The organism is Arenibacter flavimaris (assembly GCF_030291335.1).
Taxonomy (GTDB): domain Bacteria; phylum Bacteroidota; class Bacteroidia; order Flavobacteriales; family Flavobacteriaceae; genus Arenibacter.
In genome coordinates, this window is record NZ_JASWIM010000012.1 from 1 (window position 1) to 57,671 (window position 57,671).

General features: G+C 38.7%; 51 protein-coding genes and 1 pseudogene (1 of these 52 running past the window's edge). 32 read left to right on the top strand and 20 right to left on the bottom strand.

Annotation, left to right across the window (positions count from 1 at the left end; translation table 11 throughout):
* From QSE00_RS25360 to QSE00_RS25190, 4 genes and pseudogenes are all read left to right on the top strand, one after another.
* Window positions 1–96 (top strand): annotated as a pseudogene (locus tag QSE00_RS25360) (IS982 family transposase); the annotation flags it as partial.
* Between the two features lie 352 nt (window positions 97–448).
* A complete protein-coding gene (locus QSE00_RS10825) occupies window positions 449–1,462 on the top strand; it encodes a hypothetical protein (RefSeq protein ID WP_286105966.1) in 1,014 nt (337 codons plus the stop codon).
* 277 nt (window positions 1,463–1,739) lie between these two features.
* Complete coding sequence (locus tag QSE00_RS25185) at window positions 1,740–1,907, top strand: DUF4256 domain-containing protein (protein ID WP_353477460.1); 168 nt, start codon at window positions 1,740–1,742, stop codon at window positions 1,905–1,907.
* A complete protein-coding gene (locus QSE00_RS25190) occupies window positions 1,849–2,133 on the top strand; it encodes a DUF4256 domain-containing protein (RefSeq protein WP_353477461.1) in 285 nt (94 codons plus the stop codon). Before QSE00_RS25185 ends, QSE00_RS25190 begins: the two co-directional genes overlap by 59 nt.
* 191 nt (window positions 2,134–2,324) lie before the next feature.
* On the opposite strand, the gene QSE00_RS10835 is transcribed toward QSE00_RS25190, so the two are convergent.
* Window positions 2,325–2,648, bottom strand: a complete 324-nt coding sequence (locus QSE00_RS10835) for a hypothetical protein (protein WP_286105967.1) — start codon at window positions 2,646–2,648, stop codon at window positions 2,325–2,327.
* A gap of 200 nt (window positions 2,649–2,848) precedes the next feature.
* Here QSE00_RS10835 and QSE00_RS10840 point away from each other — a divergent pair, with 200 nt between their 5' ends.
* The 10 genes from QSE00_RS10840 to QSE00_RS10885 all read left to right on the top strand — a co-directional run bounded on the left by QSE00_RS10840 (window position 2,849) and on the right by QSE00_RS10885 (window position 11,899).
* Window positions 2,849–4,024: a Gfo/Idh/MocA family protein gene (locus QSE00_RS10840; protein WP_110356854.1), complete on the top strand. Its 1,176-nt coding sequence runs from the start codon at window positions 2,849–2,851 to the stop codon at window positions 4,022–4,024.
* A 137-nt stretch (window positions 4,025–4,161) separates the two neighbouring features.
* A complete protein-coding gene (locus QSE00_RS10845) occupies window positions 4,162–4,560 on the top strand; it encodes an ACT domain-containing protein (RefSeq protein ID WP_286105968.1) in 399 nt (132 codons plus the stop codon).
* 198 nt (window positions 4,561–4,758) lie between these two features.
* Window positions 4,759–5,871 carry a glycoside hydrolase family 88/105 protein gene (locus QSE00_RS10850; RefSeq protein ID WP_286105969.1) on the top strand — a complete coding sequence of 371 codons (1,113 nt, stop codon included), beginning with the start codon at window positions 4,759–4,761 and terminating at the stop codon, window positions 5,869–5,871.
* 124 nt (window positions 5,872–5,995) lie between these two features.
* Window positions 5,996–7,111: a DUF2914 domain-containing protein gene (locus QSE00_RS10855; protein ID WP_286105970.1), complete on the top strand. Its 1,116-nt coding sequence runs from the start codon at window positions 5,996–5,998 to the stop codon at window positions 7,109–7,111.
* Between the two features lie 370 nt (window positions 7,112–7,481).
* A complete protein-coding gene (locus QSE00_RS10860; protein ID WP_181422898.1) occupies window positions 7,482–8,012 on the top strand; it encodes a sigma-70 family RNA polymerase sigma factor in 531 nt (176 codons plus the stop codon).
* 210 nt (window positions 8,013–8,222) lie between these two features.
* Window positions 8,223–8,918 (top strand): VOC family protein, encoded by a 696-nt coding sequence (locus QSE00_RS10865; RefSeq protein WP_286105971.1) that lies wholly within the window; start codon window positions 8,223–8,225, stop codon window positions 8,916–8,918.
* A gap of 7 nt (window positions 8,919–8,925) precedes the next feature.
* Window positions 8,926–9,135, top strand: coding sequence for a hypothetical protein (locus tag QSE00_RS10870; RefSeq protein WP_286105972.1), 210 nt, complete (start codon window positions 8,926–8,928; stop codon window positions 9,133–9,135).
* Between the two features lie 105 nt (window positions 9,136–9,240).
* Window positions 9,241–10,050 (top strand): amidohydrolase family protein, encoded by an 810-nt coding sequence (locus tag QSE00_RS10875; RefSeq protein WP_286105973.1) that lies wholly within the window; start codon window positions 9,241–9,243, stop codon window positions 10,048–10,050.
* 456 nt (window positions 10,051–10,506) lie between these two features.
* Entirely contained in the window at window positions 10,507–10,929 is a 423-nt protein-coding gene (locus QSE00_RS10880) for a DoxX family protein (protein WP_110356847.1), read from the top strand.
* A gap of 61 nt (window positions 10,930–10,990) precedes the next feature.
* A complete protein-coding gene (locus QSE00_RS10885; RefSeq protein ID WP_286105974.1) occupies window positions 10,991–11,899 on the top strand; it encodes a metallophosphoesterase in 909 nt (302 codons plus the stop codon).
* A 145-nt stretch (window positions 11,900–12,044) separates the two neighbouring features.
* On the opposite strand, the gene QSE00_RS10890 is transcribed toward QSE00_RS10885, so the two are convergent.
* Complete coding sequence (locus tag QSE00_RS10890; RefSeq protein WP_286105975.1) at window positions 12,045–12,524, bottom strand: Dps family protein; 480 nt, start codon at window positions 12,522–12,524, stop codon at window positions 12,045–12,047.
* A 303-nt stretch (window positions 12,525–12,827) separates the two neighbouring features.
* On the opposite strand from QSE00_RS10890, the gene QSE00_RS10895 reads away from it, so the two are divergent.
* The 4 genes from QSE00_RS10895 (at window position 12,828) to QSE00_RS10910 (ending at window position 18,046) form a co-directional block, all read left to right on the top strand.
* On the top strand, window positions 12,828–14,072 hold the full coding sequence (locus QSE00_RS10895; protein WP_110356844.1) for an efflux RND transporter periplasmic adaptor subunit: 1,245 nt from the start codon (window positions 12,828–12,830) through the stop codon (window positions 14,070–14,072).
* Between the two features lie 4 nt (window positions 14,073–14,076).
* Window positions 14,077–15,447 carry an ABC transporter permease gene (locus tag QSE00_RS10900; RefSeq protein ID WP_286105976.1) on the top strand — a complete coding sequence of 457 codons (1,371 nt, stop codon included), beginning with the start codon at window positions 14,077–14,079 and terminating at the stop codon, window positions 15,445–15,447.
* 64 nt (window positions 15,448–15,511) lie between these two features.
* Window positions 15,512–16,972 (top strand): TolC family protein, encoded by a 1,461-nt coding sequence (locus QSE00_RS10905; RefSeq protein WP_110356842.1) that lies wholly within the window; start codon window positions 15,512–15,514, stop codon window positions 16,970–16,972.
* 135 nt (window positions 16,973–17,107) lie between these two features.
* A complete protein-coding gene (locus QSE00_RS10910; RefSeq protein WP_110356841.1) occupies window positions 17,108–18,046 on the top strand; it encodes a LysR substrate-binding domain-containing protein in 939 nt (312 codons plus the stop codon).
* Here QSE00_RS10910 and QSE00_RS10915 read toward each other — a convergent pair whose 3' ends face one another.
* Complete coding sequence (locus QSE00_RS10915) at window positions 18,047–18,442, bottom strand: lipocalin family protein (RefSeq protein WP_286105977.1); 396 nt, start codon at window positions 18,440–18,442, stop codon at window positions 18,047–18,049.
* A 786-nt stretch (window positions 18,443–19,228) separates the two neighbouring features.
* The gene (locus tag QSE00_RS10920; RefSeq protein ID WP_031443636.1) at window positions 19,229–19,426 is read right to left on the bottom strand and encodes a hypothetical protein; all 198 of its coding nucleotides are present in this window, start codon (window positions 19,424–19,426) and stop codon (window positions 19,229–19,231) included.
* 101 nt (window positions 19,427–19,527) lie between these two features.
* On the opposite strand from QSE00_RS10920, the gene QSE00_RS10925 reads away from it, so the two are divergent.
* Entirely contained in the window at window positions 19,528–20,841 is a 1,314-nt protein-coding gene (locus QSE00_RS10925) for a D-alanyl-D-alanine carboxypeptidase/D-alanyl-D-alanine-endopeptidase (protein ID WP_286105978.1), read from the top strand.
* On the opposite strand, the gene QSE00_RS10930 is transcribed toward QSE00_RS10925, so the two are convergent.
* The 5 genes from QSE00_RS10930 to QSE00_RS10950 form a co-directional block, all read right to left on the bottom strand.
* Window positions 20,835–21,347, bottom strand: a complete 513-nt coding sequence (locus QSE00_RS10930) for a peptide-methionine (S)-S-oxide reductase (RefSeq protein ID WP_286105979.1) — start codon at window positions 21,345–21,347, stop codon at window positions 20,835–20,837. The genes QSE00_RS10925 and QSE00_RS10930 overlap by 7 nt on opposite strands.
* Window positions 21,337–21,948 carry a GDP-mannose pyrophosphatase NudK gene (nudK, locus tag QSE00_RS10935; protein WP_286105980.1) on the bottom strand — a complete coding sequence of 204 codons (612 nt, stop codon included), beginning with the start codon at window positions 21,946–21,948 and terminating at the stop codon, window positions 21,337–21,339. The genes QSE00_RS10930 and nudK overlap by 11 nt, the downstream gene beginning before the upstream one ends.
* A gap of 334 nt (window positions 21,949–22,282) precedes the next feature.
* The gene (locus QSE00_RS10940; protein WP_286105981.1) at window positions 22,283–22,936 is read right to left on the bottom strand and encodes a DUF2461 domain-containing protein; all 654 of its coding nucleotides are present in this window, start codon (window positions 22,934–22,936) and stop codon (window positions 22,283–22,285) included.
* Between the two features lie 36 nt (window positions 22,937–22,972).
* The gene (locus tag QSE00_RS10945) at window positions 22,973–23,770 is read right to left on the bottom strand and encodes a TIGR00266 family protein (RefSeq protein ID WP_110356836.1); all 798 of its coding nucleotides are present in this window, start codon (window positions 23,768–23,770) and stop codon (window positions 22,973–22,975) included.
* Between the two features lie 177 nt (window positions 23,771–23,947).
* Window positions 23,948–24,403 carry a DUF4442 domain-containing protein gene (locus tag QSE00_RS10950; protein ID WP_110356835.1) on the bottom strand — a complete coding sequence of 152 codons (456 nt, stop codon included), beginning with the start codon at window positions 24,401–24,403 and terminating at the stop codon, window positions 23,948–23,950.
* A 244-nt stretch (window positions 24,404–24,647) separates the two neighbouring features.
* Between QSE00_RS10950 and QSE00_RS10955 the strand changes: the two genes are divergently transcribed.
* The 6 genes from QSE00_RS10955 (at window position 24,648) to QSE00_RS10980 (ending at window position 30,402) form a co-directional block, all read left to right on the top strand.
* Window positions 24,648–25,130 (top strand): DUF4870 domain-containing protein, encoded by a 483-nt coding sequence (locus tag QSE00_RS10955; protein WP_286105982.1) that lies wholly within the window; start codon window positions 24,648–24,650, stop codon window positions 25,128–25,130.
* A 124-nt stretch (window positions 25,131–25,254) separates the two neighbouring features.
* Window positions 25,255–25,590, top strand: coding sequence for a PadR family transcriptional regulator (locus QSE00_RS10960; RefSeq protein WP_110356833.1), 336 nt, complete (start codon window positions 25,255–25,257; stop codon window positions 25,588–25,590).
* A 3-nt stretch (window positions 25,591–25,593) separates the two neighbouring features.
* Window positions 25,594–27,324: a PspC domain-containing protein gene (locus QSE00_RS10965; protein WP_110356832.1), complete on the top strand. Its 1,731-nt coding sequence runs from the start codon at window positions 25,594–25,596 to the stop codon at window positions 27,322–27,324.
* A 160-nt stretch (window positions 27,325–27,484) separates the two neighbouring features.
* Window positions 27,485–28,210 (top strand): head GIN domain-containing protein, encoded by a 726-nt coding sequence (locus QSE00_RS10970; RefSeq protein WP_286105983.1) that lies wholly within the window; start codon window positions 27,485–27,487, stop codon window positions 28,208–28,210.
* A 123-nt stretch (window positions 28,211–28,333) separates the two neighbouring features.
* Window positions 28,334–29,344, top strand: coding sequence for a dipeptide epimerase (locus tag QSE00_RS10975; RefSeq protein ID WP_286105984.1), 1,011 nt, complete (start codon window positions 28,334–28,336; stop codon window positions 29,342–29,344).
* Window positions 29,344–30,402: a PLP-dependent aminotransferase family protein gene (locus QSE00_RS10980; protein WP_286105985.1), complete on the top strand. Its 1,059-nt coding sequence runs from the start codon at window positions 29,344–29,346 to the stop codon at window positions 30,400–30,402. Before QSE00_RS10975 ends, QSE00_RS10980 begins: the two co-directional genes overlap by 1 nt.
* 58 nt (window positions 30,403–30,460) lie before the next feature.
* Here QSE00_RS10980 and QSE00_RS10985 read toward each other — a convergent pair whose 3' ends face one another.
* The gene (locus tag QSE00_RS10985; protein WP_286105986.1) at window positions 30,461–31,942 is read right to left on the bottom strand and encodes a SusD/RagB family nutrient-binding outer membrane lipoprotein; all 1,482 of its coding nucleotides are present in this window, start codon (window positions 31,940–31,942) and stop codon (window positions 30,461–30,463) included.
* An 11-nt stretch (window positions 31,943–31,953) separates the two neighbouring features.
* Entirely contained in the window at window positions 31,954–35,076 is a 3,123-nt protein-coding gene (locus QSE00_RS10990; RefSeq protein ID WP_286105987.1) for a SusC/RagA family TonB-linked outer membrane protein, read from the bottom strand.
* A 250-nt stretch (window positions 35,077–35,326) separates the two neighbouring features.
* On the opposite strand from QSE00_RS10990, the gene QSE00_RS10995 reads away from it, so the two are divergent.
* The gene (locus tag QSE00_RS10995) at window positions 35,327–35,773 is read left to right on the top strand and encodes a hypothetical protein (RefSeq protein ID WP_110356828.1); all 447 of its coding nucleotides are present in this window, start codon (window positions 35,327–35,329) and stop codon (window positions 35,771–35,773) included.
* Between the two features lie 152 nt (window positions 35,774–35,925).
* Here the strand turns inward: QSE00_RS10995 and trxB are convergent, their stop codons facing one another.
* Entirely contained in the window at window positions 35,926–36,894 is a 969-nt protein-coding gene (gene trxB, locus QSE00_RS11000; protein ID WP_286105988.1) for a thioredoxin-disulfide reductase, read from the bottom strand.
* 248 nt (window positions 36,895–37,142) lie between these two features.
* Complete coding sequence (locus QSE00_RS11005; RefSeq protein ID WP_286105989.1) at window positions 37,143–37,991, bottom strand: universal stress protein; 849 nt, start codon at window positions 37,989–37,991, stop codon at window positions 37,143–37,145.
* Between the two features lie 328 nt (window positions 37,992–38,319).
* Between QSE00_RS11005 and QSE00_RS11010 the strand changes: the two genes are divergently transcribed.
* From QSE00_RS11010 to QSE00_RS11020, 3 genes are all read left to right on the top strand, one after another.
* Window positions 38,320–39,213 (top strand): J domain-containing protein, encoded by an 894-nt coding sequence (locus QSE00_RS11010; protein ID WP_286105990.1) that lies wholly within the window; start codon window positions 38,320–38,322, stop codon window positions 39,211–39,213.
* Window positions 39,214–39,280: 67 nt separating this feature from the next.
* The gene (locus tag QSE00_RS11015; RefSeq protein ID WP_110356824.1) at window positions 39,281–39,568 is read left to right on the top strand and encodes a chaperone modulator CbpM; all 288 of its coding nucleotides are present in this window, start codon (window positions 39,281–39,283) and stop codon (window positions 39,566–39,568) included.
* A gap of 311 nt (window positions 39,569–39,879) precedes the next feature.
* The gene (locus QSE00_RS11020) at window positions 39,880–40,095 is read left to right on the top strand and encodes a hypothetical protein (protein WP_146216328.1); all 216 of its coding nucleotides are present in this window, start codon (window positions 39,880–39,882) and stop codon (window positions 40,093–40,095) included.
* A 42-nt stretch (window positions 40,096–40,137) separates the two neighbouring features.
* On the opposite strand, the gene QSE00_RS11025 is transcribed toward QSE00_RS11020, so the two are convergent.
* The 7 genes from QSE00_RS11025 to QSE00_RS11055 all read right to left on the bottom strand — a co-directional run bounded on the left by QSE00_RS11025 (window position 40,138) and on the right by QSE00_RS11055 (window position 51,939).
* On the bottom strand, window positions 40,138–41,190 hold the full coding sequence (locus QSE00_RS11025) for a UDP-glucose--hexose-1-phosphate uridylyltransferase (RefSeq protein ID WP_110356822.1): 1,053 nt from the start codon (window positions 41,188–41,190) through the stop codon (window positions 40,138–40,140).
* A 5-nt stretch (window positions 41,191–41,195) separates the two neighbouring features.
* The gene (gene galK / locus QSE00_RS11030) at window positions 41,196–42,326 is read right to left on the bottom strand and encodes a galactokinase (RefSeq protein WP_286105991.1); all 1,131 of its coding nucleotides are present in this window, start codon (window positions 42,324–42,326) and stop codon (window positions 41,196–41,198) included.
* A gap of 170 nt (window positions 42,327–42,496) precedes the next feature.
* Window positions 42,497–43,633 carry a formylglycine-generating enzyme family protein gene (locus tag QSE00_RS11035; RefSeq protein WP_110356820.1) on the bottom strand — a complete coding sequence of 379 codons (1,137 nt, stop codon included), beginning with the start codon at window positions 43,631–43,633 and terminating at the stop codon, window positions 42,497–42,499.
* A 44-nt stretch (window positions 43,634–43,677) separates the two neighbouring features.
* Complete coding sequence (locus QSE00_RS11040) at window positions 43,678–44,637, bottom strand: M28 family metallopeptidase (protein ID WP_286105992.1); 960 nt, start codon at window positions 44,635–44,637, stop codon at window positions 43,678–43,680.
* Window positions 44,638–44,719: 82 nt separating this feature from the next.
* Complete coding sequence (locus QSE00_RS11045) at window positions 44,720–46,276, bottom strand: arylsulfatase (protein WP_286105993.1); 1,557 nt, start codon at window positions 46,274–46,276, stop codon at window positions 44,720–44,722.
* 122 nt (window positions 46,277–46,398) lie between these two features.
* The gene (locus QSE00_RS11050; RefSeq protein WP_286105994.1) at window positions 46,399–47,799 is read right to left on the bottom strand and encodes a DUF3472 domain-containing protein; all 1,401 of its coding nucleotides are present in this window, start codon (window positions 47,797–47,799) and stop codon (window positions 46,399–46,401) included.
* Window positions 47,800–47,853: 54 nt separating this feature from the next.
* Window positions 47,854–51,939, bottom strand: a complete 4,086-nt coding sequence (locus QSE00_RS11055; RefSeq protein ID WP_286105995.1) for an ATP-binding protein — start codon at window positions 51,937–51,939, stop codon at window positions 47,854–47,856.
* 224 nt (window positions 51,940–52,163) lie between these two features.
* Here QSE00_RS11055 and QSE00_RS11060 point away from each other — a divergent pair, with 224 nt between their 5' ends.
* The 3 genes in view from QSE00_RS11060 to QSE00_RS11070 are tightly spaced (at most 45 nt apart) and all read left to right on the top strand, a layout consistent with a single transcriptional unit that may run on beyond the window.
* Complete coding sequence (locus QSE00_RS11060) at window positions 52,164–53,528, top strand: Gfo/Idh/MocA family protein (RefSeq protein WP_286105996.1); 1,365 nt, start codon at window positions 52,164–52,166, stop codon at window positions 53,526–53,528.
* A 45-nt stretch (window positions 53,529–53,573) separates the two neighbouring features.
* A complete protein-coding gene (locus QSE00_RS11065; protein ID WP_286105997.1) occupies window positions 53,574–56,795 on the top strand; it encodes a SusC/RagA family TonB-linked outer membrane protein in 3,222 nt (1,073 codons plus the stop codon).
* Between the two features lie 10 nt (window positions 56,796–56,805).
* Window positions 56,806–57,671: the 5' end (the start) of a RagB/SusD family nutrient uptake outer membrane protein gene (locus QSE00_RS11070; protein WP_286105998.1), read on the top strand. The gene runs 1,021 nt beyond the window's last position; only the first 866 of its 1,887 coding nucleotides appear in the window; its start codon is at window positions 56,806–56,808; its stop codon lies off the right edge, out of view.

Below are 57,671 nucleotides of genomic sequence, written 5' to 3' on the forward strand. Positions count from 1 at the left end.
AACTTCATCACAAATATGGTTTCCGGACTCATTGCATATGCCTTTTACCCAACAAAACCAAACATCAATATAGACAACCTTCAAAGAATTGGATAGTCCTTATATCGAACTCACGTTAAATTAGGTGTTAATTTCTATTTAAAATCTGGATGGAAAGCCGTATCCGAAGGAATCTCAAAGGAAGGGGTGTATATTTTATTTAAGTACCATATTTCCAATTTGTAATTGATTAAAGACAGTATACCACTGTGATCATCCCTAAGGCCTGAAGTTCAAAATTGAAGCCGTAAAACAAAGCTTAAATATCTATAAAGTTGGAATCGCATAAAATGGTCTACCCACTAAAACAAGGACATATTGCATTTTTTAGATTTATGATAATTTGTATATTTATCAAGTTGTCAATAATTTAACCCTGACTTTTCGTCTAAAACAACCAAAGTTTCACATGTGGAAAAACAATTACTTTTTTCGGATTTTATTCCTAGGTTTTCTATTTATTATTATTTCCTCCTTTAATCATTCAATTCCCGTCCTTTCTGAAAGTAAGGACACACAGACACAATCGTTGGTTTTTAATACAGATGGCTTATACAACGCAGAGTTCTACGATTATATTTTTAGAGGGCATTTTGAAAATATTGATATAAAACGCGAGGACATGCCATTCCTTATGATTTTCGAACAATACCTAAGAGCTTTTGGCAGGCAATGTCCCAGCTACCTCCCAGAGGACAAGGTAGAGATTATGGAACAGGTTTGTGCCGTGGAGGAGGTTTCCAAAAATATATATGGAGATGTACTTAGTAGGGTTTGTGTAGAATATAAATGGGTAGGCACCGGCCTTTTTGCCCGTCCAGATCTGTATAACGCCAAAACCGAGGTTGAAAATATCCAGAGATCCGATGCCCTTCGTACCACCATGGAAATGATCTTGGATCCAAATTCAATGGGGAATTCCGTTGATTTAATGCATCAAGCCAAAGGGCTTAAAAATGATATGCTTCAGATCTTTAAGATAAACAGCTGTAATAGTCCCGGGGTGCGAAGATTTGAAGAGAACCTAAAACTATTTGCCTTGAACAAACCCTCGATCCGCATGGAGGCCCTTAGTAAATACGCCACTATGAAAAAATCTGGAGGACCTACGGGATCACAGGATTTCAATAAGTTGATCGATGACCTTGTAACCAACCAATCCAAAACCTGGTCGTTCAATCGCTATACTCCCGGAAGTATTTCAGCTGTATCGGTGATGTCCAAAGACAGCCAAGGGAGACCTAAATCCTTAAAGGCCAATTATAGTTATTCTGGTTTTGGCAGTAGCAATCAAGGTTGGGTGAGAATCGACTTTAACAATGGTTTGCCCAATTGCATTTATTTCTTTGATTTTCCCAACAATTGTAAAACTCCCAATAGCAGTATAGTTGCCTCGTATGCACAGGGGGATTATGGAAGATAGTTTTATTCCCAAGCTTTCCAAGATATCCCTAAAATGATGAAAATGGGTTATTTTTATTTCAAATTGAAAGGAGTTCACCATCGCCTATAGCTAATGGCCCCTAAAAATTTGTCCATTCATGATAAAAAAGATATTACCTACAAAAGAACGGACCACATTACTGGAAGTTTTAAAAGACCGTTTTTATCAAAACCTGCATCGGCACAAAAGCCTTGATTGACAGGCCATAGAAAATAAACTCATTGACAACCCAGGTAAACGTTGGACACTTATAAAAATGGAAAAACCAGTGGTGAACCAGATGTTGTGGATTTTGATGAAGCAAGTGGTGATTACGTTTATTGATTGCTCAGCTGAAAGTCCCGTAGGAATAAGAAGTGCCTGCTATGATCAAGGGGCACAAGAATCCAGAAAAAAAATTCAAGCCCGAACAAAATACCTGTGAAATGGCTGTGGGAGTCCAAATGATAACCGAGAAAGACTATAGAACACTACAAAAACTAGGGAAATTTGATACAAAAACCTCTAACTGGATACATACTCCTACCAATATTAGACAAATTGGAGGAGCTCATTTTACCAATTATAGGTATGTCCATATATTCATTTATCATAATGGTGCAGATTCCTATTATGCCGCTAGAGGATTCCAGGGCTCATTGAGAGTTTGACCCAAACTAAATTGTATGGGCAGGAGATTATGTACATTACATCCTAATACTAAAGACGGTGGGCTGGGAGAAGATCAACATTCCCTCACTTTCCCTGCTTTCCTTTACTAAGACATACCAAACAAAACGGCAAAAAAAAAGATAATCAGTCTCAATTATTTATAGTTTTCTTTCGTTGTCTCATTTTGAAATTAAACACCTAAGCATGCACCGAAATCCGGACAAATACGTGGTAAAATAATCCAAACATGAATAAAAAATAGAACAATAAAAAGAAACCCTATTAACAAGGCATGACTAATATACACCTCATCCCCTGCGGGTTTAATTTTTGGCCACATCAAACCAAAACTCCCTGTAACGAATAAAAAGAAAGGGACACCCGAGAAAAAAATAAGGAAGGGCAGACCAAATTGGTCTTTCAAAGCACCATAGAAAACATAACCGATTATAATCGATAGAATTATTAAAAACCAGTAAATTTTTTTAGTTGTACCATAGTTAATATTGGACATAATATTTGATTTTTGAATTATTTTATTCTAAAAGTATTTATTAATCGGTTTATTTTAAATGATAATTATCATACCACTATGAACAGAGCTTAATAGCTTGTTGACATATATAGCGGATTCCTCTAATAGAGAATGAATATCCCTTTTTACCGATAATTCAAAGTTTAAACTTATATTTCAAAAACTTAAAACCAAAACAAATGTCATTCAATAGACGTAAATTTATAAGTCAATCCTTTGCTTCAGTAGCAGGAATAGCTGGAGCAGCCATGATCCCGACCCACCTTTTTGGCCACAACTTACATAATACCTCGAGACCGGAAGAAATTAAATTACCATCCAATAAACCGTCCAAAATCAAGGAATCCATTAAATTTTCGGTTATAGGATTGAACCATGGCCATATATACGGTATGGTAGACTCCTTAATTAACGGAGGTGGAAGTTTGGTGGCCGTTTATGCCAAGGAACCTGAATTATTGCAGCAATTCATTAAACGATACCCTAAAGTAAAAATCGCAAAAAGCGAAAATGAAATTATTGAGGACAACAGAATTCAGCTCGTGGCCAGCGCTTCCATTCCTATAGAAAGGGCTCCTCTAGGAATTCGAGTAATGCAATCCGGAAAGGATTTTATGGCGGACAAACCAGGTATCCTTACCTTGGAACAGTTGAAAGAAGTAAAAAAAGTACAAAAGGAAACAAAGCGAATCTATTCAATAGTCTATAGTGAGCGCTTAGGAAATCCGGCCTCTGTAAAAGCTGCAGAACTAGTAAGCGCAGGAGCTATAGGAAAGGTTGTTCAGACAATTGGACTAGGGCCCCATCGTATGCGACCCGAAACTCGTGCCGAATGGTTTTTTGATCCTAACAAAGCAGGAGGAATCTTATGTGATATAGGTTCCCACCAGTGCGATCAATTTCTTTTTTACACCAACTCCCAACAAGCGGAAGTCAATTATTCGCAAATTGGAAATTTTAAGAATTTACATAATCCTACCTACCAGGATTTTGGGGATATGAGCGTAAGAAGTCCGCACGCTACCGGCTACATCAGGATCGACTGGTTTACACCTGACGGCCTGGGCACTTGGGGGGATGGCCGTACCTTTATTTTGGGGACTGAAGGCTATATAGAAATGAGAAAATATATAGACATTGCAGGCCGAGAAGGTGGTAATCACCTATTTTTAGTGAACCAGAAAGAAACAAAATATTACGATTGTTCCAATATCTATATGCCCTATGGCGAACAATTGGTAAACGATGTGGTGCAACGAACGGAAACCGCTATGACCCAAGACCATTGTTTCCTAGCCACTGAATTGGCTTTAATTGGACAACAACGGGCCCATAAAATAAATGTTGGATTATAGATATTTCCACTGCGTAATGGGGATTCAAATCCATTCCTTTTGGGAAAGTTGATACCAAACATGGTAATTAATTAAAAGTGAACATTATATTTCAATTGAATAGGCTATTATTTATGTACCTCAAAAATTTAAAATAGATGATTGGAGAAACCAATATGTCTAAGTTAATAAATAACATGTCTCCCCAATTAAATAAGGGCGAGTACGTTTTTTGTACAGTGGATGATATAAGTACCGTGGATCGAAAGGATACGATAGGTGAGTTCAAGGAAAATGAAGGGACCACTATTATAATCGATAAGATCAAGGCAGACCACTTACAGCTTCCCTACGAATACGTAGCCTCTTGGATTACCTTAAAAATTCATTCCTCTTTGGAAGCAGTTGGTTTAACTGCCGCGTTTTCCGCAGCTTTGACCAAAAATGACATAAGCTGCAATGTCATTGCCGGATATTACCACGACCACATTTTTGTGGATACCAAAGATTCGGAAAAAGCAATGCAGGTCCTTACCGCCCTATCAAAAAGTAAATAGTACCATTGTTGCCCTATACATTCTAAAATTATAATTCATCCCAATTCCGGGTTTTACAATATATTGCCCCGATACCTATCATCCTCATTAAATTTATAAGGAGGTACCGACCTTAATTTCACAATTCAGTGGTACATTATTTTTACTATCTTGCCTGTCTAATAGCGTAAGAATATTCAACACAAAAATACTTTACCAATGAACAAATCAAATACTATAATAGCTTTTCTAATGCTCGTTTTAACTGCGCATACACATGCACAGGAAATAAATCCGTCCGAAGTTACCAAAGTCATGGAAAAAGTGGCCAACTGGCAGATAGATAATTTCCAGGGGTTGTACAGTGGACATGACAAACCACATCACCCTTTGGATTGGACCAACGGGGCCTTGTACGTGGGAATGGTAAAATGGGCGGCTATGGCCAATAATGACAAATATTATGAGTGGCTCAAAGACATTGGGCAAAAGCATGAATGGCAATTGCACAGTAGAAAATACCATGCAGATGATCATACCGTTGGGCAATTGTATATTGATCTTTACAGAAAGTATCAGGACAAGGCTATGATAGAACCCACCAAAGAACAGTTTAATTTTATAATGTACCATCCTTCGCAAAGTTCCCTTCACTGGAATACCCCTTTTCACCAGGATCGTTGGAATTGGTGTGACGCCCTTTTTATGTCCCCACCAGTCTGGGCAAAATTGTATAATGTAACCGGTGATAAAAAATACCTGGATTTCATGTTGACAGAATTCAAAGCCACCACCGATTTTCTTTTCGATAAAAAAGAAAGCCTATACTATAGGGACGAAAACTATATGGGTAAATTGGACAACGGCACTAAGATATTTTGGTCCAGGGGCAACGGTTGGGTATTTGCCGGACTCGTTAATGTAATGAACGAATTGGATCCTCAAAGCAAGGAGTACAAATATTTCCTGAATATATACAAAAAAATGGCTGCCAAACTCCTGAAAATCCAGACGCCCGAAGGCCACTGGGCTATGAGTTTATTGGGGCAGAAATTTTATCCCACTCCAGAGACCAGTGGAACCGCATTTAATGTTTATGGTCTGGCCTGGGGCATAAACCAGGGCATTTTGGATAAGACCACTTATGCCCCTTCTGTAAAGAAGGGATGGAACACCTTAATAAGCCATGTTACCCCTGAAGGCATGCTAGGTTATGTTCAGCCTATTGGTGCCGCACCTGGCAAGGCTTGGGCCGACAAGACTGAAGTTTATGGTACGGGAGCCTTTCTTAGCGCAGGAACGGAAGTTTATAAGTTATACGGTGGAAAATAAGGTTTCCTTAATTAGATCATAAAATTAATTTACGCCAAATCTTAAGGTGGTAGAAGCAAAAACTTGTTGATACGGGTTATTGAAATTGCCTTTTGTGCTATAAATTTACGTATTCAACAATGGGATGAAAAGAAGCTTGGTACAGTTTAGGAATAGCCGGTTACTCGGATTTATCAGAAAGCATGAAAAATACGCTCCCATCCTATTTTTCATTGGGGGGTTTATATTTGACACCCTTACCTTAGGACGCATAGATAGGTTATACGACCTTAGCGTACTCTGCCTGCACATGACCTCGTTGACCATTACCCTCTATCTTTACAACCTAGCCGATGATGGTAAATGGAACAATACCATACTTGATAGGTTTAAAGAATACTATCCATTGGCCATACAATTTTTCTTTGGTGGACTCTCCAGTGCCTATGTTATTTATTTTTCACGTAGCGTATCCATGTCCAAAACGGTCTTCTTCCTGATCATACTCCTTGTACTATTATTTGCAAATGAAATTCTAAAAAAAAGAATATCCAATAAATACTTACAATTCAGTGTATATTTTTTTATCAGTTTTACTTTTTTTACCTTTATGGTGCCTGTGCTGATCAAGGAAATGAGTCCCAATATTTTTATACTTTCGGGTCTCTTAAGTTTATTCAGTACGCTGGCTCTTATCGCTATTATTTATCGTGCAAGTCCAAGTACAAGATCCGAAATACACCTGGGGAAACTCATAGGGATTGTGTTTTTCATATACATTATTATCAACACATTCTATTTTTTCAAGCTTATCCCACCGGTACCCCTAGCCCTAAGCAATGGCATAGTAGCCCATCAAGTTACAAAAGACAACAACAACTACCTTGTTACCTACGAAACGGATGATTGGTATGTGTTCTGGAGAAAGCACAGACTAAAATTTATACAGAAACCCAATGAAAATGTATATGTGTTTTCATCCATATTTGCTCCTACCAGCTTAAAGAAAACAGTTTTTCATCGTTGGAAATGGTATAATGATGCTACCCAGGACTGGGAAATTATAGAGGATATTGGTTACGATATTACTGGAGGGCGTGATGGCGGTTATAGGGGATATACCTACAAGAACAATATAAAGGAAGGCTTGTGGAAAGTAGAGGTACTTACCCAGGAGGAATTGGTTTTGGGCATCATTGATTTTGAGGTGGTTACCAGTGTCTCCGTGCAACCGAAAAGGATAAGACAAAATATTTTTTGAGCTTCAGTGTTTTTTATATACGGTAATGATTACAAAGTATATTGGACATCCTATCATGGAAATTTTAGGGGTAATTCTCGTAAGAATATAATCCTGAAGCGTGTTTAGCCTTTATCTTTTATCAACCTGCCAAAATATCACACAAAATCACCCATTTTTTTGTATCCTTTTTGGCCAAAGTTGGTCTCCTTAATAAACTTTAAATCTTTTAGAAATGAATAATTGTAAATGTATCCAATGCGAATGCACCAAATGTAATTGTGAGAACTGTTTGGAAAAAAATTGTCCTTGCAGTAAATGCGATTGTAGCAAATGTGAATGTTGTTAAAAAAAGGTTGGTCTTTCAAGGCCAACCTCGTATATTATACTTATGAAGATTGAAACGGCAGACATTTGGAAAAAACACTATAGCGAAATTTACTTTTTTATTTTGAAAAAAGTAAAAGATGAGGAAGCAACTAGAGAGATAATTCAGAACGCCTTCCTTAAAATCCATCAAAAAATAAACACCTTAAAGGACTCGGAAAAAGTTAGGGCATGGGTATTTACTATTGTTAGAAATGAAATTGCCAATCATTACCACCTTACCTCCAAAGCCGTGCATCATAACCCTAGGTATGAAATTTCATCCACTAACGACGGTCATCAGGAATTCTGTTGTTTTGATCGGTTTGTAACCAACTTACCCCAAGCTTACAAAGAAGCAATTCATTTGGTGTACCTACAGGGCAAAACCCAAAGGGCAGCGGCAGAAGAATTGGGAATTAGCTTGGCCAACGTTAAAGCAAGGATTAGACGTGCAAAATCACTTCTTATCCATAACTTTAATGAATGCTGTAAATTTGAAATAAATGTGGCGGGCAAACTTACAGGTGACTCCAACTGTAGTATTTGCGAATAGTCTCCTAACTTTCCGTAACCTATGTACAGGTTGAATGTTCAATATTTATTATCTTAGGGGAAGCAGAAGTTTGATCTAAGATCCATTTATTGGCACCGCCAAAGGGTATAGTACCCCGAGGCTTGCCTCGAAAATTAAAGTTCGTTTCCTCCGAATGTCTCGCGGGCTTGCCCCGAGGTAGTTTACATTGCCGGCTAAGATAACCTAAGAATGAAGATTAAGGAACTGACCCTATACACTTCCCATATTGGGAGGCAAGCTGAGTTTTACTCTCAAGTGTTGGGATTGGTAGTAGTGAAAAAATCTCCCAAAAATATTTCCTTTCAAATTGGCCATACCCTACTCCATTTTGAACTAAAAAAAACGGCTACACCTTATCATTTTGCTATCAATATCCCTGCCAATAAAGAGGAAGAAGCATTGCTATGGCTCAAATCCAGACTGACCATTTTGAAAGACGGCCAAGATGACATTATCAATTTCACGGCCTGGAATGCAAGAGCCATCTACTTTTACGACCCGGACAAAAATATTGTGGAGCTTATAGCGCGTAAAAACTTAAGAAATGGATCGGAACGGAATTTTGGACCGGAACTGTTCCTGGGAATTTCGGAAATTGGAATCCCTACTAGTAATATTGAAAACGTTTTTAGTATCTTAAGGGATGCTATGGGAATTGGGATCTATGATGGAGGGTTTGGAAATTTTTGTGCCATGGGGGATGAATATGGATTATTTATATGTATTGACAAAGCCCATAGAAGATGGTTCCCTACCAATGACAAAGCCTTTCCTTCCGAGTTTGAACTAGTATTACAAGAGAAAGGAAAACAGTACCATGTGGAATTCAACAATGAATGTATAAAGGTCGTTAGACTTAATAATCCAAACACCCAGAAAAAATGATAGGCCAATGCGAAAAATAAACTATCCCCTGCTTGTAATTGTTGCCAGTACCATACTGATCATTGTGAATTTCATCAGCTCTTGGGACAAAAGGGACTTTGTTTTTTGGGGCCGGATTATATCATTGATACTGTTGATTATTGCCATGGTAATTACAATTCACGAAACCAAAAAGAATCAGGAAAAAAGAGGATATAATAAGTCGGACAAATTATAAAAATTCCAAATACATAACTACTGCCGAACACTAAAAAACAAACTGTTACCTATGAAACCCTTTGAAAAAAAAAGGAAATATCCCTAAAAATATAACTGAAATTTTATGATAATAGACGTCCACACACATATCAACAACTACCATGAAGACAGGGTAGTCTCCCTGGAAGAATGCCTAAACCTACTAACCGAAACCATGCAGGAAAATAAGGTAGATTATTCTTTGGTGTTATCCTCCTATAAGGTAAACGAACATAGGCCCAGTACCAAGAAGGTTGTGGAGGCCATTAGTGGACGGGATAATCTTGGGGTGGTTGCGGGCATCAGTTATTTGAACTACACCCATAGGGACTTAAGGGAAATAAGTGAATTTCTGGATGAGGGGCTGATAAAAGGCCTAAAACTTTACCCAGGCTATGAACCTTTCTACCCTAATGATAAAAGGCTACAAATAGTTTATGACATGGCAGTGGAATACGACATCCCGGTTATGTTTCATTCCGGGGACACTTACTCACCAACGGGAAGAATCAAATACTCCCACCCCATACACATAGATGATGTAGCCGTAGATTTTCCGGACCTTAAAATAGTCATCTGCCATGTGGGCAATCCCTGGATAAAAGATTGTATGGAGGTGGTTTACAAGAACAAAAATGTCTATAGCGATGTTTCTGGGCTGGTATTGGGCAATTTCTCATATAAATTTGAGAGGTTTATGAAAAATGAATTGGAGGAAATGATTACCTACGCCGGAAATCCACAGTATCTCTTGTATGGTACGGACTGGCCTATATCCAATATGAATTCCTATCTCAATTTTATGAAACAATTGGATCTACCTGAAGAGAAGAAAGAACTTATCCTTTGGAAGAATGCTGCCAATCTTTTTAAGATCGATGTAACCAAGTTGTAAAACCTTGCTTCAATTTATTAAAATTCAGTAGGGGTACCTCCTATTTATTTCTGTACACATGTATTTGTACAATTCCAGGCTCAAAGCTTTGATACTTCCTCTTCAGCTTTTTGCACTTGGGCATTGGAAGCCTAATGACGACAAAGTAGATATTGCCAATGTAGTGCCCTGAAGCTTCCTGGAATAAACATATCCACATCCATTGAACAATAGTAGTCTATAGGTTTGTCTTAAAATGCTATTGAAACGTCCAAGCGGCAGTATAGCAGAAACGGAAGAACTTGGAGTTTAAAAATTCTAGGGGCTGCCAAAGTTCGGGTTATCCATTTTGGGTACAGGTCAGTTCCCAACAAAATAAGCCTGAAATACACACTAGTTGTTAAATAGCCTCCATCAATTTTTTTATATTTCATTAAAAATGAGTACCTTAGAATAGGCATCATTAATATTACAATTATGGCGACCATTAAATCTTTAAACAAATGGGCCAATGCACATACTTATTATCCCTTGGATTTATTAAGGGTTGCATTGGGTGTTTTTCTATTTTTGAAAGGGGTGGATTTTATGTCCAATCATCAACAAATGGCAGAAATAATTAAACCCTTCCAAGACATTTCGGGAGGTATGTTGATTATGCATTATGTGGCACCGGCACATTTTGTAGGTGGTTTTTTATTGGTAATAGGTTTACTGACCCGTTGGGCGGTATTGGCACAATTACCGATTCTTTTAGGTGCGGTAGTGGTAAATTTTTTAGGGGAAATGAATACAAGAAACTTAGTCTTGGCCTCCATTACTTTGTTGGTATGTGTATTCTTTCTGTTTTATGGTTCTGGTAAACATTCCACTGATTATTATTTAAAAATGCAGAAATAAGATAATTTACCCCGTAATTAAATTATATTTAAGATCTAATTTTTTACGGTTCCGCCTTATCATGCCAAATACTATCATAGGTCCTAAATTCAAAAAACCCAATTGTAAACATTGGATTTTTTGGGGAATGGTCTTGTTCCTTTTTTCATGCAAGAACGGCCAATTTTCCAAATCTACAAATGATGACATAACCAAAGAGAACACTATTATCTCCTTTACAGCTATTGGCGATGTTCCCTACGATGAAAAACAGCGTGATGGATTGATCGATATTATTTACAAACACAATAACATGGATCCTTCCGAATTTGTTGTTCATGTTGGAGACATAAAACCAGGTGCCCTGGAATGCGACGAAAATGTATATCAGGAAGTTTCCAGTATCCTAAAGACCTTTGAGGTACCCACCTTTATCGTCTTGGGAGACAATGAATATAACGACTGTACGGATCCACAACAAGGATTGAAATACTGGAATAAGTACTTCCTTCATTTTAATGAAAATTGGCGTTTTGAGCCAACGGTAACCTATCAGTCCGGACGTAAGGAAAATTTTAGTTGGGAATCGGGGAAGGTTTTGTTTGTTGGTCTTAACCTGGTAGGAAGCAAAGTACATGATTCCTTGGAATGGAAAAACCGACTGACCCAAAATGGTCTATGGATCAAAAAACTTGTGGCAGAAAAAAAATCCAAGGTGTCTGCCATGGTGGTCTTTGGCCATGCAAATATGGTGGAAGGTGGTCCCGATAAGTTTAAAACCTTTACGGATCTGTTTCGATCTGCCGCAGATACATTTAACAAACCGGTTCTAATGGTTCAGGGCGATGGCCATTTTTGGATAAAGGATAAGCCTTGGAAGGAACAAAATATTACCCGCTTACAAATAGATGGACGTGATACGGCTGTAAAAATTACGGTAAATACCGATCTTGATTACCCCTTTTCATTCGATAGGCATTTTTTGGATTGAACCTCCTAAAAACAATAATCATCCCCAAGATGGAAAGTACTTTGGACATCACATGTCAAAAGAATCCATACTGGGGATGATCTGTAAAATCTAAAATCCATTCATAGACTATGGCCCCGTATTAAGAGAGCCATAATCCTGTGGATTAAATTTCCTCGGCCAACCAAGCTTTCATCATCCAGACAGTTTTTTCTTGCTGGGTAATAAACTCGCTCATCATAGAATTGGTACCTTCATCCGAAGCTTCGTCCGAGGCATCCAAGATATTCCTTTCTATTACAAGTAACTGGGACAATGAATCAACAATAAGTCTTATAGCATCCTCATCCTTCGTTATGTTTTTACCAACAGGTACCTTTGAACTACTAATATAATCTTCAAAGGTGTGTAAAGGAACACCTCCCAACGTAAGTATACGTTCCGCAATTTCATCTACCTTGGTGTTGGCATCGGTATACAATTCTTCAAATTTGATATGGAGGTCAAAAAATCGCTTCCCTTTTATATTCCAATGAATTCCCCTAAGATTCTGATAATAGCGTTGGAAATTGGCCAATAACTGATTTAAATCCTTACTTATCGATTTTGATTTGGCAACATCCAAACCTATACTGTTTAATTGCATATTATATCTTTTTTGTTATACCACTAAATTACAAAAAAACCCCTCCTGATGCAGCTTTAATTTATTGATAGTTATTATAAGTGTATAGTAATATACGATAGGAAAAAAGTAAGGTTTATCATTGGTACGATAATTGATGATAATACCAATAATTTAACATAAATTTTCAATGTAATTTAAATTTTAAATCCTTTTGCAAATATTTTTATGATTAATTAAGAAAATAATAACACAATAATCTCTTGTATATAGAGGTACTGGATTAAATTTGAGTCCCCCACCCTTTAACTAAACCACCTAACAATGAATAAAAAGAAACTACTCCTATTCGGTATCCCAATTGTTCTTATTCTTGCAGGTTACACCTTGTTCGGGAATACTGCAGATGAAGATGTAGCCATTACCACCAAAGTGGTCAAAGGCGAATTCTTAAATGAAGTTATCATTTCAGGTGAGGCCCAATCTACCAGTTTAAAAAAAATTAATGGCCCGGACGACATACGGAAATTTAAACTGCGGGATGTTAAAATTCAAGACCTAATTCCGGAAGGTTCCCTGGTAAAGGAAGGCGATTATGTAGGCCGATTGGATCCCTCGGAGGTGAATGAACAAATTTTGGATGCACAATTAAATTTGGAAACTGCCCAGTCCAAATACACTCAAGAGCAGTTAGACACAACCCTAACCTTAAAACAGGAACGGACAGCCATAAAAGATTTGCTATTTGATATCCAAGAAAATAAGTTGGAGCTTAAACAGTCTATTTATGAGCCACCTGCTACCATAAAAAAGTTGGAGATCAATATTGAGCGATTAGAACGGGATTTAAAGGAGAAAACCGAGGATTACAAAATTAAGGAACAAAAAGCCATGGCCAAGATGGTGGAAGTGGGAACTGAAGTATCCAAAATAAGCAAAATGTTGGAGGAACTCAGGAATCTTCAAAAATCCTTCACCATTCATTCCGATGCCAATGGAATGGTAACCTACGCTAAAAACTGGGATGGGACCAAAAGAAAGGTTGGGTCGTCCATTAGCATGTGGGACCCCGCAATAGCAACCTTACCCGACCTTACAAAAATGGAATCAAAGACCTATGCCAACGAGGTAGACATAAGAAAGATAAAAAAAGACCTTCCTGTAATTATCGGTTTTGATGCTTTTCCAGATGTAACGGTCAAAGGAACCATTACCAACGTGGCCAATGTTGGGGAAGAAAAACGAGGGTCGGATATTAAGTTATTTCAGGTACTGATAAACTTTGACGAGAATAATGAAAATGTCAGGCCTGGGATGACTACCTCCAATAGAATCCTGATCCATAAGGAAGAAGAGGTTCTAATGATACCGTTGGAAGCCGTATTTTCCCAAGATTCCATAAGTTTTGTGTACGCCAAGTCCGGCCTCTCCATCGATAAAAAAGAAATTGAGATGGGCGAATCCAATTTGGATGTGGTAATTGTAAAAAAGGGTTTAAATGAGAACGAAGTTGTGTATCTGAGCAAACCAGAAGGATTGGAAGAAAAGGGCATACTGTCTTTAAATTAGATTCATGATAGACAAGATACTTCTAGAACAGGTTGTCTCCAATTTCAGGGAAGCCATTCGCGTGGTGACGATCAACAAGGTTAGAACGTTTTTAACAGCATTGGGTATCATTTTTGGTGTGGCAGCAGTAATTACAATGCTGTCCATAGGCAATGGGGCGGAAAAGGAAATTCTGGCGCAATTGGAACTGGTAGGCGTCAACAACATTGTAGTAACACCAATACCTGATGAAGAGGATGAAAGCAGTAGTGAGGACGAGGAAGGTGCACAGGAAACCACACGATTCTCCAAAGGTTTGGATCTCTTGGATGTAGCTAGTATAGCCAATAATATTCCTACTATAAAAGCCATTAGTCCGGAAATAATTTTAGAAACCTATGTTATTAATAAGGGTAGGCAAAATTCGGTGAAATTAATAGGGGTCACCAACTCCTTTTTTGAAACTTCCAATATTCATTTAGGAAAAGGAAGCAACTTCTCCCAAGAACATTTGATAAATGCTTCTTCAGTCTGTATCATTGGTGAAAAGGTAGAAAAGAAGTTGTTCCCAGGTGAAAGTGCCATTGGTAAGCAAATCAAGGTAAAGGACGTTTGGCTTAAGGTTATTGGCATAATAGAGGAAAAACTCATTTCTGAAAAGGCACAGGAGAATTTGGGAATTCGAGACCTTAACCAGGATATCTATATTCCTGTAAAGACCTTTTTGGTTCGATATAAGGATAGAAAGATCATATCGGAACAACCCCTGGATTTTAGTGGCGGAGGTATGATCATCATTAGTGGTGCCAATAATGGGCCCAAGAAAAAAATTCCTAGGGGCAATTACCACCAATTGGATAAATTAACGGTACAGGTAAATAACTCCAATGAGCTTAAAGCAACTGCGGAAGTATTGAGTAAACTTCTCAAAAGAAAACATAACGAGGTGTTGGATTTTGAAATTACCATCCCTATACAATTGCTAAAACAACAGCAGAAAACTAAACAGATATTCAATATTGTTCTCAGTGTTATTGCTGGGATATCACTACTAATTGGTGGTATAGGCATTATGAATATTATGTTGGCCTCCGTACTGGAACGAACTAAAGAGATAGGTATCATGAGGGCCATTGGTGCCACCAAGCAAGATGTAATTCTACAGTTTTTATCCGAATCCGTCCTCATCAGTTTGGGCGGAGGTATAATAGGCATAATATTGGGAATCGTGGCATCGTATGGATTGGAACTGGCAACGGGTATTGAAACCATTCTTTCATTGAACTCCATTGTTTTGTCTTTTTTTGTAGCCACCTTCATAGGGCTGGCGTTTGGAGTTTTACCTGCCAAATCGGCCGCCAACAAAAATCCCATAGAAGCCATAAGACGTGAATAATGGAAACCCCAATAGCATCAAACATAAATACCCTCCCCCATTTTATCAATCAAAATAGTCCAAAATGAAAAAATGTATTGTGTTGTTATTCCTGTGTTCAAACCTTATTGTTCTGGGACAGACCAAAAAGCTAACGCTAACAGAGGCCATTGAATTGGCAAAAAAAAACTCCCCAGAATATCAAGCCGTATTAAACCAATCACAAGCCAGTTATTGGAAATACAGAACTTATGTAGCCCAATTTTTACCACAATTTCGATTATCGGCCACCTTGCCGGATTATTCCAAATCCATTACAAGGATTACCAATGACGAAGGCCAGGATATTTTCGTAAATCAAAATCAATCCAGGATAGATGGGACTTTGTCCATAGACCAGCGTATTCCTTTTACCGGAGGAAACCTTTCCCTTAATTCACAAATCCAACGAATAGATCGCTTTGGCGCAGATGAAAACAGCAATTACTCCCTCACCCCTTTTTCCGTAAATTACTATCAAAATTCCTTGTTCTTTAATCCTTATAAGTGGGACAGGCAAATAGAACCTTTAAAATTTGAAGAATCCAAGCGCGAATTTATTGAGCGTATGGAAGATATTTCCCTAAGCAGTTGCCAGCGCTATTTTGGACTATTGACCGCCCAAATGAGGTTAAAAAATTCCAAGAAAAATTTGGCTACCCAGGATACCTTATTGCAAATTGCCAAAGGACGGTTCGAAATTGGAAAGATTGCTGAAAATGAGTTATTGCAGATGGAACTGGGACATCTAAATTCGAAAAATGAGGTTACCACAAATACGATCCTACTTAAAAGGACTTCCCAAAACCTGGCCAGATATCTGGAACTGAAAACCGAGGACATAGAACTGTTCATTCCAGAGAAATTGGTAGATTTTGAGGTAAGTGTACAAACTGCCCTGGATGAAGCTACCCATAACAGGAAATCCGTTATTGAATTTAGAAGGAGACGTTTGGAGGCCGAAAGAAACCTTGCTCAAATAAAAGGTAACAATAGGCTGGAAATTAATGTCAATGCCAATTTCGGATTAAATAAGCGAGCCGAGGATTATGACGCGCTCTTTCAAGACTATGATAGACAACAAAGAGTATCCGTGAGATTGGGTATTCCTATTTTTGATTGGGGGGTCTCCAAATCCGAAAGAAAAATGGGAGAGGCCGATTTAGGTTTGGTAGAAACAAATATAAAACAAGAACAGCAGGCTTTTGAACAGGAGATTTACCTACATATTTTAAATTGGTCCAGTAAAAGGGATTTTCTATCCACTTCGGAAAAAGCCAAAGAAATTGCCATTAAACGCTATCAGATTACCAAAGAGCGATATATTCTAGGAAAAATTACCATTACAGATCTAAATTTGGCGCAACAGGAAAAAGACAAGGCAGAACTTGAATACCTGAATTCCTTGGAAAATTTCTGGACAGATTACTACACTTTGAGAAGGCTGACGCTATACGATTTCATCAATAACAAAAGGATAGAAGCGGAAAACATCATTACTGATTAAAACCACTGATATACCGAAACCAACCCAACGTCCCTTATATAATTTCAGGGCAGGAAAAAGATTTTATAAGTAAGGGTCCTTCTGCTTAGGTTTTGTTTTTAGTTTTCCTAATTTTATCACTTTAAATAATACTTCATGACCATTACACAATTGCAATATGTACTAGCCGTTGCCGAGTATCAAAACTTCACCTTGGCAGCCGAAAAGAGCTTTGTTACCCAACCTACCTTGAGTATGCAGGTGCAAAAACTGGAGGACGAATTGGACATATTAATTTTCGATAGGAGCAAAAAACCGATTACCATAACGGAAGTTGGTGCCAAAATAGTTGCCCAGGCCAAGAACATTGTCAATGAGGCCAACCGTATAAAGGATATAGTAGATCAGGAGAAGGGTTTTATAGGCGGTGAGTTTACCCTTGGTATCATCCCCACCATTATGCCTACCTTATTGCCCATGTTCCTTAAGACCTTTATAAAAAAATACCCCAAAGTAAACCTGATCATCAAGGAGCAAAACACCGAAAATTTGATCCGCAACCTTCAAGATGGCCATATAGATGCTGCCATTGCAGCTACACCGCTGGAAATTGAATTTATTAAGGAGCGCCCCCTATATTATGAACCTTTTGTGGGGTATGTACCCCCTAATCATAGATTGGGAAAACTATCGGAATTAGTCCCGGAAGATTTGGAAATTTCGGATGTGCTGCTATTGCGTGACGGACACTGTTTTAGGGATGGTGTCATAAATTTGTGCAATGCCACCAAAAATTACGATGAAGAGCACTTTCAATTACAAAGCGGTAGTTTCGAGACCCTGATCAACCTTTCCAATGAAGGATTGGGGATGACCCTCCTACCCTTCCTAAATACTATTGAACTGGATGATAAAAAGAAGCAGAACCTTAAATTCTTTAAAAATCCATCTCCTGCTAGGGAAGTAAGCCTAATATACCACAAAAGTGAGCTCAAAGTTCAAATTACAGAAGCATTATATGATGTTATTGCCAGTGTGGTAAGAGGAGCTATTGCTTTCCAAGATGTAAAGATCATTAGTCCCTTAAACAAATAACTATTCTATTTTTCTATATTTATAGGAACATTCCTCAATGCAGCCTACATTGGATAGTATAAGTTTTCCTTCGGTGAATTCCATATTAAAAATGGTTTCAATGGCATTGTTTTCGCAATGATATCGCAGGGTCAAAACACTTTCACTTGTACTGTAAATTCCGTTAACAATACCGCCACAAGCCTTTTCATTATGGGTATAGGAACCATTGGCCTTAAATTCAAATATGGGTCCGTTCATTACAGTTGTCCAATTCTCAACTATATCGCCCGGGCTAATTTTAGTGGCTTCCAATTGCCATATTCCTAGAAGATCATTGGCAATTAAGGGCAAGGTATCCTCGTCCTTCCCACAGCTAAAAAGGAATAGAACAAATACGTAGGTTAAATATTTCATATATACAATATTGGGGGGTCCCGCCATTATATACGGTGCAACTTACCAAAATAGTTGTCCTTAGTATGGGATCAATCCCAAAAGTTGTGTGTGAATTAGAAAAAGAAATAATCTACTATCTCATTTTTGTGTCCTGTTCATTTTTTGCATCGCTCAAATAACGAACCAAAAAACGCTAGGCTGATTTTAAATTTCTTTAAATCTACGCACTTTCCACAGCCCCGGCGTCCAGGCCGCTTTCACTTGGGTGAAATGCTCTATGGACGCCTTCCACCTTCCAATGTGAAAACCACTTGATTTAAGACGAAATTGAAAATAGGCCAGTCCTTTTGTTGCGTCAACCTTCATGTGGGGATAAGTCATTTTCCGTTATTAAAAACCTTTGGCATTGCCCTCAAGGTCTATGGTTTGGTCGTTCTTCTTCCGTCGTGGAGATGGCATGGCCGTTAAGAATTATTGAAGCCTTGGAAATAATTTAGGCCATGGCATCGGTCCTTAAAATCCAGAGATTTTAGGGACCACCTAGCGAAGAAGGGTCTTTTCTTTTGTTTCGTTTTCTTTGGACAAGCAAAGAAAATGAAAGAATAATTTAATCATTGGTTTTACTAAATTGCTCCTATTAATTAAAACTGTTGCTCAAAAAAACACCACTGATCAAATTAATCCCTTTTTTTCATAAACACAATAATTGTTCCTGATCCTTAGTATGTGAGAAGTTTTAAGAAAAACAAAGTTGCACACTAGGAATGATTAAAATAAAAGCTACCAATTTAAGGTAGCTTATGTCTATGCTTTCAAATAAAGTAAGCTTTGTTGTAATTCTGGTTTATCATTAATGAACTGCTTCAACCAGAGTTTTAATTCTTCTATTTCAAATGGTAATAGTCTAGTCACTGCTTTCTCTAGTTCTTTGCAAAATAACTTTGTATCAAAACTAACCTTTTGCAGTACGGTTTTAGTGTACTCTAACATAGCTCTTGCCATATTTTTAATAATTTTAGGTTGCTTGGACTAAGATAACCAATAAAAGGTATATATTATTGCTGTCTTTCCGTTAAATAATAGATAAAAAGATGTTAAAGTCGATGAATGCACACTTTCAAATCCCCTTTTTAGATATAACGAGGATTCTTGGGCTGTTAATTTTGTTTGGCACCTCAATGAACCTATTTAGCTGTAAAACACTAAATGACAAAAAATTAAAAAATAACATTCAACAACGCATAAGCTCGGAAACGCCGAATAATTACTTTCAGGGGCTGTTGGTTTACGATCCTATTAAAAAGGATACTGTGTATAGCCACAATAGCCAAAAGTACTTTACTCCGGCAAGCAATACCAAAATTATTACCCTGTATACCTCCCTTAAAATCTTGCCAGAAAGGATTCCGGCCCTAAAATATATTGTTAAAAATGACACCCTTTATATGGAAGGCACAGGCGACCCCACCTTGTTGCATCCCTATTTCGGTGACAGTACCGCAATAAAATTTGCCCAGAACCATAAGAACATATCCCTTTATTTAAATAATTTTCAGGAAAGCAAGTATGGTCCGGGTTGGGCCTGGGAAGATTATGACCTCTATTTTAGTCCGGAAAGAAGTGCAATTCCTATTTACGGCAACGTTGTAACCATTGAGAATACAGAGGGTATAACGGTTACCCCAGAACATTTCAAAAACCAAGTAGTGCCCATTGAATACGGAATAAATAGAGAATTGTACAGTAATACCTTTTATTTTGACCCTCAGAGAAAAGATACCTTGGAAAGTCCTTTTATGATTGATAGCACCCTGATAAAAAATCTATTGGAAGAAGTCCTGCTTAAAAAGGTCAATATTGTGCAAAAGATGCCGAAGGAGGTAAAACAGGTGTTGTACGGGGTTTCCTCAGATTCCCTATACAAGCGAATGATGAAGGTAAGTGATAATTTTCTTGCAGAACAATTATTAATTTTAAGCTCCTCTACCCTTTCGGATACACTGAACAGTGCAAGGGCCAGAAAATATATTTTGGAGAATTATTTACAGGAACTGGAACAGCCCCCAAGATGGGTAGATGGTTCCGGGCTTTCACGCTACAATTTATTTACACCAGGGACAATGGTGTATGTACTTAATAAAATGTACCAAGAAATACCTAGGGAGCGATTATTCAACTTTTTCCCTGTCGGCGGCCTAACAGGGACTTTAAAAAACGGGTTCCATGGTGATGAACGCCCATATATTTACGCCAAAACAGGATCATTGGGAAATAATTATTGTCTTAGTGGATATCTTCTAACGCGATCTGGAAAGACTTTGATATTTAGTTTTATGAACAACCATTTTACCCATGGCAATAGTGAGGTAAAACAACATATGGAATCTATCTTTGAAATGATCAGGGACCGTTATTGACCCAAGAAGACCTTATTATGATCTACTTTGTCCGCAAATTTCAACATCAACAAGTCTAGTTTTGGAACAATATGGGTTTGGCAGAATGGTTTATATGGATTTTTAAAGTAATAGTTTTGAAAGGCTTTATCGGAAATTTTAAATTTCCTGAACGGTAGGACTTTGGTTACCAAGGGATCTTTAAAATTCTTCTGAAATTCTTTCAGTGCCCCAGTAGATCTTTTAACATCCACTGTCTCAAAAGTATAAATGGCCGAACGGTATTTTTTACGCATGCCATGGTCTGATGTAGATTTATGGGTATATAAATGCACCAAAATCAAATCTTCAAGACTAATGACTTTTGGGTCATAATGCGCAATTACCGCTTCAGAGAAGGAAGATTCCTCCCCTTCCGAAGCTACAAAACCTTGCTCTACACTTATTATACCCTTTAGTGATTTATAAACGGCTTCGGTACACCAATGGCATCCACCCCCAAAGGCAATTCTATGTTTAGCTTCCATAATGGGATGGTTGTACATTGGAGAATAACCCGTTAATTTTTGCATACTGCAAGAGCATAATAGTCTTGGCATCTTTAATTTCACCTGTGTATATCATTTCCATGGCCTTACCAAAGTCCAACTCCAAGACTTCTATATTTTCAGTTTCCTCTTGGGAACCACCCCCCTCGCCTATCTTCATTTTTTCATCATATGATCCAATAAAAAAATGAAGGATCTCGGTTACCGAACCTGGTGACATATAGGATTCAAAGACCTTCTCCACCTTGTCCAGTTTATAGCCGGTCTCTTCCTCCGTTTCTTTTTTTATACAGTCTTCAGGATGATCGCCATCCAATAACCCTGCACATACTTCTATCATCATCCCGGAATCATTGCCGTTGATATAGGTAGGCATCCGGAACTGTCGTGTAAGAATTACCGTTTTCTTCTTCTTGTTGTACAACAAAATGGCAGCACCATTTCCGCGATCATAGGCCTCGCGGGATTGGGTCTCCCAACTTCCATCCTCTTTCTGATATTCAAAAGTCAACTTTTCAAGCCTATACCAGTTATCGGATAATAGCTCTTTATTGATGTTTTTTACTTTTCCGTTTTTCACTTGTAGGCGGTTCTTGTATCCTTACAAAACTAGTCATTTTTATACCTATGGGAACGATAAAAAAAATAAGATTGGGGGCTATGACAAACTTTACTATAACCTAATGGAATATTTTTCTAAAGCTAATTCTTGGCTATTGCGGCACTTGATTCTGAACGGGAAGTAACATATACCATTGCTGTGCTACAGTGTTTACTTCCTTCGCCTATTCAAAATGAACGGATTGGCTACCAAGGCATTGAACACTACACTTGTTGATAGATGCTAGTTCTAACTTTAGTACCATTAGAGCGACCTGCACAACGTGGACAGACAATTTTACAACCGCCCACCCTCACACGGTAACCGCCTTGTTCAAGTATCTTCTAAAGGGTAGCATTTCCAAATAAATTGAGATTACCTTCTCCTTAAAATTGGACTCCAATATTTCTTTCCGGGTCAACGGATGCGTTACGGCAAAGGTTTTATGGCGCAAGAGATCAATATGTGGATGGTCATTGGCAAATCCTTTAGGTGCCTGTTTTAAGGTTTCATCCACTACCAAATTCCCGAAGGCATCTTTAAATGATTTTTTGTTCAGAATTTTTTTCAGTTCTTCCCCGTCATAATCTATTGCATCGCGTATACTTCGCAAGGTTTTGGGATCTGGCCTCCAAAATCCACCAGCCAACATGGACTGCCCCAGCCCTATCTCAATATAAAAATCACCCGTGCTGGGGGCCTTATCCAAACCAGCCCCAAAATGGTCCTTATAGGTAGGTTTATTGGGATGGAACATCAAATTATTATTGATCCGATTAATTCCTTTTTTACCTGGCGTACTAAAGTATTCATTGTCCACAGCAGCTAAAGCAAGATCCAAATCGTTCAACCAACTTATATACCCATCCCTAACTTCTTTGTACCATTTTCTGTTTTTATCCATCCACTCTTTGGAGTTATTCTGATTGAGCTCGGTCAAGAATTGAAACAGGGAAGTAAAATCCATATTTAAACAAATTATATCAGGCAATTCTTAATTACATTAAAATCGGTTATCCCCATCCAATAGGTCGCCCAAACCACCTAAAATACTTCCTTCTCCCTTATCTTTGCCACCTCTTGGAATGGAAGCCAAGACCCGTCCGGCCAAACGGCTAAAGGGCAAAGATTGGATGTAAACGGTACCAGGGCCCCTTAATGTGGCGTAAAACAATCCCTCGCCCCCAAAAATGGTGTTTTTGATTCCGCCTATAAATTCTATATTATAATCCACATCCTTGGTAAATCCTATTATACAGCCCGTATCCACCTTTAAGGTTTCCCCCGGACCTAGAATTTTTTTTGCGGTGGTACCACCTGCGTGTACAAAAGCCATTCCGTCTCCCTCCAATTTTTGCATTATGAAACCTTCTCCGCCGAAAAGCCCCCGCCCCAGTCGCTTTGAAAATTCTATACCCACGGAAACACCTTTTGCCGCACACAAAAAAGCATCCTTTTGACAAATGAACCTTCCTTGAAATTCGCTAAGGTCTATCGGAATAATTTTTCCAGGATAGGGAGAGGCAAAGCTTACCTGCTTTTTCCCCTGGCCTATATTTAAAAATGCCGTCATAAAAAGGCTTTCCCCTGTGAGCAATCTTTTTCCTGCAGAGAACAATTTTCCGAGGACCCCAGTATCCTGATTGGAACCATCACCAAAAATGGTATCCATTTTAATGTCCGAATCCATCATCATAAAACTGCCCGCTTCGGCCACAACGGCCTCCTGCGGATCCAATTCTATTTCCACATATTGCATTTCCTCTCCGTAAATTACATAGTCTATTTCGTGTGCGTTCATCCTATAAGTTTAATAAATTGAATTTCATTTGTTGACCATTAGTGTCAAAAATTACCGGTTTGTTACATCGGAATATTTACCCACTAATAAATTAATACCATGGCCCTTGACTCACTGTCACATTGGTATATCGGTATATTGGTATATTGATATATTGATTAAGTGTATATCATCACCTTATCCTTTCACCTTTAAAGTCCATTCAAAATTAAAGGTAGACACTACAACACCTTCGTCGTTAACCCCCACCGATTTCATCCAGACTGTCTGCCCCTCACCGGTCTCAATGGTTTTCTTAATGGCATCAGAAACAAGATGTCCCTCTACACAGGTAAAGGTAATTTTTCCGGTAGCTTTTTTTGAAAAATTGGCATTGTTATTGGCTACTAGCATGGAAATATTTCTACCACTTTTCTTGATTTGGCTCATTACCATAGCTCCTGTAGTCAGTTCGGCCGCCATTCCCTGTACTGCCCAAAACAAGGATTTAAACGGGTTTTGATTGATCCATCTATGCTTAACGGTGACTATGGCCTTTTTTTCATCTATATACCTTAATCGTACTCCTGTCCACCATACGGCCGGGAGCTTAAAAAAACTGAACATGTTAATTTTACTTGCATCGGTAGCCATAGTTGTAGTTTATTTTATATCAAAAATATATAATTTGCACGAACCTACAATTGTTAATAAATTGTTAAATTTTAGTACTTTGTTTTGCATAGTACCTTCTTTTAGATATATATTTGCATAGAAAGTTATTAGGCTTAATAAGATAAGCCCTTAGAAATAGCTTTAGTAAGCTACTAAAACTGTTTTAATCGAGACCGACGGTAAAGGGCACAAAGTAATAACTGGGAACACAAACTATACAGCAATGACCGAAACACTGAGCAAACACGAAAAAAATTTGGCCGCAATAATACATGCGTCTACGTTTTCCAAGTATTTCATCCCCTTTGGGAATTTCCTACTTCCCCTAGTACTTTGGACCGTAAATAAAAAGGATTATAACTTCGTGGACCAAAATGGCAAACAGGCTTTGAATTTTCAAATCAGTCTTTTACTCTATTCCATCATCCTTGGAATTTTCACCATCCCTTTTTTAATTGGGATAATACCGGAAATATTTCATCTGGTCCATTTTAACTTTGCCAATTTTAACGAATTCAATGGCCTTAATTTCGATTTCAACTTTCAGCCATTTCATTTGGGCAAATTTCTTTGGCCATTGGGAATAGCCGGGGTTGCACAGCTGGGACTATTCTTGGTAAATATAGTTTACACCATCTTGGCCACTATTCGAACCAGTGAGGGGTTGGATTTTAAATACCCTATAAGCATCCCATTTATTAAATAATAAAAAATACAATTAGTACTCATCACACTAATTAGAGAGTTTATTCATCCAATCAATCAGAAGTGAAACAGTAAAATGCGGACATCAAAAAAACGAACAGTTAAATTATTTTAATCATGCTACTATGAATATTGAAAATACAAAAGCACAGATGCGCAAGGGAGTCTTGGAGTACTGTATACTTTCCATTCTCAATGGGGAGGACAAGTATACCTCCGAAATACTGGACACCCTAAAAAACGCTAAAATGCTAGTGGTTGAGGGCACCATATATCCATTGCTCACAAGATTGAAAAATGCGGGGCTTCTCAATTATCGTTGGGAGGAATCCACTTCAGGTCCCCCAAGAAAGTATTATACCCTAACAGAAACAGGTAAACTTTTCCTTAAAGAATTGGATACTACTTGGGATGAATTAAGAAATGCGACAAACCTCGTAACCAAAACAAAAAACAACTAAGAAATGAACAAGACAATAAATATTAATCTGGCCAATTTATTCTTTCATATAGATGAAGTAGCCTACAATAAGCTTCAACGCTATTTGGAGGCCATAAAACGTTCCTTTGCCAATACTAGTGGTAGTGAGGAGATCATAGCGGATATAGAGTCCAGAATTGCCGAACTGTTCCATGAAAAAATGGAGAACGAAAGACAGGTAATTACAGAAAAGGAAGTAGACGAAGTAATAGGCATCATGGGACAGCCCGAAGATTACATGGTGGACGAGGACATTTTTGAGGATCAGCCAAAATCCACAAAAAAAGCACATAGGGTAAGAAAATTATACAGGGATATAGAAAATAAGTATATAGGGGGTGTATCTGCCGGCCTTGGACATTATTTTGCGATTGATGCCCTCTGGGTTCGACTTTTATGGATTCTGCTGACCATTTTTAGTTGGGGAGGTTTTGTATTTATTTATATCCTTTTATGGATTCTCATTCCAGAGGCCGTTACCACGGCTCAGAAATTGGATATGAGGGGTGAGGCGGTCAACATTAGTAATATTGAAAAAAAAGTAAAGGAGGGTTTTGATGATGTAGCCGAAAAGGTTAAAAGTGTGGACTATGAAAAAGTGGGTACCAAGGTAAAGGATGGTAGCAAAAGTTTCTTTAATGCCATTGCCGATGTCATCATGTTTTTTTTTAAGATCATTGGCAAGTTTATCGGGATAATACTCATCATAATAGGTGCTGCCGGAATAGTTGCCTTGTTTATAGGACTTTTTACCGTAGGTATTTTAGACATTGTACACCTTCCGGGAATTGATTTTTACTATATGGTGAACTCTACCAACACCCCGGTATGGTTGGTGTCGCTATTAGGCTTTTTTGCCATTGGCATACCCTTTTTCTTTCTCATGTATTTAGGACTTAAGATTTTGGTCAACAACCTTAAATCGATAGGTAATATTGCGAAATTTACCCTTTTGGGACTTTGGTTGATTGCCATTATCCTACTCACTGTTTTTGGGATAAGACAAGCTGCTGCCCATGCCTATACGGGCAATGTTTCAGTGGAGAAGGAACTGGCATTCCAGCAGCCAGAGCAACCAATGAAAATCATTTTAAGGTCTGGTTCCCATCTAAATAATGGCAATAAAATAGGCATAAACGGTGTGGTTCTGGATTACACTGAAAATGGGGAAGAAGTACTTGTTTCCGAAGATGTTCGTCTAAACCTTAAAATGTCTAGAGACTCCATTGCCCGTATCGAGATACGCAAAAATGCCAATGGAAATTCTTTTAAAAGTGCCACGGAGACCGCTGATAAAGTGATCTACAATTATGATTTGCAAGGAAATACTTTATTACTGGACGATTTTTTAACTACCGCCAAAAACAATAAATACCGGGACCAAGAAGTGAGAATATTACTCTATATCCCAGTAGGCACGGTATTGACATATGAAAGGGATAGTAGTCCTTGCTGGAAAATTAGTGCTCCATTGGACCGTACCATGAGTGGATGTGAAATGTCCAAATACCTTTGGAAAATGAATAACAGTGGGGAATTACAATGTTTGGATTGTCCAATAGACGAAGATGGGCAAGATCATGAAGATAATGACGACAACGGAAAAATTATCATCAACGAAGATGGTGTTGATATAGATATAAAGGGGGATGGGGATAATTTTAAGCTGAAAATAGACGAAAAGGGTGTACAGTTCAAAACCAACGAAAATTAAAAGATAGCCATCAATAAAAATACAGTTGGGTAGACTCTTGTAACAACTCAGTAATTTAAAATGCCCTTAAAGCAACCTAATCAATATTTTTAATTAAACATATCATTAATCAATCCTTGAATAAACCCATAGTGTTTATTTCAATCAAAAAACAACAATCATGACAACATTAGCAAGAATTACCATCGCACTTATCTTGGCAATTTTGTTTTCGTCCTGTGGTTTCGATATTAATATTGGAAACGGCAAGAGGGGAAATGGTATTGTAACGGAAGACCAACGCACAATAAACGCGGATTTCACCTCAATATCAGCCTCTGAAGGCCTGAACGTTTATGTTACCCAAGGCAACGATTTTGAAATTGTTGTTGAAGCCGATGAAAATGTAATCGACCTTATTGGAACTGATATCAAAAATGGAAGATTACGAATTCATGCCGTTGAAAATATTGGGAGGGCTACCAAAAATATTTATGTTACACTACCCGAAATTACAGGCTTGGAAACATCCAGCGGTGCCGACCTGATTACCAAAAATATAATTAAGGGACGAAACATTGACTTGAATGCCAGCAGTGGTTCCAGTCTGGAAATTATAGAATTAAAGGCCGAAAAGGTCACAGCAGATGCCAGTAGTGGCGCAGACATTAAAGTGGCCGGTGATACAAAATCCCTTTATGGCCATGCAAGTAGCGGCTCTGATATAAAAGCAAGAAATTTAAACACCAAAATCTGCGAAGCCAATGCCAGTAGTGGTGCGGGAATAACGGTAAATGTGTCCGAGTCCTTAACCGCTAAAGCCAGCAGTGGTGGAAATATACACTATACCGGTGATGCTACCGTAGAACATAAGAAATCGAGTTCAGGAAGTGTCAGTGCCCTTTAAAACCTGGATTATCCTTAGGTTGTGGCCATCCCATCCTAAAATTTACAATACCCATTGAGATTTCAATGGGTATTCATTTTCCAATACACCATCTTTCTTTATATTCGTTCCATAAATACTGTTATGAAAATAAAGATCAAAAAATACGTACTTCCGCTAAAACACACTTTCAGTATTTCTAGGGAATCCCATGATTTCCAGGATTCCATGATCGTTGCACTGGAACTGAACGGTAAAACGGGCTATGGGGAGGCAACTTCCAATCCCTATTACAAAATAACCTTTGAAACCATGCAAGCTGAGATTGAAAACGTCAGGGAGGAAATCGAGAATTTCGACTTTCAGGAACCTGAGACCTTTCATGCGTTTTTGGTTTCCAAAGAATTGAGCAATTTCGCTATCTGTGCATTGGATCTTGCCGCCAACGATCTGTATGGAAAAATACTCGGGAAGCCATTGTATAAACTATGGATTACGGACAACAGTAGTTATCCCATAACCAATTACACCATAGGATTGGACTCCGTTGAAAAAATGGTGGACAAGATGAAAGAAATGCCTTGGCCCATATATAAAATCAAATTAGGTACCAATAGCGATGTTGATATAGTAAGGGAGTTGCGCAAACATACGGATGCCATTTTCAGGGTAGATGCCAACTGTGCCTGGACAGCGGAGGAAACAATTGCCAACGCTCCTTTATTGAAGGATTTGGGTGTTGAATTTTTAGAACAACCGCTCAAAGCCGATGATTGGACAGGAATGGAAGCAGTGATGCACCAAAGTGTCCTCCCAGTTATAGCAGACGAAAGTTGTATAGTGGAAACCGATGTAGAAAAATGTGCACTTCATTTTAACGGAATCAATATAAAACTAACCAAATGTGGTGGACTAACCCCCGCACGCCGTATGATTTCGAAGGCCAAGGAAATGGGACTTAAGGTAATGGTAGGATGTATGACGGAATCTACCGTAGGCATTTCGGCCATCGCCCAACTAATTCCACAGTTGGATTATGTGGATATGGACGGTGCTATGTTGTTGAAAGAAGATATTGCCGATGGGGTCATTATTCAGGAAAATGGCAAAGTAATCTTTCCTACCATTGGTGGAAGCGGAATACAATTACGCTGATGGCTATTTATATTGATGGATTCCCGGGACGGGAATTGCAATTGGACCACAAGAAATTTTTGTATTTTGGAGGTACTTCCTATCTAGGGTTACAGACCGACCAAGCTTTTCAGGAAATCTTTATTTCCAATATCCGGAAATATGGCACCAATTATGGAGCCTCCAGAAAATCCAACGTACGAATATCAGTTTTTGAAGAAGCAGAACAATATTTATCCCAATTGGTAGGGTGTGAATATAGCGCTACTTTGTCTTCTGGTTATTTGGCAGGACAACTTGTGAGGCAATCCATGGATACCAAAGAGCATAGGCTCTTCTATGCCCCCAATACCCATTCTGCACTCTATTCCACTACCCCATCAACAAAGTCAAAACCATACATCACTTTCACGGCCTTGAACATAGCCGTTAGGGCCCATTTGGAATCCAATCAAAATATTACTCCTGTGGTATTTTTGGATGCCATTGATTTTTCCGGGGTCAATTATCCCAATTTTGAAGGATTAAGGACACTGCCTTTGGAAAGGATCGTTCTGGTGGTAGACGATTCCCATGGTATTGGTATTGTAGATGACAATGGTGGGGGTGTCTTTAGAAGGGTAAGGAAATTAAATCCAAAAGAACTTATTGTTTGTTGTTCCCTAGGTAAAGGGTTTGGGGTTCAGGCAGGATCTGTTTTTGGGACCAAAAGGAGAATTGAACAATTCATGGACACTCCTTTTTTTGGCGGGGCAAGTCCCGCAACACCTGCAGCAGTAGCCTGTCTCCTGGATGGCAAAAAGCTTTTCCTTGAAAAGAGGACTATTCTAATGAACAATATAAACTTGTTCAAATCCAATGTTAAAACTTTGGATATATTTAAATTCATGGAGGGCCATCCCGCGTTCAGCTTTTCAGATGAAAAGTTGGTAGACTATCTGGAAAGTAAAAATATTGTGGTGACCAGTTTTCGTTATCCTGATGAGGATTCCCAACTTATGAGCAGAATTGTAATAAGTGCCCATCATAAAACGGAAGATATTCTTTTATTATGTAATATTATTAATTCCTATTTATAAAATGAAACGGCCATCCCAAATGGATGGCCGCTTCATTTAACAGTTCCCTTACAAAAAACTAATTATCCCACCATACTGGGGTAACCGGGGTTTGTTGGTTTGCCACAACATTGGCCTCATTTCTGTTCAACTCGGTTGAAGGATAAATGGCCCTTCTGAACCACTGTCCAAAAAACTCGCTATCATCACTTGCTTCCTCCAATCTTATTTGTAGACCGGTGAATACATCCGCAGAAAAATCATATCTTCTATAATCCACGAATGTCTCTGGATTCAAAAAGTTATTTATGTATTTTTCCTTCATGATATGATGTAACATTAAACCTGCTTCACCTACAGCAATTGCTCCATCCGTTAAATAATCGGCGCCATCCACATCATACATATCCATACTGGCCTGGATCCCCTCCAAATAGGCTGTATATGCCTCGGTACTGGACCCTGTACTTGTAGTGTTGCCCCCATTGGCCAAAAAAGCCGCTTCTGCCTCAATAAATTTTGCTTCGGCATAACTGATAAGCAATAGTGGGGAATCTACACTGGTATAATAACCATCGGTCTTAAAACGGGTATTAGCATCACTACCATTCGGGGCTATTCCTGCTCCACCACTTACAAAACCTTTCCACTCTGCTTCGTCCCCATTTTCGGCAAACAAGGGCAGTCTTGGATCTATGGTAAGTGCCCCACTTTCAAAGGGATAATAATCCCCATTCATAGAACTCACTAACTGACTAGCTATATCGTTGCTCAGGTTACCTGTAGACCTGGCCAATATTTCTGCAGAGTACCAAGGGTTGATATTTTTTTCATTGTAGGACATCTCAAAATTATCATCATTTGAAGTAAAGCCGTTGGCAATGGAAGTTAAAACCTCATTGGCAGTGACAGTACCTTTATTCACCAAATGCAACTGATATCGCGCTTTAATAGTGTAGGCCGCTCTTAACCACTGATCGGAATCACCCCCATAAATAAGGTCTGAGCTTCCCAAATTGAAGCCGGAGTTATCTGGACCTTCCAACGCTGTGATAGCCGAATTTAGAAGGGTGAATATTTCACTATAAATAGACTCTTGGGTATCAAAAGTTGGAAAATTATTGTCCGGGCCTTCAGTAGCATCCGAATAGGGTATATTATCCCAAGTATCCGTAGCTATTCCAAGATTTATGGCGATAAGAATATCAGATATAGCGCCTATGTGCGTGGCATTGGTTTCAGCAGCCTTCTCCTTAATTGCCTTAAGATTAGGCAAAATATAAAGATATACCTGGCTCCACAGACCACTTGCTTCTGTTTGCCCGGCAGCTCCCCCCCCGGTTGACACGAAATTCTGCACATAATTTCCAAAAGCCAATTCCGCAGACCGTTGACCTTCCATTGTACTGTGTATTACCGGCGCCATTAAATCCTGCATTCTCAACTCCTCCAAGGTTGCTGTATTGGAAGGAGTGTTTACATCAAAATAATCATCACTACACGAAATCTGCGCAACTAATAGAAGTGATAAAATTCCTGTTTTTATAATAATATTTTTCATGTTTATCATATTTAGAATGAAATATTTAGACCAAAAGAGTAGCTCTGGCTCAACGGAACACTAAGCCCTGTAAAACCATAAACATTGCTACCAGCACTATACTGATTCCCCTCTGGGTCATAACCATCAAATGGGGTCCATACAAGAATATTGGATGCACTAACTGAAAAACTCAGCTTCTCCATTTTAAGGTCCTTAGTAAATTTGTTATCCATGTCATAAGACAAACTAACATTGCGCAATTTAACCCATGATGCATCCTGTACCAATACTTCTGCTGCCCTATTGTAGACATTTGAATTTCTATAGTAATCTTGATCTATCAAGGCTGGTGTAGTGTTGGTGGTAAAACCACCACTACCATTGTCCATTACTCCAGACAACACTACTTCTTCATCCCTAACCAAAGTACTTAAAGGATTACCATTTCTAATGGAATTCCTAAGACCGGAATCATATAGATCGCCGCCTTCCTTGTATTCCAATAAGAAGTTGAAGCCTATACCCTTCCATTTAATATTACTACCCAAGGAAGAAATGAAGTCTGGAAAGGCATTGCCTACATTCACCCTTTCGTCAGTAACAATTTCGGGAAAACCATCGGCATCCAAATACCGCTGTCCATCCTCATATCTCCATTTATATCCATAGAGATTCCCCATTTTATCTCCTGCTCTGATTTCGGAAGTTATTCCTGCAAAGCCTGAGTCCGCAAAAATTATAGATTCAATATCCTCTGGGATTTCCAATACTTTCCCTTCACTAGTAGACCAATTAAAAATCAACTCCCACCTGAAATCATTACTTCTAATGACATCCGCGCTAATCAATAATTCGTGTCCAAAAACCTCATAATCGCCTGCATTCCTTGTAATTCCCGATAGACCTGAAGAATATGCGGTTCCTACAGTAAATATTTGGTCTTTTACACGAGTTTTATAATAGGCGTAATCAAACCTGATTCTATCGTTCATAAACCTAAAGTCGGCACCAAATTCCGTTGATTGGTTACGTTCCGGAACTATATCCAAATCTCCTAACAATGTACTTCGTCTATAACCTCCAGCACCACCAAAGGGAAAGTCCCCGTCAACAACAAAATATTGGCCAACGTCCCCGAAACCAGGTCCTTTTCCAACCTCGGCCCAAGATGCCCTAAGCTTGCCAAAAGTAAAAACATCATTATCACCAAATACATCGGAAACATCATAGGCCAAACTCGCGGACGGATAAAAGAACGATCTGTTCTCTTTAGGCAATGTAGACAACCAGTCATTTCTACCTGTTAAACTCAAGAACAATTTATCTTTGTAACCTAATTTTAATTCTCCAAAGGCACCAACGTTCCTTAGTTGCGTAATACTATTATCCACAAAATAATTAATGGTGTTCCCTATTTCGTTAATTCCAGGAACATTCAACCCTTCCCCCCTGGCTTGGGCATATTCCCTTTTGGAATCGGAAATCTGATGTCCCAGCGTAAGGTCTGTGGTAAAATCGTCCGACCAATCCTTGGTAAAAGCAACCAAAAGATTGGATTCCAGACCAGTAAAATTGATGTTTTGATTTAAGACAAACCCACCAACCTGTGAACCCCCATCCAAATCAGGGCCCACATATCTATTTCTCTGATCGGAATAATTATCTATTTGGGCTGAGTAGGTTACATTTACCCATTCCTTAGGACTCCAGTTCAGGGTGGCATTGCCAATCCATCTATTTACATCATCAATAAGGCTGCTTGTTTCCATTAAATATCTTGGGTTGTCAATTATCCCAAAAGAATAATCCCTTTCAGTACCATCGGCATTCATATAGTCGTTTATTGGAAATGTCCCAGAATAATAGGAAAGTGCACTCATTACGGATTTATCCCCTCCATTGGCCCTACGTCCACCAGATTTAGTATAGGCGATAGAAGAATTCAATGTCAATTGATCAGAAATCTTATAGCCAGACTTTAGTCTAAAATTATTCTTACCGTAATCAGTGTTAGGAAGAACCCCATCCTCTTGGTCCTTTCCCATGGAAAAGAAATAATCCAATTTTTCATTGGCTCCACTAATACTTAAGTTTACTTGCGAATTAAAACCTGTTCTAAATATATCGTAAGGACTGTAAAATTTATCTCCAGTTAAATCGACCACTGTACCATTGGACAGCGTATAGGAATCATCAGTATATCTAGGTCCCCAGCTATAAAAAGAGGTGGCATTCTGCACCCTATTAAAACCGGTTTCGGAAGTTGGATCGTAAATTGTCCTAGGAGCACCACTAAAACCTTCCCTATAGGTAGTTTGTAACAATGGTGTTTTTTGTATATCCCTAAAAGTTGTTGAAGCCGTTACATTAATTTTGGCCTTTCCTTTTTTACCTTTTTTAGTTGTAATGATAATGGCCCCATTGGAAGCTCTTACCCCATACAATGCAGTGGCGGCAGCACCTTTAAGTACATTGAAACTTTCAATATCCTCTGGATTGATATCCCCGGCTCTATTGGAAAACGCAAATTGTTCGGAACTGCTGGCCGAATTAGACCCTGCACTTGGTCTTACTTCTCCCGAAAATGTGTCGTTGTTCAAGGCAATCCCATCAACAACAATTAATGGTTGATTGCTCCTACTAGGATTAACGGACGTAATACCTCTAATTAAGATATCTACCCCACCACCTGAAGATCCAGATGTTCTATTGATTTGAACCCCTGCAACCCTGCCCTGCAAACTTTCCATGGGATTAGATTGCCCAGCTAAATTAAGGTCTTCGGTGTTCACCTGGGTTACGGAATATCCCAAGGATTTTTGTTTCTTCTCTACACCAAAGGCCGTAACCACAACTTCGTCCAAAGCACTGGCGTCTTCCAATAAGACAACACTTAATTCGGCATTTGATGTTACCCTGACGTCCGATGATTTCATTCCAAGGTAAGAGAAGCGTAGAACATCGCCCTGTTTGGCGGTAATTGCAAAATTACCATCAAAATCTGTTGTGGTTCCTGTGTTGGTCCCTACAAGTAAAACGGTAACCCCTGGAAGCGGCATGCCGCTTTCATCTTTTACGTTACCAGTAACATTTTGAGCAATGCCATGCCATGTAAGCATAAAAGTGCACAATAATAATAGTTTTTGTATCATACTAGTTTGTTTTATTAATCTAAGTTAAAAATCATAAAAATATCATAAAAAACAAACATTTGCTCTACGAAATGTGATTTATACAATAAATCGACCTCTTATCAGAGATTTTATCACAAAACCAAGACTACATACAGTTATTATTTAATTCCTTTTGATAAGTTTCTTTTAACATATTCCGCGTTTCAGGTGTTAATATTCCAAAAAAGTCGTAACTTATTAGTATCTAATCCCTTAAAAGCAAATCGTCATGAAAAAAATATTTGGAATAGCTTTTTTGATGTTATTTTTGGTATCCGCCACCAAAATTGCACCTACTAAAATACAAAGCCCCAAAACGCTGGAAGGCACGTGGGAATTAATTAGTTTTAACAATTACGACGGTAACGATGTTGTAAAGACCATACCTCCTACCGAAGGATACCGTCAAATTAAAATGTATTATAATGGAAAGGTAATGTGGACCCGCTATGTCCCTACAGATTCAATTGAATGGTTTGGGTATGGCTCTTATAAGGCTACTGACAGCACCTTGACCGAAAAATTGGAATACATGTCGGCTTCCATGAAAAAAGTTGCCAACGAAAATATGGAATGGCATATGGAACTTCTGTTGGAAGGGGACAAATACAGCCAAATCTTTATTGATGCGGATGGGAACCGAATAAATTCTGAAAATTACAAACGTCTAAACTAGGTTTAGGTCTAATTGGACTTCAGCTGAGGTAAAGCCAAAATAAATACCACTATAAAAAAACGATCTGTACTAAGAACATTGGTCCAAGAACAGATCGTTTTAAAATGCCTTCAATTCAATTAATTTCAAATTTAGGACTGTTATATCACCCTCTAGGATGAGACTTCCTGATGGCTTTCAATGGTAGCCAAATATCTCTCTGCATCAAGTGCTGCCATACACCCAGTACCGGCAGCCGTAACAGCCTGTCTATATTCCTTGTCCTGGACATCGCCGCTGGCAAAAACGCCAGGCTTACTAGTTTTGGTTGTTTTACCCTGGGTAATCAAATATCCAGTTTCATCCATTTCCAGTTGTCCCTTAAAAATATCGGTATTTGGTTTATGCCCAATGGCAATGAACAATCCGGTAATGGCAATATCCTCTTTCTCTCCAGTAATATTGTTCACCATTCTTAGCCCTTCTACAACCTGATCTCCCAAAACCGTATCCACTTCGGTGTTATAACGAATTTCTATATTGTCCAAGCTATTCACCCTATGCTGCATCGCCTTTGACGCACGCATTTCGTCCCTTCGAACCAACATGGTTACCTTTTTACATATATTGGCCAAATAGGAAGCCTCTTCCGCTGCAGTATCTCCTGCCCCAACAATGGCTACTTCCTGTCCCTTATAAAAGAAACCATCACATACGGCACAAGCCGATACGCCTCCTCCACGTAGCTTTTGTTCGCTAGGGATACCCAAATATTTTGCCGTAGCCCCAGTGGAAATAATTACTGTTTCTGCTTCTATAATCTTACTGTCATCTATTGTTACCTTATGTATCCCTCCTACTTCATCACTAAAATCTACAGCGGTTGCCATACCAATACGGACCTCGGTCCCAAATCTTTCGGCCTGTTGCTGTAACTGTATCATCATGGTTGGCCCGTCAATTCCTTCAGGGTAACCGGGAAAGTTATCCACCTCAGTAGTGGTAGTCAATTGTCCACCTGGTTCCATTCCAGTATACAACACCGGCTTAAGATCGGCCCTAGATGCATATATGGCCGCAGTATAACCTGCCGGTCCCGAACCAATAATCAACGTTTTTAAACGCTCTACTTTTTCTGCCATAATCAAAATATTCAATACTTGTTAGTAGACAAAAGTAGGATTTTCATTAAAAATCTTACATCAAAAGTTATAAAAAGTTATTATAAACATAGTTGTTAAAACTATGGATGGTGACCATTCAGCAGAAAATAATCTTTATTCTAATTTAGAAAACCTCACAATGACCATTTAAATACACAAGATTACCTAAGATGGAAACCTAACTACTTCTCCGGCCGATAATCATTTATCGGTAGACCTTAATAAGGCTATTCCAACAAATTATAAGGTAAAACCATAAAAGGGACGCTCGAATGAAAGCCAATTTGATTTATTACAGGTTTTAAAAATAGATTCTCCAAAAAACTGTGTTTGTTTTTGACCATCACCAACATTTGGGGGTGCAGCAAGGATTGTATATTATTGATGGCTTCCATGATTCCTTGATCTGGCAATTCATGAAATTTGTGTTTAGTTTCCGAAAGCAAAAGCTTCAAATTGATTTTGTTCTTTTTCTGCTCCTCATTGAGTTCATAACCCGAACGGACATGCATAATATCCAATATTGATTTATGCTTCTTGGCAATAAACAGTACCTGCTCAATCAATTCAAAATTGTATTTTATTTCATAGTCCGTTGGAAATAGAATTTTGGTGGGCATTTGAACATCAAAATCAAAGGGTATAGCCAAAATGGGACATCTTGCCCTTTTAATGGCATGCACCGTATTACTGCCTAAAAATATTTCTTTTGCCCCCGTGGCTCCTTGGGTCCCCATAATTAATATATCTATTTGTTTGCTATCTACTAGTTCGTCAATAGCCTCAATCAGAATACTAAATGCACTATAGGTTCTAAAAAGGTGCTTTGGGTTACTGGATTCTGAAATGATCTTTTGTTTCAAATCTTCCAATTTTTTTTCGGAATCTGTGCGATAAATGTCCCCTAACCCCAATTGCCCAGGACTATGCAATAAGTACTCGGATTGATAAACAGCGGGAGTATAGGTATGTAACAAATGAAAAGCACAATTCTCATCTTTAAACAATCGCAAGGCATAGGAAATGGCTTTATAGGCATTATCAGAGAAATCCGTAGGTATCAAAATATTTTTCATATGAACAATTTTTTGCTGACCAATAATAGACCAAAAAGTTACAAGGCAGATTTCAATAAGTACCGCCGGAATGAATTAATTATTAACTTAATCAAAATAATAATCAGTGGCATTACCTATTGGTTTACCCAGAAATTTAGTAAAATAAAACAGACCGATACATGATTTTAATCAGTTGGATCCACAATTGAATTAAATAATTTTGCAGCGGATTACTTTAAACCAGAAACATATATTAAATTAGGTAGGGTTGGTGAATGTTTTAGTATAGTAATTGCTAAATGATGTTTCCAAAATAGAATAAGAATAAAGCATAAATAACTTTCATGTGAAATTTATAGACTACTACAAAATCTTGGGGTTGGACAAAAGCGCCAGCCAAAGCGATATTAAAAAAGCCTATCGGAAATTGGCTAGAAAACACCATCCGGATGTTAACCCCAACAATAAGGAGGCAGAAAAAAAATTCAAGGAAATCAATGAAGCCAATGAGGTTCTTAGTGATCCTGAAAAACGTAAAAAGTACGACAAATACGGAAAGGATTGGGAACATGCCGAAGAGTTTGAAAAAGCTAGGGCTTCCCAACAATCAGCCTACGGAAGCGGCGGACAAAGTCGGTCCCAACATTATGGGGAACACGATTTCTCCGATTTTTTCGAATCCATGTTCGGAGGTTCCGCTGGTTTTTCCGGAAGAAGCAAAGCCCGTTTTAGAGGCCAGGACCTAAACGCGGAATTAAAATTGCACCTTAGGGATGTATTTAAGCCGCACAAACAGACACTTAGTGTAAACGGCAAAAATATTAGAATAACTATCCCTGCAGGGGTTGAAAACGGTCAAACCATAAAAATTAGCGGTCACGGTGGGCCTGGACATCAAGGCGGCCCTAAAGGCGACCTTTATATTACCTTCAGTATCTTAAACGATACGGCTTTCAAAAGGGATGGCAACAACCTATATACTACTGTAGACCTGGATTTGTACACTGCTCTTTTGGGCGGCGAAATAATGGTGAATACTTTTGACGGTCAGGTAAAATTGAATGTTAAACCGGAAACGCAGAACGGAACCAAAATTAAATTAAAAGGCAAGGGTTTCCCTTTGTATAAAAAAACAGACGTTTATGGGGATTTATATATTACCTACAATATTGTGACCCCTACCAATTTAACGGCCAGAGAAAAAGAACTTTTTAAGGAATTGGCGAGTCTGAGAAAATAACCCAATTTATGGAAAAAGAAATCCCAAGAAGGAAATCCAAAAATTACAAACACCAAATTTTATCCTTATGGAACAGGAATATATACTGATTACGGACTTTTGTATGAGCCACAATATAGAAACCCATTTCGTAACGGAACTATACGAATACGGTCTAGTAGATATTGTGGTAAAAGAGGATGTACAATATATCCCAATCCAACAATTGCCCAAAGCGGAAAAAATACTAAGGCTCCATGCCGATCTGGACATCAACTTGGAAGGCATAGCGGTTATTACACAACTTCTTAATCAAATGGAAAAAATGCAGGATGAAATAACCCAGCTCAAAAATAAATTGGACCTATTCATATAGGATCATTTGGCAATAGGAGTCATTTTTCAGCATGCGACTAAAATTGAAAACCGCATTCTATCAATATTTGGTTATCAACTGTTCCTTTTAAATACATTTTCCTATGTCCTTCGGGAAAAAAATTGTCTTACAATTGCCCTAAACTGATTTATATCATGTAGGATAAACTTCTCTATACCTAGTTTTGTCTTGAAATAAAAGGTATTGAACCTAGATCCCGCCGAAAAAGGCGGGATTAGTTCAACTTGCAATTTTAAGTGCGTCTTACCGACTTCTCAAAATTGAGTTTCACTAATAAAAATCATGATTCCATGACCACATTGCTTAAGGTTGAACAGCTTATTTCCGAAGAAAGTAAAAATGTTATCTCCAGAAATCTTAGTAGGATATTGGATTTAAGAATATTGGATATTGATATAATAAATAAGACCATTTTGCTGGTATACAATAGTCCCTTAATACTGGATAAGGTAGAAAAAGAATTGGGCCGGGTAGGTTACTCCCTTCAAAACCAACATTCCCTTTAATCTATACGAAAACAGAAATCATTGGGGATTTTATATAATAATCTACTTTGTTGCGTCTAGCTGACTATAGTGTACGTCTGATAATGACTTCATGTTTTCGGCCGCCTGTTCGGCGGTAATATCACGTTGGGGGTTAGCAAACATTTCATAGCCTACCATAAACTTTTTCACAGTAGCGGATCGCAATAAGGGCGGGTAAAATGACATATGGAAATGCCATTCCGGATGTTCCCTTCCATCTGTAGGGGCCTGATGAATACCCGCAGAATATGGAAATGAAGTGTTGAATATATTATCGTATTTAATAGTTAGTTGTTTCAGGATTTCTGCATAGGATAACTTTTCAGATTCAGAAAGTAAACCGATATGTGCCAATTTTCTTTTGGGAAGAATCATAGTCTCATATGGCCATACGGCCCAATAGGGTAAAAGCGCTACAAAATGTTCGTTTTCTACTATAATACGCTCGTCCAATTTTAATTCCTGTACTAAATAGTCCTCCAAAATACTTCTACCATGCTTGTCCCAATAAGCTTGAAGATTTCCTGTTTTCTTAAGTACCTCTTGCGGAATTTTATTCTGTGCCCAAATCTGTCCGTGTGGGTGAGGATTGCTACACCCCATTATAGCTCCTTTATTTTCAAATATCTGAACATGGTCAATGCCTTCCTTAGCTCCCAATTCCCTATACTCTTTTTGCCAAAGTGATATTACGTCTGTAATGTCCGGAACAGACATCAAAGGTAATGTTAGTGAGTGGTTGGGAGAAAAACAGACTACCTTACAGATACCTGATTCTGATTCCGCATGCAACAGGCCATTATCATAAGTTTCTTCCTTAACATCGGGCAATAGGGCCGAAAAATCGTTGATAAATGAATATGGCTTTTTGTAACTGGGATTGAACTCTCCTCCCATTCTTTCGTTAGTGGGACAAAGATAACAGGAAGGGTCATATTCCGGTAAATCCGTTGTGGCACTTTTTTCGGTCTTTCCCTGCCATGGCCTTTTGGTCCTATGGGGTGAAACCAAAACCCATTCTCCGGTAAGAATGTTCAACCTTCTATGTGGGTTGTCATTAAAACTATTTGTCATTTCGCTTAATTTTGTATGTAGGTTCCTGCACTTGGCTTAACCTCAAACGCCTCCAATTCAATATTGAAAGCCTTTTTGTAGGCACTGGTGGCTTCTTGTACAAACCTATCCACCTGATCTTTATGTACAATATTCAAGGTACAGCCTCCAAATCCACCTCCGGTTTGTCTAGCTCCTAGCACAGCCTTATACTGTTTGGAAAAATCAACCAAAAAATCGGACTCCGGACAGCTTACTTCGTACAATTTGCTAATCCCTTCATGTGCCTCGTACAACAAAGCGCCAAAAAGGTTTAGGTCATTTTCCTTCAAGGCATTGGCCGTTTGCAAAACCCTATCATTTTCACTGATGATAAAGGAACATCTTTTATATATGGTGCCACTCATTTCGCTTTTACAATATTCCAGCATTTCCTTATTGGCCTTTCTCAAGGAAGTTACTTCAGGATATCTTCTTTGTATAATGCCGACACCTTCCTCGCATTCCCTTTTTCTGGTATTGTATTCACTGGAAGCCAAGTTGTGAGACACCTTGGTATTCAGCATTATCATCTTATACGGATCTATATGAATTGGAATTTGTTGATGTTCCAAAGACTGGCAATCCAATAAAAGCACATGCCCTTTTTTACTCATTACAGACGCAAATTGGTCCATGATTCCACATTGGGTTCCTACAAAGGTATGCTCCGCCTTTTGTGAAAGTTGAACTATATCCATTTTGGAAAGTCCTAGTTGAAACAATTCATTGAGCCCAAAGGCCAGTCCGCACTCCAAGGCTGCCGAGGAACTTAGGCCCGAACCCATTGGTAATTTACTTTCAATGGTACAGTCGAACCCCTTTAACCTATCCGTTCTCAATAAAATTTCATTTAATACGCCCAAAACGTAATTTTCCCATTCCACAGCGCTCCGTGCAATTTTATCCAATTGAAGGGTGAACCCGGTATCAAACCCCAAACTAAACAGCCTACATTCTTTGTCTGTATGGTTCTTTTTAAATTTAAAAGTTATTTTCTTCTTTATGGCCGTAGGTAATACATATCCAAGATTATAATCTGTGTGCTCCCCTATCAAATTGATCCTACCTGGGGATTCAATAACTAGCTCAGGGGTGAAATTTTCCGGAAACGCCATATACTTCAAAGTGTGTTAGTCCGCAAATATAAAAAAAATATCCTCTATAAATGTATATTTTACGTTTATAGAAACTGTAAATTTATTTCCCACGTACAACTAAACCTTGGACAAAAAAAAATCCCCCTTGGAAAGCCAAAGGGGATATATAAAATAATTAAAAAATACTATTAATCCTCTGTTACCATATCCACTGTAGCTACCGTCCTAAATCCCAAGTGCTCCAAGGAAGAGTCCAAACTAGAGGCCATCCTAGAGGAGATCCTATAGCTGGCGCAGTAGGAGGCGTTGCAAAGAAAGGAGCCTCCCCTCATTACCTTCTCCTTGGCATAGGGCATATTAGGATTATATGCAGTGGATGCTCCTTGCGGATTTACCACGGGAGCGTTTAAAGCACCCAATTCGTTATAATAATTCGTATTGTACCAATCACTGGTCCATTCCCAGACATTCCCGGCCATGTCGTACAGCCCAAAATCATTGGGAGGGTAAGACTTGACTTTTGCGCGTTTTTCATAACCATCCGTTTTCATATTGGTCACGGGAAACTCCCCTTCCCATGTATTTGCCATTTGGGACAAAACGGAATCGTCATCGCCCCAAAAATATATGCTTTCAGTTTTATTGCCCCTAGCGGCCCTTTCCCACTCGGCCTCCGTAGGCAATCTTCTACCGGCCCATTCACAATAGGCTAAGGCATCCTCATAGGCCACTTGTACTACAGGTTCGTTATCCTTTCCTTTAATTGTACTTCCAGGTCCGTTGGGCTGCTTCCAATTGGCTCCAATGGTCCAGTTCCACCATTGTGAAAAGTCGTAAAGGTTGGGCACGGAATTCTTCGTTTTTTTGAAGGTCAAAGAGCCTGGTTGCAAAATGGAATCATGGGGTTTGGGAGTACCTTCTGGGACTTGGGTTTTCATTTCCTCCCAATCTATTGCCCGCTCTGCTACAGTGATGTAACCCGTTTCCTTAACAAATTTTGCAAATTGGGCATTGGTCACCTCTGTAACATCCATAAAAAAACCATCTACCCTTACCTTATGCGCAGGTTTTTCATGATCCATGGCCATTTTGTCCTGTGGTACTGCACCCTGCATAAATTCGCCTCCTGGAATCCACACCATACCATCCGGTGTATTTATATTTTCTGGCTTTTCTATTAATATAGGAGTTGTGACTGCCGAAGATTCCGTAACCTCCGATATTGGAGCCGTATTTCCAACCTTATCGTCCAACTTCTTTTCCTCCTTACATTGAACCATTAAAGCCAATACAAATAAGGCACTTAAAACATTTATTTTTTGCATTCTATAATTTTTAATCCTTACAAATGTAAAGAACGTAAATGATTCTATTCCCCTTGCGGAATAAATTTCATTTCATAAGATGTTGAGGCTACTTTCATAATGGTATTGAATATATATTGACAAACCTGTTTTTGCCCATCAAAATTAATAAGGTCCATCGTATCTTCAGGGGTGTGGTATTGGGGATGGCCTCCGGTATGGATCCCAAGCACGGAAATATTCTTTTTATAGAATGAGACATGATCCGAACCTCCCACTGAGCCAGCATGGACTACGGGTGACAGGCCCAATGGCGGCCCCAATTCCTTCATCAATTCCACGCCCCCTGGAAAGGTTCCTGCTCCCCCCATATAAACCTGTTTGGCATCGTTTAACCTGCCAACCATATCCATGTTGATCATGAGTTTAATTTTTGACAAGGGCACTACTGGATGATCAGTAAAATACTTACTTCCCAAAAGCCCCTGTTCTTCGGCGCCAAAAGCTACCAATAAAATACTTCTTTTCAACTCGGTCTTGTGGGCCATAAGCATCTCCCCTATTTCCAATAATGCCGAGGTACCACTTGCGTTATCATCCGCACCATGGTGTATCCCAATTTTATCGGACTTTGACGATGGTCCACCGCCCATACCCAAATGATCGTAGTGGGCGCCCAAGAGAATATATTCATTCTTTAATAAAGGGTCGTTCCCTTCTATAAAACCTATTACGTTCCATGTCTCAACTGCACTTTTGGGTTCCTCCCCTTTCTTTACCCTTAAATGGGCCATAAATGGCTGTTTATAAGATTTCAAAAAAGGAGATATTCCCGACTTTTTAAAATCCTTGGCAATATATCTGACAATCCTTTTATTGACTTTTCCTCCGGGATACCTACCAGAACTTTTATCAGCCGTTAAATAAGCGATGTGTCCTTTTAATTCAGGAGTAGTAATATCTTCCTGTGCCAGTAAGGGCCCAAAAAGAAAATAAAAACAGAACAGGGTAAAATAAATTCTCATTTAAAACAATTATGATTCAAAGGTGGTTTAAAAAACGCAAAAATATATAATTATTTAACAGGGGCAACTAGCCAATAAATCCCTAAAGGCCATCACTAAGTGCCGGGATCCTAAACTTCTCGATAGTGGGCTCCGTATGTTGGCTTTGCAATATTTTCGCAGCCTTCTCCAATATCTCTGGATGTTGATCTGCCACGTTTGTAGTTTCTTTTAAATCCGTTTTAAGATTGAATAGTTCCAGTTTTGGTTCCTTTTTTTTGTCTTTCAAATGTGATTTTACCACTTTCCAATCACCCATTCTAATCGCCAACTGTCCACCATATTCCGGAAACTCCCAATATAGAAAGTCGTGCTTCTTTTCTTGTTCCCCGGCAAGTAGGGTAGGTAAAAAGCTGATTCCGTCTGTATACTTTGGCGCCTCGTAACCCGCAACATCTGCCAACGTGGCCATTACATCATAGTGTGCGGAAATATGATCGGTTGTGGTACCGGCTTTTATACTACCGGGCCATGTGGCAATCATGGGCACCCTAATTCCACCTTCATAGACAAATCCCTTTCCACGACCAAGTTCGCTTCTAAACGGTTTGGCACTATCAAACCAGGGAGAGTCCGTACCTCCATTAAAAGTAGGACCGTTATCCGAGGTAAAAATGATCAACGTATTATCGTATAGTCCGTCCGCTTTTAACTTCGCGACCAATTTCCCTACATTTTCATCCAAATAAGAAATCATTGCAGCGTAACCGGCATGGGGATTTTGATGTGGAAAATATCCCCTTTTCCCCAAATAGGGTTCCTCTTTCCCAAACTTATTCCTATAATAATCCACCCATTTTTGAGGAGCTTGGATAGCCGCATGGGGAATGGGCGTGGCCCAGTAAATAAAAAAAGGATTTTCCTTGTTCCTATCTACAAACCCCTGTAACTCCTCAAACATAAGATCGGGAGCATAATCGTTTAATGTATAAGCTGCATAACTAGCCGGATCATTAATATCCGCCCCTTTGGCCAACTTAGTATTTGGAGCAATGGTATCGTTATTCAAATGCACCCTATTTTCATTTTTGTATAGGTGCAATGGGTAGTAGGTGTGGGCTTGTCGCTGACAGTTATATCCAAAAAAGAAATCGAATCCCATAGTTGTGGGAATAGAATTGGTATGGGGAGCGCCCAATCCCCATTTACCAAACATGGCCGTACTGTAGCCCACTTCTTTTAATTTTTTGGCGATTGTAATGGTGCTGTCCGGCATGGGGCGCTGTCCTTCCAAAACGGAGTCTTTGGCCATTGCCTTGTAATTCCATACCTCACCACGCTCGCCCCACTCCTCATTGCCCCGAATATGTGCATGTCCCGAATGGGTCCCCGTCAATAACATATAACGTGCTGGGGCACACACTGGGGCACTTGTATAATGTTGGGTAAACAACATACCTTCTTTGGCCAAGGCATCGATATTGGGGGTTTCAATTTTTTCCTGTCCATAGGCACCCAGTTCGGCATATCCCAGGTCATCTGCCAAAATGTATATGATATTTGGTCTAGGTGCCGGAGTTATACCAACATCCTTTTTGCCCTCATCCTTACAAGATAATAGGGCCAATGTAATTAGGATTAAATAGCTTATATTTTTCATTCTTAGTTTCTTTATGGTTTCTGTGTAATCAATTCTTCTAGGCACATTCAACGTCTTGAATTCTTTTTAATGGATTACTTTTGAAATATTGCACACCAACACACTTTCACATTGATACATTGTTATTGCATTGGTTTCTCAAGTGATGAAAAATCTATCACTGGAGCTACTCCATTAGCAGTCCTTTCATGAAAGGTATCTATAGTGGTCTTTTCATTAAAAAATCCACAATTCTTCATATAAAAATTGTTGCCAACGGCCCCTCCGGCGTAATCTACCCTAGATCCTTTCCTTGCGGTAGCATCTGCCGTAAACTTGGCCTTGGTAAGTTCGTGCCAATTGCCCTTGGTATCGTAAATCCATTGATTGGTATACTCTCCCATTCTGGATATATGTCCAACCTCCGTCCTAAAGTTTTCCAAAAAAGAATGTGGCCTTTTTAAATAGGTATTGGTATGCGGTCTTCTGAAACTAGCTATTAAATTCCATTTTTCAGCTTCCGAATCATAGAAATAGGCTGTATAATCAGTAGAATTATTTACAGAAGGCTCTCCCTTTAATAAAAATTTATAGGTATTGCCAGCTTTCCAATTGAACACTTTATAACTTTGTCCGCCAGAGCCTTCATTGCCAAATTCACCGGTAGTTACCCCTTCCCCCTTGCCCAGCAAAATTATTCTATATTCTTCCGGAATACTTTTGGGGTCTTGGGTTTCGTACGGACTCCAGACAGAAAACAGGACCCTCCTCTCGGTCTCGGAATTCACCTGCATACCAAAATAGCCCTCCCCGAAACCATTGGCCATATAATAGGATCCAATAACATCCTCGTTTTCAGGAACCGTAATTTCATTATAAAACCAAAGTATGTCAGTGTTTTCGGGAGTAGTATAGCTTAAATGTACAGATGGCCCCCTTCTACCCCAATAAAAATCATCCTTTACGTAAGTAAGTTGGCCATTGGCTGCCTGCCCTCCTACCAGTACCTCATTGACATCTGCGTACATATTTGCCGTTTTTTCCAACCCCTGTAATTCTATAAAATGGTAGCCTGGTGTGCCAATCTTAAAGACTCCTACATCCACTGTTTCAAAATCTTGATTGGAAACTTTGATCTCCTTTGTAATTCCGTCCAAGGAAACCTGGAGTTTGGACATACCACCATTCACTTTCATGGTTAGTCCCACATTTAACGGACCTGTTTGATCTGTTTTAAAATAAGTTCTTATAACCGTATTCGAATCACTCCAATTCCTAATCCCCTTGTCCGAGATAAGATTGTGATTATCCTTAACATCATTTACCACCCAACTATTCCCTCCTGGCTTTATGCTTTCGGTTAAACTCAATTTGGCCATGGTTATTTCTTCTGAATTCTCCTGCTTGGACAAAGTTGTACAGGAGGCTACCACCAAGAATAAACCTAGTACCTTTAAACTGTTGTATCCCGTACCCTTTAACATTGTTATTTTAGGTGCCATTTTATTTCTAATCCTGGCCCCCACATTGGTTATTGTTATCATATTGATTATTGAAATTGTTACAGTTATTTTCTTATGATTGATCCCTATTCGGTTTTATTTAAATCTCGGATTTGGATCTGCTTTCCCCTTTAACTTTCTAGGGCTCTTGCCAAATTCCTTTTTAAAGCACTTTGAAAAATATTTTGGATCGTTAAACCCTACCAAAAACGCAGCCTCGGATACGGAGTAATTGCAATCGCCAATTAAAACAGCTGCCTTTTTAAGGCGCATGGTCCTTACAAAATCTACTATTTTCTTCCCTGTTAACCCTTGAAACTTTCTATAGATAGCAGAATAGCTCATGTTTAGATCCTGGGCCAGGTCTTCTGTCTTAAAATCCGGATTGCTAATCTGATTTTCTACTAGGCTAACCAAGTTTTCCAGAAAAACTTCATCTTGGGACCTACTTCCTCCTTTTTTGGGCGTTGTTATTAAATCGTTCTTATATTTCATAATCAACCGATCACTTCGGGTGATGATATTATTCACTTTGAGCACCAGTTCATTGATGTTGAAGGGCTTATTTATATATTCTACCGCTCCGGCCCGCAATCCTAGTATTTTATTTTTTGCTGCCTTTTTGGCTGTGAGAAGTATAATTGGGATATGGGTGGTGAGCTCGTTTCTCTGAAGCATTTTACTCATTTCAATACCATCCAATTTTGGCATCATTATGTCGCTTATTATTAGATCCGGATTATGCTCCAAGGCCAAGGCATAACCCTCTTCCCCATTTTCAGCCAAGAGTACGTTATAGTAATCGTTAAAAATATCTTTTAATGATATTTGTAGTTCATAATTATCCTCTACCACTAATATGGTCTTCGCCAATTTGGTTGACCCAACACCTATATTTTCCTCCTTCAATTGGTATTCCTCCTCCTCCACTTCCATAATAGACTCTTCCGCGCCGTTTTTATTCAGTACATATTCATTCCGATTTTTATCAATAGGAAAACTAACGCTAAAACAAGTACCTTTAATGGGGTCCGATTTTACATCGATCTTTCCGTGATGAAGATCTACCAGCTCTTTGGTCAGTGCCAAGCCTATTCCCGTACCTACTTTTTGCTTCCCTGTATCGGCCTGGTAAAACAACTGGAAAACATTTTCCAGCTCCTCTCTTGGGATACCCGGACCCGAATCTGTCACGGATATTTTTACGTTTCTCTCCCAATCCTCCACAATTACATCAAGGGTAATAGATCCGCCTTTAGGTGTAAATTTGAAGGCATTGGACAGAAGATTAAAGAAAATATGTTCCATTTTATCTTTATCGTACCACATTCTTAACTCATCACTGGGATAGCTACATTTAAAATTGATGCCCTTAAAGGTGGCTTGCTCTTCAAAGGAGCTGGTTATTTCGGTTAAATCGGCAATAATATCGTGTTCTGCCGCCCTTAAAACCAATTTCTCCAATTCCTTGTCCCGCAAAGATGTCAATTCAAATACAATTCGGGATAGTCTATTGGCATTATTGGAAATTAACTTAAGGCGTTGTTGAAGCAACACATTGCCACTTTTCATAGCGCGTTGCAACATGTTTTCCAAGGGAATCAAAATTAAAGTTAAAGGGGTTTGTATTTCGTGGGACATCTTGGCAAAGAAATCCATTTTTAAGGCATAAAGTTCCCTCTCATGTTTATGTTCCAGCTCATCTGCAATTACCCTGTTCCTAAGTCTGATCCAAATGACCATACCATAAATAAGTCCAATTATTAAAATCGAATAAAATAAATAGGCCAGATTTGATCTCCAAAATGGCCGTAATACATTTATGGAAATCGATGTTTTTTCTATATCCCACTTCCCATTGCCACTACTGGCCTTCACTTCAAAAATGTAATTTCCGGGAGGTATATTGGTATAAGTTGCCAGACGTTCCTTTTCGGAATCTATCCAGGTATCATTGAACCCCTTAAGCCTATATGCATAATCATAATTGGAAAACAATACATTGTCAATCGCCAAAAACCGAAAGGAAAAGGACGATTGGTCATGGTCTAGTTCCAAAACGTCCAACTTCTCAACCCCCTCTTCAATTTGTTCTGGAATTACGTTTATGGCGGGTTGGTTTAGGATATCAATATCTTCAATAAATAATTTGGCTACCGTTTCCTCTTTTTTAATTTGATTGGGTTTAAAGTAACTTACCCCGTTCAACCCTCCAAAGTAAATATTCCCATCCCAACCCTTGTGGACACTTCGCTGCATAAAGGAGTCATCCTGTAGTCCATCTATTTTTTGAAACACCCTTGATATTGAATCCCTTGTATTTATATGCCAGATACCCTTAGTTGAGCCCAACCATAAATTATCTGGGTCCTCCAATAATACAGATCTAAAGATCGTGTTGTCATAGGTTCCATTTATCTTTATTTTTTCAACCTGTTTATCACCTATATTGAATTTGATCAATTCTCCACTTACCATAACCAACCAAATAACATCTTCGCTACTAGCTGCCATGGACCAGATGTCATAATTTTTGTTGGTAATAAGCGTGTCGTCGACATGCTGAAATTGGGTGAAATTGGATTTAGTAATATCGTCACCATCTTCATTGAACCTAAATAATCCTCCTCCATTACTTGCTAACCAAACAGTTCCTGAGGAATCTTCAACTATAGATTGGGAAATGGTCCCCACCAATCCGGCCGTGCCATTTTCAAACCACGTCAACATTTTGTTTCTTTCCGAAAACAAATAAATGCCCATATCGGTAGTCACCCATAATCTTCGTTTGGAGTCCTTAAAAATAAATCGGACGTCCATTACCATATTGTTCTTGGAATTGCTCAAAGGCACCTTTGAGAACCCTCCCTTAACCGCATTATATATCCAAAGTCCATTTTTATAGGTCCCCATCCAGATATTACCCCTATTGTCCTCATTGATAGAGTGTATAAAAAACCCCTTGCTTTGGGCCGAATTGCTAAAAAATTGCTCTTCCCTTCCTTTTGAATCAACCTTGGTGATTCCATCACCGTCCGTCCCTATCCACAGGGTGCCATCCTTTGCCCTATAGGAAGACAACACCCTTGCAGGGCTTCCCTGTACAGCACCCGAGTGATAATTGATCTGATTATTCTTATTCCGCAGTATGTTTATGTCCCCATAATTGGTAAGTACCCACAAGTTGCCCTTTAGGTCTTCGTTTATACCAATTACCGTATTGGTACTAAGGGAAAATTCATTGAGCTGGTTATGCTTATAAATTGTTAATTCGCCAGATTCCGTATCCAGTCTGTATAGTCCATTCCCATCTGTCCCCAACCAAATAAAACCATTTACATCGCAGTACATGGAAGTAAATAACTCGTTTAACTGGCTGCGCCACTGATCATTTATAATCTCGTTCTGTACAAAGGATTCTTTACTAAAGTCGTAAACCATTATACCATGCCCTACATAGGAAGAACCTATCCATAGCCTATTTTTTTTGTCCAATAGCAAAAGGTTGTTGTCGGCCAGGGTATAATCATAGGGCACCTCCAAGGTCTCAAGTCGGTTGGTTTCCAAATAATAAATATAAAGGGGTCCTTTATAGGTACTAATTATAAGTTGGTCGGATTTTCTAACCACCAGGGAATTCACTTTATTTAGCCCAGATGAATTAATGGGAATCGTGGTTATACTGTCTACAACGCCCTTGCCGTGGTCATAAGAATATATGGACCCTTTGTCCGTGGCCAACCAAATTACACCATCATCCTCGTTGACAATAGTGACCTTGTATTTCTTCTGGAACCCCTCAACAGCCTTATCAATGGACAAAAACCTACCATTCTTCTCCAAATAGGATATTTGTCCGTTCATGGACAAGGCCCAAATTACCCCTTTGGCATCACTAAATATTTTTTTTACTTCATCCGAAGTAGTTTCCTCCTTAAAAATTGATTCTTTGGACGTAAATTCAAAATTATAACCATCGTATTTGGATATTCCTTCTGCATGTGCCAACCAAACAAAGCCTAAGCTATCCTGTACCGTGTGGGTAACCTTAATAGTGTGGTTATCCAATTTACTGGGCAGGTGGATAAAATTAGAAGGGTGCTGTCCAGACAAATAGGACCAGCACAACACACCCAGAAGGGATAGGGCACAAATTTTACTCCTATTTAATTTCTTGTTCAAGTTGCTACGATTTCAATTAATCCGTCCTTAATCTGTCCGAAACAAATGTACCCATAATTGGTGTCAACCTAAAGGAGGTATTTTTTGCAAAAAGGTGTAAAAAAACTTCAAATATCCAAATTATCCGAAAAATTACCCCTAGAACGCAAAAAAAGCACACCTAATTTATTAACATAATATTAATATTTGCGAAACATAAATAATAAGTATTTGTTAAAAAAAATATGAACCAAAGAAGAAATTTTATTAAAAAGACCGCCATTACGGGAGCTGGTATAGCCCTTGTACCCAATCTAACTTTAGGAAATGGTTTTATAAAGGACTCCCAAAAAATTAAAGTGGGTGTCATTGGTGTTGGACTAAGGGGCACCAATCATTTGGATAACCTTCTAAAGAGAACGGATGTTTTGGTCACGGCCATTTGTGACATAGACCAGATCCGTATTGATATTGCACAGGATCATATTGTAAAAGCTGGACAAAAGAAGGCCAAAGCCTTTGGAAAAAATGAGCACGATTATAAAAACCTGCTGGCATTGGCAGACATAGATGCCGTGGTTATTGCCACTCCGTGGTTATGGCATACCAAGATGGCGGTAGACTCCATGAAAGCAGGTAAATATACCGGCCTTGAAGTATCGGCTGCCAATACCCTAGAGGAATGTTGGGATTTGGTAAATACCCATGAGGAAACCGGTTCCCATCTCATGATATTGGAAAATGTGAACTACAGACGAGATGTGCTTGCCGTATTGAATATGGTTAAACAGAATGTTTTTGGTGAACTATTGCATTTCAGATGTGGATATCAGCACGATCTGCGCGGGGTAAAATTCAATGACGGTAAAACTGCCTATGGTAAGGGTGCCGAATTTGGTGCCAAGGGAATTTCCGAATCGGCTTGGAGAACACAGCATTCCCTATTGAGAAACGCTGATGTATATCCAACGCATGGTCTTGGGCCCATAGCTGTTATGGCTGATATAAACAGGGGCAATAGATTTTTATCGCTTACCTCACATGCCACCAAAGGAGTTGGTCTGTATAAATATATTGTGGATACCGCTGGTGAAAACCACCCCAATGCCCAATTAAAATTTAAACAAGGGGATATCATTACCTCCACTATAGAAACTTCCAATGGCGAGACCATTATAGTTACGCATAACGTTAATAACCCCCACCCCTACTCCCTAGGGTTTAAAGTACAAGGGGCTCAAGGTCTTACAGACTTTGACTACCACACCCAACGAATCCATATTGAAGGCACCACTGAAGGACATGGTTGGGAAAATATGGATTCCTGGTTCGAAAAATATGATCACCCACTGTGGAAAAGATTCGGAAGCAGTGCCACCGAAGCTGGTCATGGAGGCATAGATTTTTATGTAATGAACGCCTTTATTGAATCGGCCAAAGAAAATATTGCTCCCCCGATGGATGCGTATGATGCCGCCGCATGGAGTGCAGTTACGCCTCTTTCCGAACTATCCATAGAAAATAATGGGGAACCACAGGATTTCCCTGATTTCACCCGAGGTACTTGGATAAAGAGAAAACCATATAACTGGATAAAGGATACTTATTAAACTGAAACTATTAACATTAATTACGATCAACTTAAACTTAATTTTATGAAGCAAAAAGCAGTTGTTTTTAAACATGGGCCACATTCTGTCTCTTCAAAAGAGAGGGAAAAGCATAAATATGTGCTATACTCACTATTGCTTGCCTTGATATTCAGTTTTCACTTTGGATACTCCATTAATTATAGCACGAGTGATGAACTTATATTTCCAGAGCAACTCAGAACCATCAAAGGGGTTGTTAAAGATGCAAACGGGGTACCAGTAATGGGAGCCAATGTTTTAGTATTAGGTACAGCACGAGGTGTACTTACCAATTTTGATGGGGAATATGAAATTAAGGCCAATACAGGTGACGTACTAGAGTTTTCTTTTTTGGGTATGGCTACCAAAAGGGTTACCATTGGCTCCAGTGATACCATAGACATAATAATGGAAGAAAGTGCTGAGGCTTTGGAAGAAGTAGTTCTAGTAAGCTTTGGTAAACAAAAGAAAACAAGTTTGATTTCTTCTATTTCTACTGTTAAACCTGCAGACTTAAAAATTCCATCAAGTAATTTAACAACGGCTTTGGCAGGTAATGTGGCTGGAATTATAGCATATCAACGAACAGGAGAACCTGGAGCAGATGATGCCAGTTTCTTTATTAGAGGTGTAACATCATTCGGATATGGTAATAGCCCATTGATTCTAATTGATGGTGTTGAACTGACTACCCGCGATTTGGCACGACTTCAACCCGATGACATTGCTTCCTTTTCAATTATGAAAGATGCTACGGCAACTTCTCTATATGGTGCACGTGGTGCCAATGGTGTTATATATGTAACCACTAAAGAAGGTGTAGAAGGACCTGCCAGAATAAGCGCCAGAATTGAAGCTTCTATATCCAGCGCTACTCAAGATGTTGATTTCGCGGACCCCATTACCTATATGCAATTACACAATGAGGCAGTAAGAACCAGAGACCCTCTAGGTATATTACCATATTCACAAAAGAAAGTGGATCAAACCATTGCTGGAAGCGATCCAATTTTATATCCTACAACGAATTGGCAGGATGAATTGTTCAAGGACAACACCTTAAATAAACGCTTTAATTTCAGTGTAAATGGCGGTGGTAAAGTAGCAAGATATTATGTTTCTGTTGCAGCCAGCCAAGATAACGGAGTTTTAGATGTACCCTCCGTTAGCAATTACAACAGTAATATTAACTATCAGCAATTTCAGTTAAGATCCAATACCAATATAAGTCTTTCCGAAACTACTAAATTAAAAATGAGTTTTATTGGGAATTATGATGACTATACAGGGCCATTGGATTCAGGCGAAGCGTTATACAGAAAGGTAATGAGAAGTAATCCTGTTTATTTTAGACCTTATTACGAAGCTGATGCCGCCAATGAATATACCAACCATATTTTGTTTGGAAATTATGGAGACGGTAATTATCTGAACCCTTACGCCGATATGGTAAAGGGGTATAGAGAATCCGGATCTTCCAAAATCATAACACAAATAGAATTAGAGCAAAATTTAAAGTCCATAACGGAAGGTTTAATGGGTAAAGTGGTAATAAATGCCAATAGAGAATCGGGTAATACCGTGAACAGGTCGTACAACCCTTTCTATTATCAGCCACGAATAAGTACATTGACAAATGAACTTATACTTAATCCTTTAAATGAGGAAACCGGTACAGAGTATTTGGATTATAGGGAAGGTAATAAATATGTTACTTCTTCAACATATTTTGAATCTTCCTTGACCTATAACAAAAACATTAACGATCTGTATGATGTATCCGGTATGTTGGTGTTTACAATGAACAACAGACGTGTTTCCAATGCAGGTAATTTGCAGGAATCCCTACCATTTAGGAATATGGGATTAGCAGGGCGTTTTACCTTATCCAGTCGCGATAAATATTTTGGCGAATTTACCTTTGGCTATAATGGATCCGAGCGTTTTGACAAGAAAGAACGATGGGGTTATTTCCCTTCTTTAGGGCTTGGCTGGATAATTTCCAACGAAGATTTTTTTGAAGATTATAAAGACGTGGTCACCAACTTAAAATTAAAAACTACCTATGGCTTAGTCGGAAATGATCAAATTGGTAGCGCTAGTGATAGATTCTTTTACCTTTCACAAGTTAATTTAAGTGACGACGGACGAGGATATGTTACGGGAACGGATTTTGACAAATACCTTCCAGGTGTTTCCATACAAAGATATGCCAATGATCAGATAAGTTGGGAAACAGCAGAAAAATTTAATCTTGGCCTAGAAGTAGGACTATTTGATAAATGGAATCTTGAAGCTGATTTCTTTAAGGAATATAGATCAAACATTCTTGCCGATCGTATTGTTCTGGCAAGTATGGGCTTAGAAAGTGGTGTAAGAGCTAATATAGGGGAAGCCAAAAGTACGGGAATAGATGGAACCTTGGTGTATAACAATAGTTTCACTAATGGTTTATGGATACAGGCAAGGGCAAACTTCACTTATGCCACCAGCAAAATAGTAAAAATAGAAGAACCAGATTATTCATCAACACCATGGCTCTCTAGAGTGGGGCAACCAATAAACCAAGTTTGGGGTTATGTTGCAGAGAGATTATTTGTAGATGAAAATGAAGTAAACAACTCTCCGGTACAAACCTTTGGAGAATATGCAGGTGGGGATATTAAATATAAGGACATCAACGGGGATGGTAGAATCTCTGGATTGGACAGGGTTCCTATTGGTAATCCTACAACTCCTGAAATTGTCTATGGTTTTGGTGTATCCGCAGGATATAAAGGTTTTGATATTTCTTGTTTCTTTCAAGGATTAGCCAATGAGTCGTTTTGGATAAATCCTGTTGAAACGGCACCCTTTGTAGATATATGGTATGAAGGGGAACCAAATTGGGAGTCAAACAATCAACTATTACAGGTTTGGGCGGACAGCCACTGGTCAGAAAACAATAGGGACCTTTATGCCAAATGGCCCAGGTTATCCGAGAATATTTCAAGTAACAATACTCAAACTAGTACATGGTTTATGCAGGATGGTTCATTTTTAAGATTAAAATCTTTGGAAGTTGGTTATAATCTACCCCAAAAAGTATTGGATAAATATAAAATGGATCGTATACGATTCTATGTAACGGGAAACAATTTAATGGCGTTCAGCAATTTTAAACTTTGGGACCCAGAAATGGCAGGGAACGGATTAAGCTATCCTACCCAAAGAGTTATTAATGCAGGAGTTCAAATATCATTATAAAAAATATAACATGAGATATAATAAGTATTTATTAGTTTTCTTTTTCATATTCACTTCATGTGAAAAAGAATTTTTAGACATTGTTCCAGACAATTTGGCTACAATCGATCTTGCCTTTACAAATCAGTATAATGCGGAAAAATACCTGTATACCTGTTATTCGTATTTGCCAAGCCCTAGCTCCATAGATCAAAATCCAGCACTGAATGCTGGAGATGAAATTTGGTATCCAGAAACCGAAAGAAAAAACAATGGGCCAACAGTGGCCCAAGGCTTTCAAAATATTACCACACCCAGATTTGATTATTGGCGAGGGAATAATGGCGGCAAAGCACTATATGTTGGAATTAGAAATTGTAATATATTTTTGGACAACGTTGATAATGTACCTGGGCTAGATAAGTTTATAAAGGAAAAATGGAAGGCTGAAGCCAATTTTCTAAAGGCTTATTACCATTTTTACCTACTTAGAATGTATGGCCCTATAATAATAAATGATAAAGCATTATCAGTCTCTGCCTCTACGGATGAAGTTAAAGTGGACAAAAATACTGTGGAAGAATCTTTTGAATATGTAATTTCCCTTATGGACAAAGCCATCAGTGGTTTACCAGAAACACTGCAGTTTGAGGATGAAGAACTGGGAAGAGTTACAAAACCAATAGCAGCAGCAATTAAGGCTCGTGTACTTATGACCTATGCCAGCCCACTATTTAACGGTAATACCGTGTATAGCAGCATTAAAAATAGCGAAGGTAAGTCTATGTTTCCCAGCAACTACGATGCCAGTAAATGGGAAAGAGCAGCTAAGGCCTGTAAAGAGGCCATAGATATGGCTGAAGGGGTTGGAGCTGCACTATATCAAAAATCAGATTA

Coding starts and splice junctions, on each gene's coding strand:
- QSE00_RS10825 (WP_286105966.1), top strand. CDS start 449: ATGTGGAAAAACAATTACTTTTTTCGGATTTTATTCCTAGGTTTTCTA.
- QSE00_RS25185 (WP_353477460.1), top strand. CDS start 1,740: ATGGAAAAACCAGTGGTGAACCAGATGTTGTGGATTTTGATGAAGCAA.
- QSE00_RS25190 (WP_353477461.1), top strand. CDS start 1,849: ATGATCAAGGGGCACAAGAATCCAGAAAAAAAATTCAAGCCCGAACAA.
- QSE00_RS10835 (WP_286105967.1), bottom strand. CDS start 2,648: ATGTCCAATATTAACTATGGTACAACTAAAAAAATTTACTGGTTTTTA.
- QSE00_RS10840 (WP_110356854.1), top strand. CDS start 2,849: ATGTCATTCAATAGACGTAAATTTATAAGTCAATCCTTTGCTTCAGTA.
- QSE00_RS10845 (WP_286105968.1), top strand. CDS start 4,162: ATGATTGGAGAAACCAATATGTCTAAGTTAATAAATAACATGTCTCCC.
- QSE00_RS10850 (WP_286105969.1), top strand. CDS start 4,759: ATGAACAAATCAAATACTATAATAGCTTTTCTAATGCTCGTTTTAACT.
- QSE00_RS10855 (WP_286105970.1), top strand. CDS start 5,996: ATGAAAAGAAGCTTGGTACAGTTTAGGAATAGCCGGTTACTCGGATTT.
- QSE00_RS10860 (WP_181422898.1), top strand. CDS start 7,482: ATGAAGATTGAAACGGCAGACATTTGGAAAAAACACTATAGCGAAATT.
- QSE00_RS10865 (WP_286105971.1), top strand. CDS start 8,223: ATGAAGATTAAGGAACTGACCCTATACACTTCCCATATTGGGAGGCAA.
- QSE00_RS10870 (WP_286105972.1), top strand. CDS start 8,926: ATGCGAAAAATAAACTATCCCCTGCTTGTAATTGTTGCCAGTACCATA.
- QSE00_RS10875 (WP_286105973.1), top strand. CDS start 9,241: ATGATAATAGACGTCCACACACATATCAACAACTACCATGAAGACAGG.
- QSE00_RS10880 (WP_110356847.1), top strand. CDS start 10,507: ATGGCGACCATTAAATCTTTAAACAAATGGGCCAATGCACATACTTAT.
- QSE00_RS10885 (WP_286105974.1), top strand. CDS start 10,991: ATGCCAAATACTATCATAGGTCCTAAATTCAAAAAACCCAATTGTAAA.
- QSE00_RS10890 (WP_286105975.1), bottom strand. CDS start 12,524: ATGCAATTAAACAGTATAGGTTTGGATGTTGCCAAATCAAAATCGATA.
- QSE00_RS10895 (WP_110356844.1), top strand. CDS start 12,828: ATGAATAAAAAGAAACTACTCCTATTCGGTATCCCAATTGTTCTTATT.
- QSE00_RS10900 (WP_286105976.1), top strand. CDS start 14,077: ATGATAGACAAGATACTTCTAGAACAGGTTGTCTCCAATTTCAGGGAA.
- QSE00_RS10905 (WP_110356842.1), top strand. CDS start 15,512: ATGAAAAAATGTATTGTGTTGTTATTCCTGTGTTCAAACCTTATTGTT.
- QSE00_RS10910 (WP_110356841.1), top strand. CDS start 17,108: ATGACCATTACACAATTGCAATATGTACTAGCCGTTGCCGAGTATCAA.
- QSE00_RS10915 (WP_286105977.1), bottom strand. CDS start 18,442: ATGAAATATTTAACCTACGTATTTGTTCTATTCCTTTTTAGCTGTGGG.
- QSE00_RS10920 (WP_031443636.1), bottom strand. CDS start 19,426: ATGGCAAGAGCTATGTTAGAGTACACTAAAACCGTACTGCAAAAGGTT.
- QSE00_RS10925 (WP_286105978.1), top strand. CDS start 19,528: ATGAATGCACACTTTCAAATCCCCTTTTTAGATATAACGAGGATTCTT.
- QSE00_RS10930 (WP_286105979.1), bottom strand. CDS start 21,347: ATGGAAGCTAAACATAGAATTGCCTTTGGGGGTGGATGCCATTGGTGT.
- QSE00_RS10940 (WP_286105981.1), bottom strand. CDS start 22,936: ATGGATTTTACTTCCCTGTTTCAATTCTTGACCGAGCTCAATCAGAAT.
- QSE00_RS10945 (WP_110356836.1), bottom strand. CDS start 23,770: ATGAACGCACACGAAATAGACTATGTAATTTACGGAGAGGAAATGCAA.
- QSE00_RS10950 (WP_110356835.1), bottom strand. CDS start 24,403: ATGGCTACCGATGCAAGTAAAATTAACATGTTCAGTTTTTTTAAGCTC.
- QSE00_RS10955 (WP_286105982.1), top strand. CDS start 24,648: ATGACCGAAACACTGAGCAAACACGAAAAAAATTTGGCCGCAATAATA.
- QSE00_RS10960 (WP_110356833.1), top strand. CDS start 25,255: ATGAATATTGAAAATACAAAAGCACAGATGCGCAAGGGAGTCTTGGAG.
- QSE00_RS10965 (WP_110356832.1), top strand. CDS start 25,594: ATGAACAAGACAATAAATATTAATCTGGCCAATTTATTCTTTCATATA.
- QSE00_RS10970 (WP_286105983.1), top strand. CDS start 27,485: ATGACAACATTAGCAAGAATTACCATCGCACTTATCTTGGCAATTTTG.
- QSE00_RS10975 (WP_286105984.1), top strand. CDS start 28,334: ATGAAAATAAAGATCAAAAAATACGTACTTCCGCTAAAACACACTTTC.
- QSE00_RS10980 (WP_286105985.1), top strand. CDS start 29,344: ATGGCTATTTATATTGATGGATTCCCGGGACGGGAATTGCAATTGGAC.
- QSE00_RS10985 (WP_286105986.1), bottom strand. CDS start 31,942: ATGAAAAATATTATTATAAAAACAGGAATTTTATCACTTCTATTAGTT.
- QSE00_RS10990 (WP_286105987.1), bottom strand. CDS start 35,076: ATGATACAAAAACTATTATTATTGTGCACTTTTATGCTTACATGGCAT.
- QSE00_RS10995 (WP_110356828.1), top strand. CDS start 35,327: ATGAAAAAAATATTTGGAATAGCTTTTTTGATGTTATTTTTGGTATCC.
- trxB (WP_286105988.1), bottom strand. CDS start 36,894: ATGGCAGAAAAAGTAGAGCGTTTAAAAACGTTGATTATTGGTTCGGGA.
- QSE00_RS11005 (WP_286105989.1), bottom strand. CDS start 37,991: ATGAAAAATATTTTGATACCTACGGATTTCTCTGATAATGCCTATAAA.
- QSE00_RS11015 (WP_110356824.1), top strand. CDS start 39,281: ATGGAACAGGAATATATACTGATTACGGACTTTTGTATGAGCCACAAT.
- QSE00_RS11020 (WP_146216328.1), top strand. CDS start 39,880: ATGACCACATTGCTTAAGGTTGAACAGCTTATTTCCGAAGAAAGTAAA.
- QSE00_RS11025 (WP_110356822.1), bottom strand. CDS start 41,190: ATGACAAATAGTTTTAATGACAACCCACATAGAAGGTTGAACATTCTT.
- galK (WP_286105991.1), bottom strand. CDS start 42,326: ATGGCGTTTCCGGAAAATTTCACCCCTGAGCTAGTTATTGAATCCCCA.
- QSE00_RS11035 (WP_110356820.1), bottom strand. CDS start 43,633: ATGCAAAAAATAAATGTTTTAAGTGCCTTATTTGTATTGGCTTTAATG.
- QSE00_RS11040 (WP_286105992.1), bottom strand. CDS start 44,637: ATGAGAATTTATTTTACCCTGTTCTGTTTTTATTTTCTTTTTGGGCCC.
- QSE00_RS11045 (WP_286105993.1), bottom strand. CDS start 46,276: ATGAAAAATATAAGCTATTTAATCCTAATTACATTGGCCCTATTATCT.
- QSE00_RS11050 (WP_286105994.1), bottom strand. CDS start 47,799: ATGATAACAATAACCAATGTGGGGGCCAGGATTAGAAATAAAATGGCA.
- QSE00_RS11060 (WP_286105996.1), top strand. CDS start 52,164: ATGAACCAAAGAAGAAATTTTATTAAAAAGACCGCCATTACGGGAGCT.
- QSE00_RS11065 (WP_286105997.1), top strand. CDS start 53,574: ATGAAGCAAAAAGCAGTTGTTTTTAAACATGGGCCACATTCTGTCTCT.